62 protein-coding genes and 3 tRNA genes (2 of these 65 running past the window's edge) are annotated in these 54,569 nt (G+C 60.7%); 34 read left to right on the top strand and 31 right to left on the bottom strand.

What is annotated here, in order from left to right:
* The 4 genes in view from epmA to I554_RS0103960 are tightly spaced (at most 42 nt apart) and all read left to right on the top strand, a layout consistent with a single transcriptional unit that may run on beyond the window.
* A protein-coding gene (epmA, locus tag I554_RS0103975) for an EF-P lysine aminoacylase EpmA (RefSeq protein WP_024577832.1) crosses the window boundary here: on the top strand, positions 1–761 show its 3' portion. It extends 292 nt beyond the left edge of the window; 761 of the gene's 1,053 nt are visible here — the last part of the coding sequence; the start codon falls outside the window, past its left edge; it ends in the stop codon at positions 759–761.
* A complete protein-coding gene (locus tag I554_RS0103970; protein WP_024577833.1) occupies positions 758–1,828 on the top strand; it encodes a lysine-2,3-aminomutase-like protein in 1,071 nt (356 codons plus the stop codon). The genes epmA and I554_RS0103970 overlap by 4 nt, the downstream gene beginning before the upstream one ends.
* A complete protein-coding gene (locus tag I554_RS0103965) occupies positions 1,829–2,026 on the top strand; it encodes a hypothetical protein (protein WP_006020438.1) in 198 nt (65 codons plus the stop codon).
* A 42-nt stretch (positions 2,027–2,068) separates the two neighbouring features.
* Positions 2,069–2,320, top strand: coding sequence for a hypothetical protein (locus tag I554_RS0103960; RefSeq protein ID WP_024577834.1), 252 nt, complete (start codon positions 2,069–2,071; stop codon positions 2,318–2,320).
* 18 nt (positions 2,321–2,338) lie between these two features.
* On the opposite strand, the gene I554_RS0103955 is transcribed toward I554_RS0103960, so the two are convergent.
* On the bottom strand, positions 2,339–2,911 hold the full coding sequence (locus I554_RS0103955; protein ID WP_024577835.1) for an HdeD family acid-resistance protein: 573 nt from the start codon (positions 2,909–2,911) through the stop codon (positions 2,339–2,341).
* A gap of 88 nt (positions 2,912–2,999) precedes the next feature.
* Positions 3,000–3,773 carry a cyclase family protein gene (locus I554_RS0103950; RefSeq protein ID WP_024577836.1) on the bottom strand — a complete coding sequence of 258 codons (774 nt, stop codon included), beginning with the start codon at positions 3,771–3,773 and terminating at the stop codon, positions 3,000–3,002.
* A 211-nt stretch (positions 3,774–3,984) separates the two neighbouring features.
* Between I554_RS0103950 and I554_RS0103945 the strand changes: the two genes are divergently transcribed.
* The 8 genes from I554_RS0103945 (at position 3,985) to paaE (ending at position 9,232) form a co-directional block, all read left to right on the top strand.
* Positions 3,985–4,059: transfer RNA gene (locus I554_RS0103945), tRNA-Glu, on the top strand.
* A gap of 103 nt (positions 4,060–4,162) precedes the next feature.
* A complete protein-coding gene (locus I554_RS27175) occupies positions 4,163–4,312 on the top strand; it encodes a hypothetical protein (RefSeq protein WP_192817729.1) in 150 nt (49 codons plus the stop codon).
* Between the two features lie 198 nt (positions 4,313–4,510).
* A complete protein-coding gene (gene paaX, locus I554_RS0103935; protein WP_024577837.1) occupies positions 4,511–5,404 on the top strand; it encodes a phenylacetic acid degradation operon negative regulatory protein PaaX in 894 nt (297 codons plus the stop codon).
* Positions 5,405–5,461: 57 nt separating this feature from the next.
* The gene (paaA, locus tag I554_RS0103930; protein ID WP_024577838.1) at positions 5,462–6,457 is read left to right on the top strand and encodes a 1,2-phenylacetyl-CoA epoxidase subunit PaaA; all 996 of its coding nucleotides are present in this window, start codon (positions 5,462–5,464) and stop codon (positions 6,455–6,457) included.
* Between the two features lie 9 nt (positions 6,458–6,466).
* Positions 6,467–6,754, top strand: coding sequence for a 1,2-phenylacetyl-CoA epoxidase subunit PaaB (gene paaB, locus I554_RS0103925; protein WP_024577839.1), 288 nt, complete (start codon positions 6,467–6,469; stop codon positions 6,752–6,754).
* A 116-nt stretch (positions 6,755–6,870) separates the two neighbouring features.
* On the top strand, positions 6,871–7,647 hold the full coding sequence (gene paaC / locus I554_RS0103920) for a 1,2-phenylacetyl-CoA epoxidase subunit PaaC (RefSeq protein WP_024577840.1): 777 nt from the start codon (positions 6,871–6,873) through the stop codon (positions 7,645–7,647).
* The gene (paaD, locus tag I554_RS0103915; RefSeq protein WP_024577841.1) at positions 7,641–8,141 is read left to right on the top strand and encodes a 1,2-phenylacetyl-CoA epoxidase subunit PaaD; all 501 of its coding nucleotides are present in this window, start codon (positions 7,641–7,643) and stop codon (positions 8,139–8,141) included. The genes paaC and paaD overlap by 7 nt, the downstream gene beginning before the upstream one ends.
* Positions 8,142–8,152: 11 nt before the next feature.
* Positions 8,153–9,232 carry a 1,2-phenylacetyl-CoA epoxidase subunit PaaE gene (gene paaE / locus I554_RS0103910; RefSeq protein WP_024577842.1) on the top strand — a complete coding sequence of 360 codons (1,080 nt, stop codon included), beginning with the start codon at positions 8,153–8,155 and terminating at the stop codon, positions 9,230–9,232.
* Position 9,233: 1 nt separating this feature from the next.
* On the opposite strand, the gene I554_RS0103905 is transcribed toward paaE, so the two are convergent.
* The 8 genes from I554_RS0103905 to paaG are packed head-to-tail and all read right to left on the bottom strand — an operon-like array spanning position 9,234 to position 16,624.
* On the bottom strand, positions 9,234–9,659 hold the full coding sequence (locus I554_RS0103905) for a PaaI family thioesterase (RefSeq protein WP_024577843.1): 426 nt from the start codon (positions 9,657–9,659) through the stop codon (positions 9,234–9,236).
* 22 nt (positions 9,660–9,681) lie between these two features.
* Positions 9,682–10,947, bottom strand: coding sequence for a cytochrome P450 (locus I554_RS0103900; RefSeq protein WP_024577844.1), 1,266 nt, complete (start codon positions 10,945–10,947; stop codon positions 9,682–9,684).
* 14 nt (positions 10,948–10,961) lie between these two features.
* Positions 10,962–11,267, bottom strand: a complete 306-nt coding sequence (locus tag I554_RS0103895) for an EthD family reductase (protein ID WP_024577845.1) — start codon at positions 11,265–11,267, stop codon at positions 10,962–10,964.
* A 23-nt stretch (positions 11,268–11,290) separates the two neighbouring features.
* On the bottom strand, positions 11,291–13,324 hold the full coding sequence (paaZ, locus tag I554_RS0103890) for a phenylacetic acid degradation bifunctional protein PaaZ (protein WP_024577846.1): 2,034 nt from the start codon (positions 13,322–13,324) through the stop codon (positions 11,291–11,293).
* A gap of 48 nt (positions 13,325–13,372) precedes the next feature.
* Positions 13,373–14,008, bottom strand: a complete 636-nt coding sequence (locus tag I554_RS0103885) for a TetR/AcrR family transcriptional regulator (RefSeq protein WP_024577847.1) — start codon at positions 14,006–14,008, stop codon at positions 13,373–13,375.
* Positions 14,009–14,016: 8 nt separating this feature from the next.
* Positions 14,017–15,348, bottom strand: coding sequence for a phenylacetate--CoA ligase PaaK (paaK, locus tag I554_RS0103880; RefSeq protein ID WP_024577848.1), 1,332 nt, complete (start codon positions 15,346–15,348; stop codon positions 14,017–14,019).
* A 5-nt stretch (positions 15,349–15,353) separates the two neighbouring features.
* Positions 15,354–15,833, bottom strand: coding sequence for a hydroxyphenylacetyl-CoA thioesterase PaaI (paaI, locus tag I554_RS0103875; protein WP_024577849.1), 480 nt, complete (start codon positions 15,831–15,833; stop codon positions 15,354–15,356).
* Between the two features lie 2 nt (positions 15,834–15,835).
* Positions 15,836–16,624, bottom strand: a complete 789-nt coding sequence (gene paaG, locus I554_RS0103870; RefSeq protein ID WP_024577850.1) for a 2-(1,2-epoxy-1,2-dihydrophenyl)acetyl-CoA isomerase PaaG — start codon at positions 16,622–16,624, stop codon at positions 15,836–15,838.
* A gap of 186 nt (positions 16,625–16,810) precedes the next feature.
* Here paaG and I554_RS0103865 point away from each other — a divergent pair, with 186 nt between their 5' ends.
* The 5 genes from I554_RS0103865 to I554_RS0103845 all read left to right on the top strand — a co-directional run bounded on the left by I554_RS0103865 (position 16,811) and on the right by I554_RS0103845 (position 21,404).
* Positions 16,811–17,977, top strand: a complete 1,167-nt coding sequence (locus I554_RS0103865; protein WP_024577851.1) for an ABC transporter substrate-binding protein — start codon at positions 16,811–16,813, stop codon at positions 17,975–17,977.
* A 127-nt stretch (positions 17,978–18,104) separates the two neighbouring features.
* Positions 18,105–18,977: a branched-chain amino acid ABC transporter permease gene (locus I554_RS0103860; protein WP_024577852.1), complete on the top strand. Its 873-nt coding sequence runs from the start codon at positions 18,105–18,107 to the stop codon at positions 18,975–18,977.
* A gap of 3 nt (positions 18,978–18,980) precedes the next feature.
* Positions 18,981–19,928, top strand: a complete 948-nt coding sequence (locus I554_RS0103855; RefSeq protein WP_024577853.1) for a branched-chain amino acid ABC transporter permease — start codon at positions 18,981–18,983, stop codon at positions 19,926–19,928.
* Positions 19,925–20,707 carry an ABC transporter ATP-binding protein gene (locus I554_RS0103850; protein ID WP_024577854.1) on the top strand — a complete coding sequence of 261 codons (783 nt, stop codon included), beginning with the start codon at positions 19,925–19,927 and terminating at the stop codon, positions 20,705–20,707. The genes I554_RS0103855 and I554_RS0103850 overlap by 4 nt, the downstream gene beginning before the upstream one ends.
* On the top strand, positions 20,700–21,404 hold the full coding sequence (locus tag I554_RS0103845; protein WP_024577855.1) for an ABC transporter ATP-binding protein: 705 nt from the start codon (positions 20,700–20,702) through the stop codon (positions 21,402–21,404). The genes I554_RS0103850 and I554_RS0103845 overlap by 8 nt, the downstream gene beginning before the upstream one ends.
* A 7-nt stretch (positions 21,405–21,411) precedes the next feature.
* Here the strand turns inward: I554_RS0103845 and I554_RS0103840 are convergent, their stop codons facing one another.
* From I554_RS0103840 to I554_RS0103815, 6 genes are all read right to left on the bottom strand, one after another.
* Complete coding sequence (locus I554_RS0103840) at positions 21,412–24,651, bottom strand: CusA/CzcA family heavy metal efflux RND transporter (RefSeq protein ID WP_024577856.1); 3,240 nt, start codon at positions 24,649–24,651, stop codon at positions 21,412–21,414.
* A gap of 14 nt (positions 24,652–24,665) precedes the next feature.
* A complete protein-coding gene (locus tag I554_RS0103835) occupies positions 24,666–25,859 on the bottom strand; it encodes an efflux RND transporter periplasmic adaptor subunit (protein ID WP_024577857.1) in 1,194 nt (397 codons plus the stop codon).
* Between the two features lie 123 nt (positions 25,860–25,982).
* Positions 25,983–26,357, bottom strand: a complete 375-nt coding sequence (locus I554_RS0103830; RefSeq protein ID WP_024577858.1) for a hypothetical protein — start codon at positions 26,355–26,357, stop codon at positions 25,983–25,985.
* Between the two features lie 41 nt (positions 26,358–26,398).
* Positions 26,399–27,373 carry a cation diffusion facilitator family transporter gene (locus tag I554_RS0103825; RefSeq protein WP_024577859.1) on the bottom strand — a complete coding sequence of 325 codons (975 nt, stop codon included), beginning with the start codon at positions 27,371–27,373 and terminating at the stop codon, positions 26,399–26,401.
* Between the two features lie 111 nt (positions 27,374–27,484).
* Positions 27,485–28,354, bottom strand: coding sequence for an SGNH/GDSL hydrolase family protein (locus I554_RS0103820; protein WP_024577860.1), 870 nt, complete (start codon positions 28,352–28,354; stop codon positions 27,485–27,487).
* Between the two features lie 206 nt (positions 28,355–28,560).
* On the bottom strand, positions 28,561–29,214 hold the full coding sequence (locus tag I554_RS0103815; protein WP_024577861.1) for a MarC family protein: 654 nt from the start codon (positions 29,212–29,214) through the stop codon (positions 28,561–28,563).
* 166 nt (positions 29,215–29,380) lie between these two features.
* Between I554_RS0103815 and I554_RS0103810 the strand changes: the two genes are divergently transcribed.
* The gene (locus I554_RS0103810) at positions 29,381–29,701 is read left to right on the top strand and encodes a hypothetical protein (protein WP_024577862.1); all 321 of its coding nucleotides are present in this window, start codon (positions 29,381–29,383) and stop codon (positions 29,699–29,701) included.
* Positions 29,702–29,935: 234 nt separating this feature from the next.
* On the opposite strand, the gene I554_RS0103800 is transcribed toward I554_RS0103810, so the two are convergent.
* A complete protein-coding gene (locus I554_RS0103800; protein WP_024577863.1) occupies positions 29,936–30,385 on the bottom strand; it encodes a VOC family protein in 450 nt (149 codons plus the stop codon).
* Positions 30,386–30,535: 150 nt separating this feature from the next.
* Here I554_RS0103800 and I554_RS0103795 point away from each other — a divergent pair, with 150 nt between their 5' ends.
* From I554_RS0103795 to I554_RS0103775, 5 genes are all read left to right on the top strand, one after another.
* Complete coding sequence (locus tag I554_RS0103795) at positions 30,536–30,748, top strand: hypothetical protein (RefSeq protein ID WP_024577864.1); 213 nt, start codon at positions 30,536–30,538, stop codon at positions 30,746–30,748.
* A gap of 104 nt (positions 30,749–30,852) precedes the next feature.
* A complete protein-coding gene (locus I554_RS0103790; protein WP_024577865.1) occupies positions 30,853–31,122 on the top strand; it encodes a hypothetical protein in 270 nt (89 codons plus the stop codon).
* Between the two features lie 68 nt (positions 31,123–31,190).
* On the top strand, positions 31,191–31,952 hold the full coding sequence (locus I554_RS0103785; protein ID WP_024577866.1) for a Sir2 family NAD-dependent protein deacetylase: 762 nt from the start codon (positions 31,191–31,193) through the stop codon (positions 31,950–31,952).
* A 214-nt stretch (positions 31,953–32,166) separates the two neighbouring features.
* Positions 32,167–32,829 (top strand): cold-shock protein, encoded by a 663-nt coding sequence (locus I554_RS0103780; protein WP_024577867.1) that lies wholly within the window; start codon positions 32,167–32,169, stop codon positions 32,827–32,829.
* Between the two features lie 112 nt (positions 32,830–32,941).
* Positions 32,942–33,433 (top strand): DUF192 domain-containing protein, encoded by a 492-nt coding sequence (locus I554_RS0103775; RefSeq protein ID WP_024577868.1) that lies wholly within the window; start codon positions 32,942–32,944, stop codon positions 33,431–33,433.
* 60 nt (positions 33,434–33,493) lie between these two features.
* Here the strand turns inward: I554_RS0103775 and I554_RS0103770 are convergent.
* A tRNA-Pro gene (locus tag I554_RS0103770) sits at positions 33,494–33,570 on the bottom strand.
* Positions 33,571–33,669: 99 nt separating this feature from the next.
* Positions 33,670–34,848 carry an OpgC domain-containing protein gene (locus tag I554_RS0103765; RefSeq protein ID WP_024577869.1) on the bottom strand — a complete coding sequence of 393 codons (1,179 nt, stop codon included), beginning with the start codon at positions 34,846–34,848 and terminating at the stop codon, positions 33,670–33,672.
* Between the two features lie 234 nt (positions 34,849–35,082).
* Between I554_RS0103765 and I554_RS0103755 the strand changes: the two genes are divergently transcribed.
* From I554_RS0103755 to I554_RS0103735, 5 genes are all read left to right on the top strand, one after another.
* On the top strand, positions 35,083–35,388 hold the full coding sequence (locus I554_RS0103755; protein ID WP_024577870.1) for an ETC complex I subunit: 306 nt from the start codon (positions 35,083–35,085) through the stop codon (positions 35,386–35,388).
* Between the two features lie 272 nt (positions 35,389–35,660).
* Complete coding sequence (locus I554_RS0103750; RefSeq protein ID WP_024577871.1) at positions 35,661–37,265, top strand: carboxyl transferase domain-containing protein; 1,605 nt, start codon at positions 35,661–35,663, stop codon at positions 37,263–37,265.
* Between the two features lie 14 nt (positions 37,266–37,279).
* A complete protein-coding gene (locus I554_RS0103745) occupies positions 37,280–38,059 on the top strand; it encodes an enoyl-CoA hydratase/isomerase family protein (protein ID WP_024577872.1) in 780 nt (259 codons plus the stop codon).
* Positions 38,060–38,063: 4 nt separating this feature from the next.
* Positions 38,064–40,079, top strand: coding sequence for an acetyl/propionyl/methylcrotonyl-CoA carboxylase subunit alpha (locus tag I554_RS0103740; protein ID WP_024577873.1), 2,016 nt, complete (start codon positions 38,064–38,066; stop codon positions 40,077–40,079).
* A 9-nt stretch (positions 40,080–40,088) separates the two neighbouring features.
* The gene (locus I554_RS0103735; protein WP_024577874.1) at positions 40,089–40,991 is read left to right on the top strand and encodes a hydroxymethylglutaryl-CoA lyase; all 903 of its coding nucleotides are present in this window, start codon (positions 40,089–40,091) and stop codon (positions 40,989–40,991) included.
* Positions 40,992–41,027: 36 nt separating this feature from the next.
* Here I554_RS0103735 and I554_RS0103730 read toward each other — a convergent pair whose 3' ends face one another.
* Both I554_RS0103730 and I554_RS0103725 read right to left on the bottom strand, forming a co-directional pair.
* Entirely contained in the window at positions 41,028–42,149 is a 1,122-nt protein-coding gene (locus I554_RS0103730) for a DUF5938 domain-containing protein (RefSeq protein WP_024577875.1), read from the bottom strand.
* 50 nt (positions 42,150–42,199) lie between these two features.
* Entirely contained in the window at positions 42,200–43,003 is an 804-nt protein-coding gene (locus I554_RS0103725; RefSeq protein WP_024577876.1) for an SDR family NAD(P)-dependent oxidoreductase, read from the bottom strand.
* Positions 43,004–43,497: 494 nt separating this feature from the next.
* Here I554_RS0103725 and I554_RS0103720 point away from each other — a divergent pair, with 494 nt between their 5' ends.
* A complete protein-coding gene (locus I554_RS0103720) occupies positions 43,498–44,241 on the top strand; it encodes a TetR/AcrR family transcriptional regulator (RefSeq protein ID WP_024577877.1) in 744 nt (247 codons plus the stop codon).
* Here the strand turns inward: I554_RS0103720 and I554_RS0103715 are convergent.
* From I554_RS0103715 to dctP, 3 genes are read right to left on the bottom strand one after another with little or no spacing between them, the layout of a single operon-like run.
* Positions 44,238–45,596, bottom strand: a complete 1,359-nt coding sequence (locus I554_RS0103715; protein ID WP_024577878.1) for a TRAP transporter large permease — start codon at positions 45,594–45,596, stop codon at positions 44,238–44,240. The two genes, I554_RS0103720 and I554_RS0103715, sit on opposite strands and share 4 nt — an antisense overlap.
* Positions 45,593–46,147 (bottom strand): TRAP transporter small permease, encoded by a 555-nt coding sequence (locus I554_RS0103710; RefSeq protein WP_024577879.1) that lies wholly within the window; start codon positions 46,145–46,147, stop codon positions 45,593–45,595. The genes I554_RS0103715 and I554_RS0103710 overlap by 4 nt, the downstream gene beginning before the upstream one ends.
* Positions 46,144–47,154 carry a TRAP transporter substrate-binding protein DctP gene (gene dctP, locus I554_RS0103705; protein ID WP_024577880.1) on the bottom strand — a complete coding sequence of 337 codons (1,011 nt, stop codon included), beginning with the start codon at positions 47,152–47,154 and terminating at the stop codon, positions 46,144–46,146. The genes I554_RS0103710 and dctP overlap by 4 nt, the downstream gene beginning before the upstream one ends.
* A gap of 287 nt (positions 47,155–47,441) precedes the next feature.
* Here dctP and I554_RS0103700 point away from each other — a divergent pair, with 287 nt between their 5' ends.
* Complete coding sequence (locus tag I554_RS0103700; RefSeq protein ID WP_024577881.1) at positions 47,442–47,669, top strand: pentapeptide MXKDX repeat protein; 228 nt, start codon at positions 47,442–47,444, stop codon at positions 47,667–47,669.
* 87 nt (positions 47,670–47,756) lie between these two features.
* Here the strand turns inward: I554_RS0103700 and I554_RS0103695 are convergent, their stop codons facing one another.
* Positions 47,757–48,098, bottom strand: a complete 342-nt coding sequence (locus I554_RS0103695; protein WP_024577882.1) for a DUF6481 family protein — start codon at positions 48,096–48,098, stop codon at positions 47,757–47,759.
* Positions 48,099–48,340: 242 nt separating this feature from the next.
* Between I554_RS0103695 and I554_RS0103690 the strand changes: the two genes are divergently transcribed.
* Complete coding sequence (locus I554_RS0103690; protein ID WP_024578160.1) at positions 48,341–49,111, top strand: outer membrane protein; 771 nt, start codon at positions 48,341–48,343, stop codon at positions 49,109–49,111.
* Between the two features lie 185 nt (positions 49,112–49,296).
* On the opposite strand, the gene I554_RS0103685 is transcribed toward I554_RS0103690, so the two are convergent.
* The 5 genes from I554_RS0103685 to I554_RS0103665 form a co-directional block, all read right to left on the bottom strand.
* Positions 49,297–49,548, bottom strand: coding sequence for a DUF1488 family protein (locus tag I554_RS0103685; RefSeq protein WP_024577884.1), 252 nt, complete (start codon positions 49,546–49,548; stop codon positions 49,297–49,299).
* Positions 49,549–49,613: 65 nt separating this feature from the next.
* Positions 49,614–49,865 (bottom strand): DUF1488 family protein, encoded by a 252-nt coding sequence (locus I554_RS26210; protein WP_192817728.1) that lies wholly within the window; start codon positions 49,863–49,865, stop codon positions 49,614–49,616.
* Between the two features lie 118 nt (positions 49,866–49,983).
* The gene (locus I554_RS0103675) at positions 49,984–50,220 is read right to left on the bottom strand and encodes a hypothetical protein (RefSeq protein ID WP_024577886.1); all 237 of its coding nucleotides are present in this window, start codon (positions 50,218–50,220) and stop codon (positions 49,984–49,986) included.
* Between the two features lie 144 nt (positions 50,221–50,364).
* Entirely contained in the window at positions 50,365–51,654 is a 1,290-nt protein-coding gene (locus tag I554_RS0103670; RefSeq protein WP_034475752.1) for a glycosyltransferase, read from the bottom strand.
* An 84-nt stretch (positions 51,655–51,738) separates the two neighbouring features.
* Complete coding sequence (locus tag I554_RS0103665; protein ID WP_024577888.1) at positions 51,739–52,836, bottom strand: acyltransferase; 1,098 nt, start codon at positions 52,834–52,836, stop codon at positions 51,739–51,741.
* Positions 52,837–53,151: 315 nt separating this feature from the next.
* On the opposite strand from I554_RS0103665, the gene I554_RS0103660 reads away from it, so the two are divergent.
* On the top strand, positions 53,152–53,451 hold the full coding sequence (locus I554_RS0103660) for an HU family DNA-binding protein (RefSeq protein ID WP_024577889.1): 300 nt from the start codon (positions 53,152–53,154) through the stop codon (positions 53,449–53,451).
* Positions 53,452–53,813: 362 nt separating this feature from the next.
* Positions 53,814–54,053 (top strand): hypothetical protein, encoded by a 240-nt coding sequence (locus I554_RS0103655; protein WP_024577890.1) that lies wholly within the window; start codon positions 53,814–53,816, stop codon positions 54,051–54,053.
* Between the two features lie 38 nt (positions 54,054–54,091).
* On the opposite strand, the gene I554_RS0103650 is transcribed toward I554_RS0103655, so the two are convergent.
* Positions 54,092–54,168: transfer RNA gene (locus I554_RS0103650), tRNA-Arg, on the bottom strand.
* A 317-nt stretch (positions 54,169–54,485) separates the two neighbouring features.
* Here I554_RS0103650 and I554_RS0103645 point away from each other — a divergent pair.
* Positions 54,486–54,569: the 5' end (the start) of an alpha-2-macroglobulin gene (locus tag I554_RS0103645; RefSeq protein WP_024577891.1), read on the top strand. 5,142 nt of this gene lie beyond the right edge of the window; only the first 84 of its 5,226 coding nucleotides appear in the window; it begins with the start codon at positions 54,486–54,488; its stop codon lies off the right edge, out of view.

Here is a 54,569-nt window from a genome sequence, read left to right as displayed (position 1 = left end):
TCGTGGAGTTCGCCCGGGTGTTCCGGGATCGCGAGCGCGGTCCACTGCATCTGCCGGAATTCACGATGTTGGAATGGTATCGCGCCAACGAGGGCTATGAGGCGGTGATGGCCGATACGGTGGTCGCCATTGCGCATGCCGCTCAGACCACCGGGATCGGCACGTTTTCGTTCAGGGGAAAGGTGGCCGATCCGTTTGCCGAACCTGATCTGCTCACCGTCGCCGAGGCGTTTACCCGTTTTGCTTCTATCGATCTGCTTGCAACGATTCCGGATGGACGAGCCGATCGTGAGGCGTTGGCGGCAGCGGCGGCGAGCCGTGTCCGCGTCACCGATGACGACACCTGGTCGGACATCTTCAGCAAGGTCTTGGTCGAGCATGTCGAACCACATCTGGGGCAGGGCCGTTTGACGATTCTCTACGAATACCCTGCGCCGGAATCGGCCCTGGCGCGGGTCAAAGCATCCGATCCGCGTGTCGCGGAACGATTTGAAGTTTATGCCTGCGGTGTGGAGCTTGCGAACGGATTCGGCGAACTGATCGATGCGCAGGAGCAGCGCGCGCGCTTCACCGCGTCGATGGACGAGAAGGAGCGCCGCTACGGCGAACGCTATCCGCTCGATGAGGAGTTTCTCGCCGCGATGGCGCAGATGCCGGAGGCCTGCGGCGTGGCGCTGGGCTTCGATCGCCTGGTGATGTTGGCGAGCGGGGCGACCCGGATCGATCAGGTGGTGTGGACACCGCGGGAAGGTGACGCATGACCCGTCGCGCTATTGCAACCTTGCGAACCGCCGCGGACCTGATCGAGCACGGACTTGCCCCGTCCGAAAACTTGTCCGAACTGGACAAAGTCGCCGCGCGTTACGCCGTGGCGGTCACGCCGGATGTCGCGGCGCTGATTGATGCGTCGGACCCGAACGATCCTATCGCGCGCCAATACGTTCCATCCGCCGATGAACTGGTCACGCATCCAATCGAGAACGCCGATCCGATCGGGGACCATACGCATTCGCCGGTCAGCGGCATCGTGCATCGCTATCCTGATCGCGTGCTGTTCAAGCTGGTACATGTCTGCGCGGTGTACTGCCGGTTCTGCTTCCGCCGCGAAATGGTGGGACCGGGGAAGGAGACCGCTCTTTCCGACGATGTTTATTCAAAGGCGCTGGATTACATTCGCGCCCATTCGGAGATATGGGAAGTCATTCTGACCGGCGGCGATCCGCTGATGCTTGCGGCGAGGCGGCTCAAGGAAATCATGGCGGATCTTGCCGCCATCGATCACGTCAAGATCATCCGCATTCACACCCGCGTGCCGGTCGCCGATCCCGGCCGGGTCACTGACGAGACCGTCGATGCGCTGAAGGCGATGGGCGCGACGACATGGGTCGCGCTGCACGCCAATCATCCGCGTGAACTGACGGGGGATGCTCGCACTGCCTGTGCGCGAATGATCGACGCCGGCATCCCGATGGTTAGCCAATCAGTGCTGCTGCGCGGTGTGAACGACAATGCAGCGACGCTGGAGGCGCTGATGCGCAGCTTCGTCGAATGCCGCATCAAGCCGTATTACCTGCATCACGGCGATCTTGCCCCGGGTACGGCTCACCTCCGCACCACGCTTGAGGAAGGGCAAAGGCTGATGCTGTCGCTGCGGGGGCGCGTGTCAGGCTTATGCCAGCCCGATTATGTGCTCGATATTCCCGGCGGTCATGGCAAGGCGCCGATAGGACCACAATATCTGTCACAGACGGGTAAAGACGGGCACGACCGGCGGTATCGCGTCGTGGATTACTGCGGCGACGTGCACCTTTATCCGCCACCGGAATAGATGACCGAGCCCGAACCTCCTGAAAATGATGGCCATCGCGGCGTTGAAAACGCTGTGATGCTCGGCTTTTTTGTCGTGCTGGTCACCGCAGGTATCTGGCTGCTCGGATCGATGGCGGATATCCGCAAGACACAGGATTGTGCGGCGCAGGGCAGACGTAACTGCGCAACGATAGAAAATCCCTCTCATTCCCGGTAGACTACCCTCACGCTGAGGAATCGTTACTGGTGGAGGTGTGATATGAGGAAATCCATCCCGATCGCCATGATGGCGTTGCTGTTAGCGGCGTCAGGCGCAATGGCTCAGAGCAAAAGCGGGACGACGACCGGTCCCTCTGCGACAACGAGCTCGGGCGGCGTTCCCCCGGCACCCGTCGGACATCGTCAGCCACGTGCGAGCGATGTGCCCTCCAATCAGGAAAAGAACTACACCGAGTCCGCTGAGGACAAGGCGCTCGATCGCAAGATCAAGAGCATTTGCAGAGGCTGCTAAATTCGCAGCCTCTGAGCATCACATATTTTTCGCCGCGAGCGCCATCCCGATCAGGGATGTGCCGCCGAAGACGAGATTGATGCCGACCAATAGCCCGATGGCCCATGCCGCTGAACCGGGAAGCCCGGCGATGATCAGTGCGGCCACCACAAGATCAACGAGACCGGACACCAGCAGCCATCCCCAGCGGCCGGAAAATTCCTTGCGGTGGGCGAGGGCATACATGATGGTGGTGATGCCTTCGGCAATGAAATAGGCGCTGACCACGAGGGTGAGCGTCAGCGTCCCGGCGACCGGCTGAACGATCAGGATGAGGCCGGCAGCTAGCGCAAGAGCCGCGGAGAGCAACGACCACCAGAAGCCGGGCATGTCGCGCGTGGTGAACGTCAGGTAGAGACCCACAGCTCCGCTGATCAGGAACAGCCAGCCCAGGAAGATCGTGACCGCGATGCTGGCGAGAAGCGGGATCGCAATCGCCGCCATTCCCAAAATCACCAGCACGATGCCTTCGATCAGGAAGGCTTTCCAGTTTGCCTTAACTGCTTCTCTCATCTGCGTTTGGAGCCGGGCGACATCCTCAGGCATCGTCATCGATGATCTCCATTTCCTGATCCGGTCTCACCGGCCCGCTCAAGACTAGTCCTGCGGCGGGCTGGTTGTTAAGGGCCTTTCGTTTCACTCAATCCAGAATGGCTACAGCTCTCGTCCAGCCGGCGGACGCGCGTTCGATCTTCACCGGGAAGCAGGACACGGTGAACCCCGTCGAGGGCAACTGCTCCAGATTGTGAAGTTTTTCGATGTGACAGTACCCGATGTGACGGCCGGCCTTGTGGCCCTCCCAGATCAGGCTCGCGTCCTTCGTCTCGGCATATTTCTTTGCGGTGTAAACGAACGGCGCATCCCAGCTCCAGCCGTCGATACCGGTGAGGCGCACGCCGCGCTCCAGCAGGTACATCGTGGCTTCGTATCCCATCCCGCATCCGGAAGTGACGTAGTCCTGCTGTCCGTACTTCACGCCGGCGCTGGTGTTGACCACGACGATCTCAAGCGGCTTGAGGGTGTGCCCGATGCGCTTGAGCTCGTTCTCGACATCGGCGGCGGTGGCTACATAGCCGTCGGGGAGGTGGCGGAAGTCGAGTTTGACGCCGGGCTGGAAACACCACTCCAGCGGCACCTCATCGATGGTCCATGAGCGCTCGCCGCGGTTCATCGTCGGATGGAAGTGATAGGGCGCGTCGAGATGAGTGCCGTTGTGCGTCGAGAGGTTGACCTGTTCGACCGCCCAGCCCTGACCGTCGGGGAGGTCTTCCTTCTTCAGGCCGTCGAAGAAGGACAGCATGCGCGGCAACCCCTGCTGGTGATCGATGTACTGGATCGTCGGATGGCCGCCGGGGGGATCCGCAGGCACGTCGTTCTGGAGGGGGACGGAAATGTCGATCAGCTTGCGGGTCATGTGTCTGGCTCCGGCGGCTTTGCCGGACAGTCCCGGCAGGCTTTCGGCCGAGTGTGCATGAAGTTGCGGAGAGCGCTCAAGCGGGGTATCTCGCGGCTTGCCGCAGCCGCGAAACGCCATTATACGTTCCCCCGCGTCGGCCAAATTTCCTCGGGGGTTGGGTCCGGCGTTCGCCCCAACATTGCTAACCTGTTGGTTTTGCGCGACTAATGCTCCCTTCGTCTATCGGTTAGGACGCCACCCTTTCACGGTGGAGAGAGCGGTTCGATTCCGCTAGGGAGCGCCACTTAATTCCATCTCATCGCTAGCAACGTGAAATCTGCGATCTCGCGGAACCGTTTGGTCCTGCCCGCCATTGTCTCTGCAGGGAGGCTTCATGGGAGGCTGCGATGGCTGACCACTGGCAACAAATCCACGTAAGTCCCGCCGAGCATATCGGTACCCCGGGCCTTGAGGACGCCGCTTATATCGCAAGCTGGGCGCTGAGCGGCGCCGCTGTGCTGGGCGTCGTTCTGCTGGTTTGGCATTTCCACATCTGAACGCGGCTGATGGGCCGTAAAGGCGCTCCGCGATGCGGATATGAGCCTGTGCCTGTAGTTAATGTTTTAGATAAGCTGGCTTATTTATTGGATTAAGAGTCGTCAGCAGCGAGAGTATTCATCTTCCTTTATGACTCGGCACAAGCCGCTTCCATCCGGGGCTCGCCCGCCCGATGGAATGCATTATGCTGCGTTTCCATGAGTCACCCTTCGCTTTCCCGCATCGTCAGCCGGTTCAAACGCGAGCCTTCGCGCACCGGTTCTCTCATCATCACGTTCTATGGCGATGCCATTCTGCCGCGCGGCGGATCGGTGTGGCTTGGAACGCTGCTCCAGTTCCTGGACATGCTGGGGACCGACGGCGGCGTGGTCCGTACGGCTGTGTCCCGTCTTGCCGCCGACGGCTGGCTGGATCGGGACAGGGCTGGCCGGAAGAGTTTCTACAAGCTTGCAAAGAGCGGGCGTGAACGTTTCGAGACGGCCGTGGAGCACGTCTACAATCCACATCCGTCGAATTGGGCAGGGCGCTTTGAACTCCTGCTGATCGGAAACGGCGCGGACCGCGAGGCGTCGCGATCGGCGTTGGCCGAGGCCGGCTTTGGAAGTCCGATGCCCGGTGTCTGGGTCGCTCCCTCGGACGCCCCCGTGCCATCCGTTGCCGAAGGTGCGATCCGGCTTGAAGTTTCGGCTGACAACGCGACGGGACGGCAACTGGCGGCCGCGAGCTGGTCGCTGGAGCGGACCGCGGAATCGTATCGTGAGTTCGTGAAAACGTTTGCGCCGCTCGAAGGCTGGATCGGCGGTGCCGACAAGGTCTCTCCCGCGGACGCCATCCTCGCGCGGATTCTTCTGATCCATCACTACCGGCGGGTGATCCTCCGCGATCCTCTGCTCCCCGCCGGCCTGTTGCCGTCAGCCTGGCCGGCTCTCGAGGCGCGCCAGCTTTGTGCGAGGCTTTATCAAGCCTTTCTGCCGGCTTCAGAATCCTGGCTCGACGCCCATGGCGAAAGTGCCACCGGCCCGCTGCGTTCCCCGGGGCCGGAACTTCGTCGCAGGTTTTCGGATGTGCAGCGCGATATGTTACAAAAATAACTTGATGAGTTATTTTTATGTTATATATTGGCTGGTGTCTCCTGGGAGGAAACGGCGATGTACACGCAAGCACTCAATGCATCGGAAGGTGAAGTCATTCACGTTGAGGACGCGGAGCGTGCAGCGCAATTTCAGGCGCGCATTGATGCCGACGACCGGATCGAGCCGAACGACTGGATGCCCGCCGCGTATCGCAAGACGCTGACGCGTCAGATTTCCCAACACGCCCACTCGGAAATTGTCGGCATGCTGCCCGAGGGCAACTGGATCACCCGCGCGCCGACCTTGCGCCGCAAGGCCGCGCTGCTCGCCAAGGTGCAGGACGAGTGCGGTCACGGGCTCTATCTCTATGCCGCCGCTGAAACGCTTGGCTCCTCGCGCGAAGAGCTTGTCGATGCGATGCTGAGCGGCAAGGCGAAGTACTCCTCGATTTTCAATTATCCGACACCGACCTGGGCCGATATCGGCGCGATCGGCTGGCTGGTCGATGGCGCGGCGATCATGAACCAGATTCCGCTCTGCCGCTGTTCGTATGGTCCTTATGCGCGCGCCATGATCCGCGTCTGCAAGGAAGAGTCGTTCCACCAGCGCCAAGGCTACGAAATCATGCTCACGCTGTCGCGCGGCACCGAAGAGCAAAAGGCCATGGCGCAGAACGCGCTGGACCGCTGGTGGTGGCCATGCCTGATGATGTTCGGTCCTCCGGACAGTCAAAGCCAGCATAGTGACCAGTCGACGGCCTGGAAGATCAAGCGGTTCTCGAACGACGATCTGCGCCAGAAGTTCGTCGATGCGACCGTGCCGCAAGCCCATTATCTCGGCCTCACGATTCCCGATGCCGACCTCAAGTGGAACGAGCAGACGAAGCACTGGGAATACGGCGCAATCGACTGGGACGAATTCAGGCAGGTGCTTTCAGGCAACGGCCCGTGCAACCGCGATCGCATGGCCGCGCGCCGCAAGGCGCACGAGGAGGGCGCGTGGGTGCGTGAGGCTGCGGCCGCCTATGCCGCGAAACAGCAGGCGCGCAGTGCGACTGCGGTCGCAGCCTAGGAGGCGGTCATGACAACTCAGAATGTTCAGCTTTGGGAAGTTTTCATCCGCAGCCGTAACGGCCTTGCGCACAAGCACGTCGGCTCGCTGCATGCAGCGGATGCGACGCTGGCGCTCCAGGCGGCGCGCGATATCTACACACGGCGCGGCGAGGGACTTTCGATCTGGATTGTGCCGTCGAATGCGATCATCGCGTCCGATCCGTCCGAGAAGGGCATGATGTTCGAGCCGGCAATGTCGAAGATCTATCGCCATCCGACCTTCTACGACGTGCCGGACGAAGTCGGGCACATGTAACACGGCGTATTGGCGCACGCGTCATTGCGAGGAGCGAAGCGACTTTGAGACGCTTCATACATGGATTGCTTCGCTTCGCTCGCAATGACGAGCGGATTTAGCCGGGACATTACATCATGACCGCTTCTTCGATCAAAGTCACTGAAAGTCCATTGGTCCTCTACGCGCTGCGCCGGGCCGACGACGCGCTGATCCTCGGCCATCGTGTGTCGGAATGGTGCGGTCACGCGCCGATGATGGAAGAGGATATGGCGCTCGCCAATATGGGCCTCGATCTGATCGGGCAGGCGCGCGAACTTTACACCTACGCCGCCAAGGTCGAAGACGCGGGTAACGACGAGGACAAGCTCGCCTATCTGCGCGATGTGCGCCAGTACCGCAATCTGCTGCTCGTGGAGCAACCGAACGGTGATTTCGCGCGCACCATCACGCGGCAATTCTTCTATTCGGCTTTCGCCGATCCGTATTGGCGCGCGATGATGAACTCGAAAGATGCGACGCTGGCCGCGATTGCCGCGAAGTCCGAGAAGGAAAGCGCGTATCACTTGCGTCACACCTCGGAATGGATGATCCGCCTCGGCGACGGCACCGACGAGAGCCATCGCCGTGTACAGACCGCGATCGATGATCTCTGGGCCTTTACCGGCGAGTTGTTTCATGCCGACCAAAGCGACGCGGAACTGATTTCCTCCGGCATTGCGATCGATCCGGAAACTCTGCGAGGTACTTGGGCCGACACCGTTTCCAATGTTCTCGGCGTTGCGACGCTCAAGCGTCCCGCCAGCGACTGGATGCAGAAGGGCGGCCGCTCCGGCAATCACACGGAGCACCTTGGGCATCTGCTCAGCGAACTGCAATCGATGCAACGAACTTTCCCGAACGCGACATGGTAGCCGAAAGCACCAGCCATGATCTTCGCCAGACGGCATGGAATGCCGCAGCGCAGGTGGTCGACCCGGAGATTCCGGTTTTGACCATCGCGGATCTTGGTGTGCTGCGCGATGTCACGGTGACGGACGGCACGGTTGAAGTTGCCATCACGCCGACCTATTCCGGCTGTCCGGCAATGAACATGATCGCGCTCGAAATCGAACTGGCGCTGGAGCGCGAAGGCATCCGCAATTCGAAAGTGCGCACCGTGCTCTCGCCGGCCTGGACGACGGACTGGATGAGCGAGCAGGGCCGCCGGAAGCTGAAGGAGTATGGCATTGCGCCGCCGCAAGCCGGTGGTGGCCGCCGTGCGCTATTCGGCGAGCAGGAAGTCGCCTGTCCGCAGTGCGGCTCCGTGAATACCGAAGTACTTTCCGAATTCGGCTCGACGTCCTGCAAGGCGCTGTGGCGCTGCAAGGCCTGCCGGGAGCCGTTCGACTATTTCAAATGCCATTGAGCGAGGCTGTAATGTCGCATGTTCCGAAATTCCATCGTCTGGCGGTGGCGGACCTGAGGCGCGAGACCGCCGATGCGGTCTCAATGACGTTTGCCATTCCAGGCGAACTGGCCGGCGATTACGCCTTCGCGCCGGGACAATATCTGACGCTGCGCACGACCATGGATGGTGAGGAAGTCCGGCGCTCGTATTCGATTTGCTCGAGCCCTGACGATCATGAGCTCCGTATTGCCGTCAAAAAGGTCGATGGCGGCGCGTTCTCTAGCTGGGCGCTTGATGAATTGAAGTCCGGCGACGAACTGGACGTGATGACACCTACCGGCCGCTTCGGTGTGGCGCATGCGCCGGATCAGGCGCGCATCCATGTCGGCTTTGCCGCCGGCTCCGGCATCACGCCGATCATGTCCATTGTGCGCGGCATTCTCGCGCGCGAACCCAACAGCCGCTTTTTTCTGTTCTACGGGAATCGGACTACCAACGGCATCCTGTTCCGGGAAGCGCTGGAAGAGCTGAAGGATCGCTTTATGGGGCGCCTTTCGGTGTTCCATGTGCTGTCGCAGGAAGAGCAGGACCTGCCCATTCTGTACGGTCGTCTCGACCGTGAGAAGGTCAGTGTGTTGTTGCGATCAATGGTGCCCGCGGCGGCGGTCGATCATGTGTTCGTCTGCGGGCCGCTTGCGATGAGTGAGGAGATCGAGGCGACCTGCATCGATCTTGGCATTCCCAAGGATCACGTCCATGTCGAGCGCTTCGTCTCGGAATTCGGCGGCAAGCCGCGGCCGAAGGTTCAGGTCGCGCCGGAAGCACCCCCCAAAGCTGTTGCGTCACTGATCGTGGACGGCAAGCGCAAGGATGTGCCGATTGCCGAAGGCGAAGTGATTCTCGACGCAGCGCTGCGTGCGGGCATGGATCTGCCCTACGCCTGCAAGGGCGGCATGTGCTCGACATGCCGTGCGAAGGTCGTCGAAGGCGAAGTGACGATGGACGTGAACTATTCGCTCGAGCCCTGGGAGCTAGAAGCAGGCTTTGTGCTCACCTGCCAGGCCCATCCGGTCTCAAGTCGTGTCGTGGTCGATTACGACCAGATGTAATTTATTTGGCGTCGCGCATGAGCGCGTAGGCCGTCTGCGCCATCGCGACAGGCCGTTCGTCGCCATCGGTTCGCAGCGTGATGCTGCCAAAGGCCATGGTCTTGCCCAGCCTCACCACGCGGGCTTCCGCCAGAACGTCCGCGCGCATCGCGGGGCGCATGAAGTGGATGCTCTGATCCACCGTGGTCATCGGGAAATAGCCACCGGCTGCCGACGCGACAGCGATGATCATCGCGGTATCGGCAAAGCTCATTAGCGCCTGTCCGCAGACCACGCCGTTATCGCGACAGAGCTTCTCCGAAAAGCGCATCCGCAGCACCGCTTCGTCGGCAGTGACGCTTTCCACGGTGAGGTCTAAATCCTGCACCCATGGTGCTGGAGCTGATTTCAAAAGCTCAAGGGCGGCGGTCTTGTCGAACGTCGTCATGCAAAATTCCTGATCTGGATGTTTAGGCGAGTGTAACGGGAAGCGTTGTGAAGCCACGAAACCGCACGCGCCTTGCACGATGCGCCGGGCCGGCGGCTGTAAAGTGCGGGAAGCGAGCAAGGAAACGGCCAATCGCGATGCGGCCTTCGAGGCGGGCGAGGGTGAGGCCGACGCAGGCGTGTGCACCGGATGCGAAGGCGAGATGGCGGTTTGGCGCGCGGGTAATGTCGAGGCGCTCCGGTTCGGCGAATACCTCCGGATCGCGATTGGCCGCGCCGATGCAGAGCGTAATGAGGGCTCCCTCCGGGAGTGTGACGCCGTCGATCTCGGCATCCTGAACCACGCGGCGATTGCCGAGCTGGTTTGAACTCTCAAAGCGCAGGAATTCTTCAACCGCCGTCTTGATGAGTGAGGGGTCATCGATCAGGCGTTGCCGTTGATCCGGAAACCGCAGCAGCAATTCAAGTCCATTTCCGATCAGGTTGGTGGTGGTCTCGTGACCGGCGTTCAAAATGAAAATGCAGTTCTGCAGAAGCTCGATTTCGCTAAGCCTGTCGCCGCTTGTCTCGCCCTGAATCAGGCGCGTCAGAACATCGTGCTCGGCATTACCGGGGCGCGCGCGGCGATCGGCAACGAGGCGACGGAGATAATCGAGAAATTCCCCGACGGCTTGTTCGCCACGTGCCTGAATTTCTTCCGTGAGGAACGGCTCCAGCGCGCCAAGAATCGCCAGCGACCAGCCGCGCAGCGGTGCGCGGTCTTCGTGAGGAATAGCCAGCAGGTTGCCGATCACCTCGACCGGGATGGCGGAGGCGAAGTCTTCGATCAGATCGGCCCTGCCGCGCGTCTCCATCTCATCAAGCAGACGATCGACAAGCGCGATCAGTCCCGGCTCCATTTCTGAAATGGCGCGGGGATTGAGCGCGCCCGCGATCAGGCGGCGCACGCGCGTATGAAGCGGCGGATCGTTAAAGACAAGACTTGTGGTGTGGTGCTGGAACAACAGCGAGCCGGTGCCGTACTTCGGCGCGAACTCGACCTTCTTGTCGGAGCTGAATCGCGTCGTATCCTTGTAGATTGCTTCGAGGTCACGGTGCCGTGTCAGGAATAGCGATCCGTCAGGCATCCAATGGATGGGCTCGGCCGATTGCAGCGCGCGATAGGTCGGGTAGGGATTCTCGTAGAACGCGTCGGGAAGGTCCTTCAAGGAGAAGGCGTGCGCAATCGCGGCGTCCTCGTCTGAAACCGGACGAGGGTCGTGTTGATCGGTATGCGCCGTTGCCGACACGTGCGGTCCTCGGCTTAGTACACGATGTCGTTGATCTGCACCACGGCCTGCGCCTTGGTAAATTTCGGAATATCCGAAAAGATTTCCTTGCCGTGAGCTTTGCCTGCGGCCTTGAAGTCGTCCATCGATCCGAAGGTCAGCAGCGCGGTCATCTGATAATCCGGCGCGCTGCCGTCGGGCTTCGCCACGCCTTTGATCGCCTGCGCGCTTTTGAGCCCGAGCGGGCCCCAGCGGTCCTTCACCAGCGGCATGTGTGTCTTGAGGTAGTAATCGGTGTCGAATGCTTCTCCGGCCGGATACATCACGGTGACGAGGATCATGGTTTTCTCCCTGGAGGTTATTTTTAGGCCGTTGGCCGGACAGCGTTCATGGTGAGAAGTTCGTAGGTTGCGGCGGACTCGTTCCTGTCAGTCAGGATTTCGACATCCCAGCGCACTTCGCCATACTGCTTGTTGCGCGGAGACTTGTCCTTCGCGGTGAGCCTGACCTTGATGGTTTCGCCAGGCTGGATCGGCTTGATGAAGCGAAGCGAGTCGAGCCCGTAATTCGCCAGCACCGGACCCGGATCGGGGTCGACGAACAATCCCGCGGCGAACGACAGCAGCAGATAGCCATGCGCGACGCGGCCCGGGAAGAACGGGTGACCCTTGGTTGCTTCCTCATCCATGTGCGCGTAGAAGGTGTCGCCGGTGAAATGGGCGAAATGCTCGATGTCCTCGAGCGTGATCGTGCGTTCCTTCGAGTAGAAGGTTTGGCCGATATCGAGGTCCTCGAAATGAAACCGGAACGGATGCCGGTCCTTCTCGATGATCGGAGCATTCTTCGTCCAGCTTCCGGTTACGCCGGTCAGCATGCGAGGTGAGCCCTGAAGAGCGGTGCGCTGCATGTAGTGATGCACGCTGCGTACGCCGCCGAGTTCCTCGCCGCCACCCGCTCGTCCGGGGCCGCCATGAACCATTTGCGGCATAGGAGAGCCGTGACCGGTCTGCTCCTTCGCGCAGTCGCGATCGATGATGACAAGCCGTCCGTGGAAGCTGCTGACGCCGAATACGAGGTCCGATGCCACCTTCGGATCATGGGTGTAGACCGACGCCACAAGACTGCCACCGCCGCGATTGGTCAGCGCAATGGCCTCCTCGAGATCGCTGTAGCCCATCACGATGCTGACCGGGCCAAACGCTTCGACCGAATGAACCCTCGTCGCCTGAATGGGGTTTGCGCAGTGCAGAAGGATAGGTGGCACAAACGCACCGCGAACAACATCCGCGCCCTGAACGTCGAAGTTATCCGGATCGCCCGCGACAAGCTGCGCTTCAGTCCGCAACGTCTTGACGTGGCTGAGCACGTCGCGGCGCTGATCGAGGCCAACTACCGGACCCATCCGCACGTTGTCCTGCTCGGGATTGCCGATCACGACCTTGTCCAAACGCTCGCGCAGCGCTTCGATCACGGGCTCGACATACGCCGACGGCGCGAGCACGCGGCGGATCGCCGTGCACTTCTGTCCGGCCTTGACCGTCATTTCCTTGGCGACTTCCTTGATGAAGAGATCGAACTCCGGCGTTCCGGGGCCGGAATCCGGTGCGAGGATTGCGGCATTGAGCGAATCCCGTTCAGCGACAAAGCGTACGGCCTCACGTGCGATTACCGGATGCCGCTGCAGCTTTTCGGATGTATCGGCGGAGCCGGTGAACGACACCACATCCTGGCAGGTCAGGTGATCGAACAGGTCGCCGGTTGAACCGACAATGAACTGGAACGCGCCTTCGGGAAGAATTCCGGATTCCGCGATCAGGCGTGCGAGCGCATGGGCGACGTAGGACGTGACAGTCGCTGGTTTCGACACGACAGGAACACCGGCCAACAGCGCAGGCGCGAGCTTTTCAAGTAGACCCCAGCAGGGGAAGTTGAAGGCGTTGATGTGTACCGCGACGCCCTGCAGCGACGTGATGATGTGTTGCCCGGCGAACGTTCCGCCTTTGCCCATGGGCTCAACAGAGCCATCCAGCAGGAAGGTCGAATTCGGGAGGTCGCGCCGGCCTTTCCCGGCGTAGACGAACAGCGTGCCGATGCCGCCATCGACATCGATGAGATTGTCTGTGCGCGTTGCTCCGGTCTGGAATGAAAGCTTGTAGAGCTGATCCTTCCGCTCGGTCAGATACTGCGCGAGCTTCTTGAGCATATCGGCACGCTGATGGAAGGTCAGCCGTCGAAGGTTCTTTCCGCCTGTGTTGCGGGCGTAGCCGAGGATGCCGTGCATGTCGAGCCCACCGCTGGTGGCCTCGGCAACAACATCGCCAGTGACGGCGCTGCGCACCTCAATAAGATCGCGGCCCGGTGCGGCCCACTGTCCGTTGACGTAGCTGTCGAGTTTCATGGGATCACTTCGATGTTGGGTGCTGGCGGCACCGGGTGAACAATCGGCCTATTCAGCCGCCGCGTTGCGCTTCGATGTCTTGGCGGGCGGCTTGAGCACATTGCGCGCTCCGTCGGAGATTAGCCTGGTGACAATGTCTGCATACTCGTCGCGGCTGACCGAACCTGTGCTTTTGAACCAGAGGTAGTGCCAGTTCACCATGCCGAACAGCGACATCGTAACCGGCGTGAGTATCTTCGTGCCTTTGAGATGAGGCGCGACACCGGCTACAGCGGCGGAAAAAATTCGAACGAGGTCGCGCTCCATGGCCTTGAGCTTGGCCTGTCGCTCCGCAGGGAGAAACCGCATGCTGCTGATCTGGACGTTGTGCTGTGAATCGGCATCCCGGTAGGCTTCCAGCAGCGCGGCAATCAGGCCGCGCAATCTCACCTCCGGCGCCGCAGCGGGATCATCCGCGGTCTCGACCACCTCCAGCAGCTCCTCGAGATGAAAGCGAATGACGTCGAACAGCAGTCCTTCCTTGTCCTTGTAGTAATGATAGAGATTGGCCTTGGACACGCCGCAGGCTTCCGCGATCTTGTTCATCGAGGCACGGTCGTAACCGTGCGCCGAGAAAAGCTCTGCGGAGCGATCCAGGATCGCCTGTCGTTTGTCGTCGTAATCGTTGGCGCGGCTGCGTGCCATGAGACGTTTTATTCCTTTGGCCGCTTGTCAATGACACGCTTGGCCTTGCCGACCGAACGCTCGATGCTTCCGGGATCGAGCACGGTGACAAGCGCGGTAATGCCGATGGTGTCTTTGACCGACAAAGCCAACTGCTTCGTCGCTGCTTCCCTCGCGGGAAAACTCGCATCCGGCCGCGCTTCGACCTGGATTTCGATATTATCCATGCGGCCGTCCCGGGTGAGAACAAGCTGGTAATGCAGCGACAGATCGTGAATGGCGAGCAGCTTTTCCTCAATCTGGGTGGGAAACACGTTGACGCCGCGAACGATCATCATGTCGTCGGAGCGGCCGGTGACTTTCTCCATGCGCCGCAGCGAGCGCGCCGTCCCCGGCAGCAATCGCGTCAGGTCACGCGTCCGGTAACGGATCACGGGCATGGCTTCCTTGGTCAGCGATGTGAAGACCAGTTCGCCTTTCTCGCCGTCGGGCAGCACTTCGCCGGTCACCGGATTGATGACTTCGGGATAGAAATGGTCTTCCCAGATGTGGAGTCCGTCCTTCGTCTCAACGCATTCGCTGGCGACGCCGGGTCCCATCACCTCGGACAGGCCATAGATGTCGACGGCGTGCAGGTCGAATGCTTCCTCGATTTCCTCGCGCATCGCGTTGGTCCACGGCTCGGCACCGAAAATGCCGATGCGCAACGATGACTTGCGTGGATCGAGGCCCTGTTTCCTGAATTCATCGAGGATCGCCAGCATGTACGAGGGCGTCACCATGATGACTTCGGGCTTGAAATCGTTGATGAGCTGAACCTGACGCTCGGTCATGCCGCCGGAGATGGGAATGACGGTGCAGCCGAGGCGCTCCGCGCCGTAATGCGCGCCAAGGCCGCCGGTGAACAGGCCATATCCATAGGCGATATGGACCTTCATGCCAGGGCGGCCGCCTGCGGCACGGATCGAGCGCGCGACCACGTCGCTCCACGTGTCGATATCGCGCTTGGTGTATCCGACAACTGTGGGCTTTCCGGTCGTGCCGGACGAGGCGTGGATGCGCGCGACCTTGGTTTCAGGGACGGCGAACATTCCGAAGGGGTAGTTGTCGCGCAGGTCGGTCTTGATCGTGAACGGAAACTTCGCGAGGTCCTCAAGGTTCTTGAACGAATCCGGACGGACACCCGCAGCGTCGAATTTGGCGCGATAGTGCGGCACATTCTCGTAAGCGTGCCGCAACGACCATGCCAGACGCTCGCGCTGAAGCGCGCGAATCTCGTCGCGGGACGCGACTTCATGAGGATCAAGCGCGGTGGGTTCGGGTGTGAGCCGATCGAGCTTACGCAGCGGAATCTGAAGCAATGGTCTCACTCCTGGTCTTGCCTGGTTTCTTGTTGAGTGCCGTCCGCGAGCAGGTGGCCTGAAATCGTTCGTGAATGCCCGCGAAATTCCGCAACCACCACGTTGCGGCTGTCGCGTACCGTCACGTCATAGATGCCGCCACGTCCGGCGCGGCTGCGTTCAACCGCGTGTGCTGTTAGCGTCTCGCCTTCATGAACCGCCTGAAGAAACGTCACCGCGCATTGCTGCGCGACGGTGCGCTGGTCGTACGTGTTGCAGGCAAATGCGAACGTCGAATCCGCAAGGGTGAAGATGAAGCCGCCGTGACAAATGCCGTGGCCGTTCGTCATATCCTTGCGGACCGTCATCGAGATAACTGCTTCGCCGGGGGCGACCCGTTGAAGGTTCATCCCAAGTCCCTTGCTCGCCCGATCATCGAGCCACATGGCCTTTGCGCAGGCTTCGGCGATGGCATATGGGTCTGAGGCGTTGGCGTGTGCATCCATCATTAGCTTCCCGTGAAATTAGGCGCACGCTTTTCCAGAAACGCGCTCACGCCTTCAGCGAAATCCGATCCGCGCCCGGCCCGACCCTGAAGATCGCGTTCGAGATCCAGCTGCTGCGCAAGCGTGTTGGTTTCGGATGCGTCGAGCGCCTGTTTGGTCAGGGCGAGGGCGCCCGTGGGCTGTTTGGCGAGATGGGCTGCGAGACGATATGCCTCTGTCATCAGATTGGCATCGTCGATGGTCTTCCAGATCATGCCCCAGGCTTCGGCCTGCTCGGCGGATACCGGTTCAGCCAGCATGGCCAGTGCTCGCGCACGCGCGTTGCCCGCAAGGCGCGGCAGAAACCATGTGCCGCCGCAATCCGGGACCAGCGCGATCTTAGAGAATGCCTGGATGAATTTGGCCGAGCGCGCCGCGAGAACGATGTCGCAGGCAAAGGCAATGTTGGCCCCGCCGCCAGCGGCGACGCCATTGACCGCACAGACGATCGGCAGCGGAAACTTTCGCAATCTGCGGATGAGGGGATTGTAGTTCTTATCGAGGGTGACAGTGAGATCCGGCTTTTGTCCTGGCTTGAATTCAACTTCGGACAAATCCTGTCCCGCGCAAAATCCGCGTCCGGAGCCGGTCAGGATCAACGCGCGACATTTCGTATCAGCCTCGGCATCATTCAAAGCCGCGTTCAACGCTGTGTGCACACTCTGGTTGAACGAGTTGAGGCTGTCGGGCCTGTTGAGCGTGATGACACGATATCCGTCGCGGACCTCGGTCAAGATCAGATCGTTGTTCACACAGTTCTCCCGTTGGCTTCTTGGTCAGCCATTGGCGGGCAGATTACTATTGACCAACCGTTCGGTCAATTATATTGATGGCTAGAAGCGATGATAGTTGCACTTGAAACTATTGTCGCTCTGTGGTTGGAAACATGCCGGGCAAGCTCTCAAAAAATCGAGCGCCCATCACTCAGGGAGGGAACTGTGAAACCAGCATCAGCATTGGGATTCTTGTTGGCGGCCGGCGTTGCCGGTTTGACGTTCAGCGGCGCCGCGGATGCGCAGCAGACCGTGAAGATCGGTTCCGTTCTATCTGTCACGGGCCCGGCGTCGTTTCTCGGAGAACCTGAGGACAAGACGCTGCGGATGTATGTCGACAAGATCAACGCGGCCGGCGGCATCAACGGCAAGAAGGTCGAACTCATCGTTTATGATGACGGCGGCGACGCCAGCAAGGCGCGTACTTTCGCGACCCGTCTGATCGAAGACGACAAGGTTGTCGCGATGGCGGGCGGTTCCACAACCGGCACGACCATGGCGATGATTCCCGTGTTCGAGGAAGCCCAGGTTCCGTTCATTTCATTTGGCGGCGCGGTCGAAATCATCGATCCGGTCCGCAAATACGTCTTCAAGACGCCGCACACCGACAAGATGGCGTGCGAAAAGATCTTCGAAAACCTGAAGCAGCGCAAGCTCACCAACATCGCGATGATCTCGGGTACCGACGGCTTCGGCGCGTCGATGAAGGCCCAGTGCACCAAGGTCGCGCCGAACTACGACATCAAGATCGTCACCGAGGAAAGCTACGGTCCGCGCGACAGCGACATGACCGGACAGCTCACCAAGATCAAGAACACCCCCGGCGTTCAGGCGATCGTCAATCCTGGCTTCGGGCAGGGACCGGCGATCGTGACCCGTAACTACGCGCAGCTCGGCATGACCGCGACGCCGCTCTATCAGAGCCATGGCGTGGCCTCCAAGAGCTTCATCGAGCTCGCAGGCGCTGCGGCTGAAGGCATCCGCTTGCCGGCGGCGGCGTTGCTGGTTGGCGACAAGCTGCCGGACAGCGATCCGCAGAAGAAGGTCGTTGTCGACTACAAGAAGACGTACGAGGACACCGCGAAGAGCCCGGTCTCGACCTTCGGCGGCCATGCCTATGACGGCCTGTACATCCTCGTCGAAGCCATGAAGCGCGCGGGTTCGAATGATCCGAAGAAGATCCGCGATGAAATCGAAAAGACCAAGGGCTTCGTCGGCACCGGCGGCATCGTCAACATGACGCCGACGGATCATCTCGGCCTCGATCTCTCGGCGTTCCGTATGCTGGAAATCAAGGGCGGCGACTGGACCCTGATCAAGCCCGGCGCATAAGCAAGCCGATACAGACGCTCCCGGACGTTTCGGTCCGATCCATCCGGGAGCTTATTCTCTGTCTGAATTTATTCGTTTTCGCCGGGAACGGCAGCCATCGGCTGCCATCATTGCTCGTGGAGCCGGTATGCCGGAGTTCGTCCAGTTTCTCATTTCCGGACTGACCGTGGGCGCGGTCTACGCTCTGGTCGCTCTCGGCTTCACGCTGGTCTACAACGCCTCCGACGTCGTCAATTTTGCCCAGGGCGAGTTCGTGATGCTGGGCGGAATGGTGACGGTGTTCGCCACCGCCGCCGGTGTTCCGCTTCCGCTTGCCGCACTGCTTGCGGTGGTCGTTTCCATCATCGTCGGCCTTCTGCTGTATTGGCTCGCGATCGAGCCTGCGCGCGATGCCTCGCCGGTCACGCTGATCATCATCACCATCGGCGCGTCGATCCTGCTGCGCGGCGCGGCGCAAATCCTGTTCGACAAACAGTTTCACAAGCTGCCCAGCATCTCCGGCGACACGCCGGTCCATCTGCTCGGTGCGACTGTTCAGCCGCAGAGCTTCTGGGTGCTCGGCGGTACGGCAGCAATTGTGATCCTGCTGTACGTATTTCTGGAGCGGACCGTCCTCGGCAAGGCCGTGCTCGCAACGGCTGCGAACCGGCTGGCGGCGCGACTTGTCGGCATCAACACCGCAACCGTGATGGCGCTGGCTTTCGGCGGATCGGCTGCGATAGGCGCGGTCGCCGGCATTCTCATCACGCCGATCACGCTCACGAGCTACGATGTCGGCACGATGCTCGCGCTGAAGGGATTTGCCGCCGCCATGCTGGGCGGCATGGGCAACCCGCTCGGTGCGGTCGCGGGCGGGCTGTTGCTCGGCCTGCTGGAGGCTTTTGGGGTCGGCTACATCAGTTCGACCTACAAGGACGCGTTCGCCTTCATCGTCATTCTGCTTGTGCTGTTCGCCATGCCGCAAGGCCTGTTCGGCCGGCGGACCGTGGAAAGGGTCTGAGCGGTGTTGCAGAAGATCGGCCATCGCTATCTGGTCCTGATCGCACTCGCGATCCTCGTCGCGGTGCTGCCGCTGATATTTCCGTCGAGCTACTATTTCCGCGTGGCGTCGCTGGTCTGGGTGTCAGCGCTTGCAGCGATCGGTCTTAACGTGCTGATGGGATCGGCCGGGCAGGTCAGTCTCGGCCATGCGGGATTCTTCGGCATCGGCGCCTATGCCGTTGCCATCGGCCCTGCGCATTTCGGAATACCGCCATGGGCGGCGCTTCTGCTCGGTTGCATCATCTCGTCATTGCTGGCCTATCTTGTCGGTCGCCCGATCCTGAAACTGAAGGGACATTACCTCGCTATCGCAACGCTTGGTCTCGGTGTGCTCGTAGCGCTCGTGATCACCACGGAGAGCCGCTGGACTGGCGGCCCGGATGGCATGCCGGTGGCGAAACTGGTGCTGTTTGGATGGCGTGTCAGCGGATCGGACACCTGGTACTGGGTCTCGGGCGGGCTTCTGATTCTGGGAACATGGATCGCTCTCAATCTGAACGATACGCCGACGGGACGCGCCTTCCGTGCGCTGCATGACAGCGAAGTCGCAGCACGCGTGGCCGGCATCGATGTCGCGCGCTTCAAGTTGCAGGCGTTCGTCATTGCCGCCGCGTATGCATCGATCGCGGGCTCGGCCCTTGCGCTCATGAACGGTTTCATCAATCCAGATCAGGCCGGGTTTCTCCATTCCGTGGAAATGGTGACCATGGTGGTGCTGGGCGGGCTTGGCTCGGTCGTCGGCAGTATCGTTGGCGCCGCCGTGCTCATTACCCTGCCGCAGGTTCTCACGGTGTTTCAGGAATACGAACATCTGCTGCTCGGCTTCATCATCATTGTCTCGATGATCTTCATGCGCGACGGCATCGTTCCGACGCTGTCCCGTGTGCTCGCAAAGAGGACGAAGGCATGACGATCCTCGCGGCCAAGGATATCGGAATATCGTTCGGCGGCGTCAAAGCCATCGACGGTGTCAGCTTTTCCGTCAGTCCGGGACAGATTCTGTCGATCATCGGGCCGAACGGCGCGGGCAAGACCACGCTGTTCAATATCGTCTCCGGCGTCTACGAGCGCGATCAGGGGCAGGTCGAACTGTCGGGTGAGGATGTTACGGGACTGACGCCTGACAAGCTTGCCACGCGCGGCCTGTCGCGGACCTTCCAGAACCTCCAGATATTCCAGCGCATGACCGCGGCTGAGAACGTCATGGTCGGCCGTCATCTGCGCGAGCGCTGCAATCTGCTGGCGGATCTGTTCAGGTTGCCATCGGTGACGCGGCAAAATGCGGAGACGCGGGATGCCGCGTTGACCTTCCTTGACGATGTGGGATTGCGAAGCAGTGCGGATGTGCCCGCTGGATCGCTGTCCTACGGCGCGTGCAAGCGCCTTGAAATCGCCCGCGCACTGGCCTCCGAACCCCGCGTGCTGCTGCTCGATGAACCCGCAGCGGGCTGCAACGCGGTTGAGACCGAAGAAATCGAGGAGCTTATCCGCCGCGTCGCCGCCAAGGGCATCGCGGTTGTTCTTGTCGAGCACGACATGAAGCTGGTGATGAAGATTTCAAACCACATTCTTGTTTTGAATCGCGGCAAGCCAATCGCCGAAGGCAAGCCGCAGGAGGTGCGTGACAATCCGGCGGTGCTTGAGGCCTATCTCGGCAAACACGGAGCAAGGGAGGCAGCACGTGCTTGAAGTTGCCAATCTCCGCAGCGCCTATGGCCGGATCGAAGTGTTGCACGGCGTGAATCTTGCCGTGCGGGCCGGGGAGGTGGTCGCGCTGATTGGCTCCAACGGCGCGGGGAAGACGACGCTGCTCCGAGCGCTGTCGGGCGTTCAGCCGGTCACCGCGGGCGAGATCCGTTTTCTGGGAGAGCGTATCGATCGTCTCAAACCGCATCGGCGGGTCGAGCGCGGCATGACGCAGTCGCCCGAAGGCCGCCAGATTTTCGGACCGCTGACCGTAGAGGACAATCTCCGCCTGGGCGCTTACATGCGCCGGGACAAGGACATCGAAAGCGACCGCGACCGCGTGTTCGGCATGTTTCCGATCCTCGCCGAAAAGCGCCGTCAGCTCGCAGGCGGATTGTCCGGCGGTCAGCAGCAGATGCTGGCCATCGGCCGCGCCTTGATGGGCAAACCGAAGCTGCTGCTGCTGGATGAACCATCGCTCGGTCTGTCGCCGACGCTTGTGGATCAGATCCTCGCTGCGATCGTGTCACTCCGGAAAGAAGGCGTGACCGTTCTGCTTGTTGAGCAGAATGCCAGCGCTGCGCTTGAGATCGCTGACCGCGGCTATGTGCTGGAGACCGGCAAAGTCGCGCTGGAAGGTGACGGCGCGACGCTGCTGTCGGACCCGAAGGTGAAGGCCGCGTATCTCGGTGCCGCCTGAGCCAGTATTAGCCACGCAATGGTTCGATTCCGGTTTGCGTTTGGGCTGATGTTGTCTCTAGCTCAGCAGCCGCTGGCTTACGTCCAAACAACACATAGAGTGCCGGCAGGACGAACAGCGTCAGCAGCGTCGCGCTGATGAGACCGCCAATCACGACGGTTGCTATCGGCCTTTGCACTTCCGCGCCGGTCCCGGTGGCCAGCGCCATCGGCACAAAGCCGAGTGAGGCGACCAGTGCGGTCATTGCGACCGGCCGGAGCCGGGTGAGGGCTCCCTCGAAGATCGCCTCGGCTTTCTCCTGTCCTCTGGCCATCAGTTGCTTGATGCGAGTCAGCATCACCAGCCCATTGAGAACGGCAACTCCCGACAGGGCGATGAATCCAACCGCGGCGGAAACGGAGAATGGAATTCCCCGTAGCCAAAGCGCAACAACACCGCCGGTCAGGGCGAGAGGAACGGCGCTAAAGACGATGAGCGCGTCCCGCGCGGTGCCGAGCGCACCCATCAGCAGCAGGAAGATCAGGACGAAGCATCCCGGCACGACGAACGAGAGCCTCTGGCGTGCGGTTGCAAGATTTTCGAATTGGCCGCCCCAGGACAGCCAGTAGCCGGGCGGCAACGCCACTTGAGTCTCGATTTGTGCCCGGGCGTCGTTCACGACCGCGGCAATATCGCGGTCCCGCACGTTGGCGGTGATGACGACCCGCCGCTTGCCGTTTTCGCGGCTGATCTGGTTCGGGCCTTCGCTGATCCTGAACGTCGCGAGTTGGCCCAGAGGGACAGTCGATGGAGTGAGGCCCGTCGGCGGGAGCGACACCGGCAGGTTCTTCAGTGCATCGAGATCGCCGCGGATGTCTTCCGGCAGGCGGACCACGATCTCAAAGCTCCGGTCGCCTTCAAACACAGCTCCGGCGCTTCGTCCGCCGATGGCCGTGCCGACCACGTCCTGAACGGCGGTGAGGCTGAGGCCGCGCCGGGCAATCTCCGCCTTGTTGACGGTGATATCCAGCACGGAGAGGCCGCTGGCTTGCTCAACCTTGATATCGGTAGCGCCCCTGGTTTTCTGCAGGATGCTTGCGATCTGCCCCGCGCTACGCAGCAGCGGCTCGAACTCATCGCCAAACACCTTGATCGCCAGATCGCCGCGCACCCCCGCCAGCAGTTCGTTGAACCGCATCTGGATCGGCTGGGTGAATTCGTAGTTATTGCCGGGCAGTTCGCGCACCGCATCCTCGATCTGGTCAAGCAGAGCAGCCTTGCTCAGCGAGGGATCGGGCCATTGGTCCTGCGGCTTGAAGATAATGAAAGTATCGGACGCGTTGGGCGGCATTGGATCGGAGGCAATCTCGGCCGTTCCGGTTTTTGAGAAGACGTGAGACACCTGCGGAAACCGGCTGATCACCTTCTCGACGTCGAACTGCATTATCTGCGATTGCGTGAGGCTGGTGCTGGGAATGCGCAGCGCATGCATGGCGAGGTTCTTTTCATCCAGGATCGGGATGAATTCCTGACCGAGGCGGAAAAACAACAGCAGCGCGCCCAGAAACAGAATTACGCCGGTCGCGATGGCGGCGAGGGGCCGGTTGATGGTGCGTTTCAGGAGCGGCGCGTAGGAGGACTTGAGGCGGCGCACTGCAAGGTTATCGGCTTCCTTCACCCGGCCTGTAACAGCGATGGCGATGAGTGCCGGAACGAACGTGAGGGAAAGAACGAAAGCTGACACGAGCGCAAGGATGACGGTCAACGCCATCGGCTCGAACATCTTTCCCTCAACGCCGCTGAAGGTCAGCAGCGGAACATAGACCAGGATGATGATCGCCTGGCCGTAGACCGTAGGTCCGATCATTTCCTCTGCTGCGGTCTTCACCGTTGCGAGACGCTCCGACAGCGTCAGTGTCCGGCCGGCTTCGGTTTGCTTTTCTGCGAGATGCCGCAGGGCGTTCTCCGTGATGATGACTGCGCCATCGACAATCAAACCGAAATCGAGCGCGCCGAGGCTCATCAGGTTGGCGCTGATCCGGCCTTGCAGCATTCCGGTCGCGGTCATCAGCATGGCAAGCGGGATCACCAGCGCCGTGATCAGCGCGGCGCGGAAGTTGCCGAGAAGCAGGAACAGCACGGCGATCACGAGCAGGGCGCCTTCGCCGAGGTTCTTCGCGACCGTGGTGACGGTTGCATCGACCAGCTGGGTCCGGTTCAGAACGGTCTCGACGGTCACGCCAGCCGGGAGGCTACGGCGGATATCCTGCATTCTTGCGTCGACTGCGGCGGCGACGGTCCGGCTGTTGCTGCCGATGAGCATCAGCGCAGTTCCGATCACGGCTTCGCTTCCGTCGCGGCTGGCGCTGCCGGTCCGGATTTCGCCGCCGATTGCGACCTGGGCGACGTCGCGGACCTTCACCGGCACTGCGCCGCGTGTGATGATCGTTACATCGCCGATATCGGTGAGGCTCTCCAGACGACCCCCCGCGCGGACGGCAATTCCTTCGCCGTTGCGATCGATGGTGCTGGCACCCCGGCTGATGTTGTTGGCCTCGATGGCGCGAACGACATCGCCGAACGACAGCCCGAGCGAGATCAGTTTCGCGGGATCGGGCTTCACCTGATACTGCTTGATGTATCCGCCGATGGCATCGACACCGGCGACACCCGAAACGCTTCGGATCTGCGGCCGGATGATCCAGTCCTGTCCCGTGCGCAGATAGGCGCCGCGTTCGATATCGGTTTTGAGACGCTCGCCTTCCGCTGTCAGAAATGTGCCGTCGCTCTGCCAGCCGGCCTTGCCGTTGCTGCTGTCGGTTTTCGGGGCGAGCGAAACCGTCCACATGTAGATTTCGCCGAGCCCGGTTGAAACCGGTCCCATCCGGGGTTCTGCGCCGGGCGGCAGGCTGGCTCGTAGTTCGATCAGCCGCTCGTTGATCTGCTGCCGGGCGAAGTAGATGTCGGTTTTCTCACGAAAGATCGCGGTGACCTGCGAGAAACCGTTGCGTGACAGGGAACGGGTGCTCTCCAGTCCGGCAATCCCGGCCAGCGCGGTCTCGATCCGGAATGTGACCTGTTTTTCGATTTCCACCGGCGAAAGCGCGGGAGCGGTCGTGTTGATCTGCACCTGCTTGTTGGTGATGTCCGGCACGGCATCGACGGGCAAATGCAGCAGCGACCAGGCCCCCCATGCAACAAAGCCGATGCTGATGAGGACGACGATCCAGCGATGCCGGATGGACAGATCGAGAATGCGACTGATCATGTGTGCGGTCCGGCCTAATGCGCGTGCGAAGCTTCGCCGCGGCCGAGATCGGCCTTCAGGACGAAGGTGTTGGAGGTGGCGATGGGGTCTCCGGCGGCGAGGCCGGACGTCACTTCGAACGACCGGCTGTCTTCCCGCCCTGTGACGATCTTGCGTGGCTCGAAGCCGGTTGATGTGCGGACAAACACGGCGCTCTGGCCGTCCACGCTCTGGACAGCGGTTTTCGGCACCACCACGTCGGCCTTCACCTGCTGGAACGGAATTTCCGCGGTCACAAACATCCCCGGCCGCAGGACGTGCGCAGGGTTATCGACCGACGCCACCACGCGCGCCAGACGCGTGTCCTTGTCGAGCAGCGGGCTCACGAACATGATGGTCGCGGGCAAAGGATCAGTCTCAGGGCCGATCCCGATGGTGATTTTCTGGCCCTCGCTGACTGCCGCAAGATCGGCGGATGCAAGTGCAAGGTCGGCCCACACCACGCTCGAATCCACGATCACAAACAGTTCGCTTTCCTGGCCTTCACGGCCGACCAGAGATCCGAGGTCGACGCGGCGTTCGGCGATCCGGCCGCTCATCGGTGCGCGCAGTTCCTGCAGTCTGAGGTTTTCGACAGGCTGCTGGGGCAACGCCGCGATCTGGTCACTGGTCAGACCCAGCGCGAACAGCTTCTGGCGGGCAACGTCGCACCTGATCCGGACATCCTCAAACGCGGTCTTCGCGCGCAGGAAGTCGTTTTCGCTGCTGACCTTGGACTCGAACAGGCTCTTCGAGCGAGTGAACAGGGTGTCCTGAAGGTCGAAGGCAACGCGCGCCGCAAGGTATTGGCTCTTGGCGTCGGCCACCTCCCGGCTTTCGATGATGGCGAGAACATCGCCCTCGCGCACGGTGTCACCGAGCCGCTTGCGCACCTCGGCGACGGTGCCGAGCAATCGGACCGCGACCTTGGCGATGCGGTCGCCGCTCGGCACGATCGCACCCGGCACGACGATGCGCTTGCTCAGGAGTCCGCTGCGCGCTTCCTGAACAGCAAAGTTTCCCGCTGCGACCTGACGCTCGGTGAGCTTTATACCGGCATCGTCGTGTTCGACGGCCTGTTCCTGAGCAGCCGGTTTCTCCGGCTTCTCGTGTGCGTAGGTCAGCGCCGGGCAAAGCGCCGCGATCACGCATGTCGCGCTTGCCGCAGCAAGTAGTTTCAGACTGGTCATTGGTATGTTCCCGCGCACGATCGACGCGCGCCGTCGTCATTTCCGAGAAATGATGTGAGCAGGCCGTCGCGCAGCTATGAGGCTGCGGTCATGCCGAACGGGCCTTGGTGGCCGCGTTGGTGCTCAGGCGCGGGGTGGTTTGAAAAGGGGCAGGCCGGCGAGGGACGCCAGCATTTGTTCCTGGCCGGCAGGCGGTGCCTGATGGTCTATGTCAGACGGAACCAGCACGGCAAAGGCGGGTTGCGCCGTTACATGGCTCAGGCAATGGCCGCAGTGAGCGGGCAATTTGTGGTCCGGCCCATCGGTCGGGGTCGTGCCGTCGAAATCCATCGCGAGGACGGTTGCATTAGAACCGGCAATCGCAAGGTCACCTGCGCTCAATTCGCCCGTGCAATGAAACAATGACGCGAGCAGGCCCAATACGAGCGCAACAACAAGGGACAGACGGCGCCGCTGTCCGCTGCTGAATCCTGCGTCGATGCTGGCACCGTTGGTCATGTCGTATCAGTAGATTCTCTGTCGGGCCTTTTCAAGGCTGGTTAAATGGCGCCTTCCGGCGCGAGCGTGCAGGCCGTGACCGCGCTGGTCACAATCTGGATCGTGGTGTGCTGGATCCCGAAGGTCTCTTTCAGGTGAAGCGTGGCCTGAACCAGAAAGGCATCGCCCGGATGCCCCGAGGGCATCACCAGATGACAGGTCAATGCAGACTCGGTCGTGCTCATCGGCCAGATGTGGAGGTCGCAAACCTCGGTCACGCCCGGACGCTGTTCGAGGTATTGACGAACCGCAACCGGATCGATGCCTGACGGGACAGCGCCGAGCGACATCGCCGTGCTGTCGCGCAGAAGGCCCCATGTGCCCCAGACGATGACCCCAACGATCAAAAGGCTCACGACCGCATCCAGCCACACCCAGCCCGTGAACATGATGATCAGCGCGGCGATGACGACGCCGGCCGATACCGCGGCGTCCGCGGCCATATGCAGATAGGCACCCCGGATATTGAGGTCGCTCTTGCGTCCGGATGCGAACAGCAGCGCGGTGAAACCGTTGATGCCAATTCCGATGGCCGCGACAATCATCACGGTCATCTCGGCCACGGGTTCGGGATTGAACAGGCGCAACACGGCCTGCCAGCCGATTGCGCCGACGGCGATCAGCAGGAAGACGGCATTGAACAGCGCCGCCAGGATCGACGACCCGCGCAGGCCGTAAGTGTAACGCTCTGAGGGCGGCCGCTTCGAGAGAATGACCGCGATCCAGGCGACGATCAGCCCCAGTACATCGGACAGGTTATGTCCGGCGTCGGCGATCAGTGCCGTCGAGTTGCTGGCGTAGCCATAGATCGCTTCGACGACGATGAAGATCGTGTTGAGCGTAATTCCGATCGCAAAGGCCGATCCGAAATTGGCGGGTGCGTGGACGTGCCCGCCATGCCCATGACCACGTCCGTGGTCATGCCCCTGATGCTGATGATCAGCATGGTCGTGCGCGGTATCGTGCGAATGCGTCATGCGGTTCTCATACAGGCTGAACCTTGAAAGGTTCAGTTGCTGCATGCGATATGCGTCATCCGGAAACCGGATACTATCACATTTGAAAAATTATGAGGTGGTGGTCAGCCGTTACAGAAACGGCCGCACACCGGCGACGGAGCGGGATCGCGCGACCGTGGCCGTGATATTCTCGGCAAGCAGGCGGGCGAGGCAGGAATAGCCCCAATCGTTCATATGCAGGCCGTCGGCGGAAATGAACCGGTCGAACGCAATGGCCTGATCTTCATGCCAGTGGCGCATCGCCACGAAACGCCTGAACACCGGAACGTGCGTCTGCTTGGCGACATACGCGATAAGTCCGACCATCTCGCTGACGGCGGGCTTTGCATTCACGCGCGGCGCAAATTGCGGATCGATCAGCAGCACATCTGCGCCGGTTTTCTTGATCTGGGTAATACCGGCCTGCAGCAGATTGCCCGTCTCGGGGATGTTGCCGTCACGAAGAACGGTATTGGTGCCGAGTTGCCAGATCACAAGATCCGGCTTGGGTGCGAGGACCGCATCCATCCGCCCCATCATCGAGGCGGCGTCCTCGCCGTTGACGCCCTGATTGATGACGGTGATTGGTGTCTCGGGAAACCTCTGGCGCAGTTCGCGCTCAAGGCGGCTCGGATACGAAAACGCGGCTGAACTTGCGCCCGCGCCACCGGTCGATGACGAGCCGACGGCGACAATGGTCACAGGCTCATGGGCATCAAGCTTTTTCGCCAGGCGGGCGATGGGCGCGTCGAGCTGCGCGAGCGATTTGGATTGCACGCAGGGCTGTGTCTTGAAGACGCTGTTGAGATCGTCGGAGACCGGCACGCTGGCGCCAGCCGTTGCCTGTTCGGCATGAGATGCGGCGGAGGAGAGCGCGAGAGCAGATAGGCCAAGTGCAAACGCACTGACCATCGCCGCGATTGTCGAAGCGGTTTTACGACCGTGAATAAGGCGAGGCATCAATCACAGACCCTGGCGTGGCGGCCATCCGAGGGCCTGCATCGCTTAAGACCTAGCGAAAATTACCGTCATATTCAATGCACCGTTCGCAGGGAGGGAACTCATGCTTAATTGAAATCTCTCGCGAAATTGGTCTTTGGGCGCGATTTCTGCTTGCTGCGTTGCACAAATGCGTGAGCGCGCGAAGAACGCGCTGGGCGGGCGGATCAGACAACCCTGCTGAGCAACGCGCTCACCCCATTCCAGATGATCTGGATGCCGATGCAGAGCAGGATGAAAGCTGAAAGCCGCATCACGACATTCGTACCGCGCGTGCCCAGAAACATGATGATGCGATCGGCAAAGCGATAGCAAACAAAGATCGTGAGAGCGATGGCGGCAAGGCCCGCCACCGCAGCGCCGCCGAGGATCGCCAGTTGGGTGAAATCCGCCGTCGGTGTTGGACGCTGACTCCCGAGCGTGACCGCAACGGAGATCGATCCGGGGCCGACCGTCAGCGGCATGGTCAGCGGATAGAATGCGTCGATCGCGGGACCCGTGTCGACCTTTGCGCGATCCGGATCGGCATCTTCCGGCGCATGCAGCATCTGCCAGCCGAACGCCGCCACCACCAGCCCGCCGGCGATACGGACCACGGGCAGGGTGATCCCGAAGAACTCGAGAACATGCGATCCTATGAACAGCGACCCGAGCAGAAGAAAGAAACTGTTTCGCGCGACGTTCAGCGCAAGGAGGCTGCGTTCGGCCGTGGTCCGCCCGCGCGTCATGCGCAGGAACAGGGGAGCGCTGCCGACGGGATTGACGATCGGAAAAAGCGCGGCATAAACCAGCAGGAATGCGTTGACGACGTTTTGCAAGATGCCCGTCCTGACAGTACCCGGTCAGCGATTTCGAACAGAGATCGCGGATTCTTGCAACTCAAGACGTCGCTTGGCTGGGGACCGGACGGGCAGGATTGCTCATGAAATGCTCGTCTCGGGTAGCCGGCCTTGCTACCGTCTTGCGAGAAGCAACAACGGTCGAGTCATGCGCAAACAGATCCTGATGTTTATGATGATTATGACAGGGAGTCCGTCGTCAGCGGTCTATGCGGAGCCGGTCCCGATCGCCTGTACGATCCTGCCGGGAGAGCAGTCGGCCAGCGTGTCGCTGACCAACCCGTTCAACTACACCGCGTCGTGCCAGGCGAACTGCAAATTCTCGACGGCCGTCTATGACGACAACCCGCAGATCATTTGCGCAAAGCCGGTGCCTGCCGGCAAGCAAATCGAGATGTGTATTCTGAAAGCTGCGGGCAACAAGCTCGTCAAGCTTGTCGAGGCGACGGGCGATTGCAGAAAGCCCTGAACCGCAGGCGCGGACCCAAAGAGTCCGTGACGTGAAAGCCCTGCGTTGCGCAGGGGCTTTCTGTCGAAGTCGAACGAGTTTTAGCGGCCGAAGAAAAGCCAGAGCAGAATGATCACAGGGATCGGCACGCCCAGCAGCCACAACAACAGTCCGCGTCCCATTTTTTCCTCCATGCATAATCGATGTCATGGAGAACGTGATTGCGATGCTCTTGTTCCGCAAATAAACCAGGGCCTACCAATGCCCGGTATTCGGCATTGAAGTCCACGGCTCCTTTGGCGCGAGGGCGTCGCCCTTCTGCAAGAGTTCGATGGAATGCAGATCTGGTGAGCGGATGAAGGCCATCTGACCGTCACGCGGAGGACGATTGATGGTGATGCCGAGTTTCATCAGCCGCTCGCAGGTCGCGTAGATGTCGTCGACCTCATAGGCGAGATGGCCGAAATAGCGATCCTCGCCGTAGGTCTCTTCGTCCCAGTTGTAGGTCAGCTCGACAAGCGGCGCGCCGCGTCCCTTGACCTGCTTCAGCAGGCTCTCGTCTTCGCTCGCGCACAGGAAGACCAGCGTAAATCGGCCTTTTTCGCTTTCCGTCCGGCGGACTTCCTTGAGGCCCAGCGCGTCTCTGTAGAACTTGAGAGCGACATCGAGATTGCGGACGCGCAGCATGGTGTGCAGATAACGCATGTTTCCTATCCTTCTTCGGGCATCGCCAGAGTCGTTGAAATCGCGACGATCAGATAGCAGCAAAACGGGCTGGAGGGCAGGTGTTGTTGCGGGAACCTTTTTGCCGCGTCGCCGTTATCTCTCGGAATTGATCGGAAGAGGGAGGCGTTCTTGGAAGAAGTGGTCGATCGGATTATCCATACGTTCGGTATGATGCGTAACCTCGACGAAGAAGAACTGAAGGAAGCCCGCGAAAGCGTCGACAGCTATATTGAAACGCTTTCTTCTGCCGGAGAGACCGATCCGCAGCGTCTGACGGTGTGCGGTCTGACATTTCTCCGCAATCGCCATGAAGAACCATCTGCAAAATTTACCGGCTGCTGAGTGCTGACACCTCGCTGCTGTATGACAGTGGATAAGAAACCGCGTCATCTGGCGAGGTGCAGACCTTCTTGGTACCTCCGTGAGTCAATCAATCGGGGAAGACCATGCAAAAGGTAGATTTGGATTCGATGTCGATCGACGATCTGGCGGCGCTGCGCGATCAGGCGAGCGAAAAGCTCGCCGACAAGATCGCGGTGCGCCAGCGCGAACTCGCTGCAGAGATGGAAAAGCTCGCTGCCCTGGGCAAGACCGCCAAGGCCAGCGCGCCCAAAAAGGATATGCGGGAAATCAAGGAAGCCCTGAAGCCTCAGGAAGCTTCCAGGCCGCAGGAAGCACCGAAGCCGCAGGCGCCGAAGGCGGACAAGGCAGCCTGAATTTCGCGATGGTTTTGAAAAGGAATGGGGGCTTCGCGCCCCCATTTTTGTTAGGTTATACTGATACGATGATTGCATCCGATCTTCGCAGTGGAATCGACATGCTCGGCGACATGATCGCCGAAGCCCGGACGATTGTGCCGTTCACCGGCGCGGGTATCTCCACCGAAAGCGGCATTCCCGATTTCCGCTCGCCGGGCGGGCTTTGGACACGCAATCGCCCGATCCCGTTCGGCGAGTTCGTTGCCAGCCAGGACGCAAGGGACGAGGCCTGGCGCCGCCGATTCGCGATGGAGCCGAGCTTCGCAGCGGCCCGGCCCAGCCGCGGGCACCGGGCGTTGGCTTCGCTCTACAAGGCCGGAAAGGTGCCTGCGATCGTCACCCAGAACATCGACAATTTGCATCAGGCATCGGGATTTTCCGCCGAGCATGTCGTCGAGCTGCACGGCAATACCACCTACGCGCGTTGCATCGGATGTGGGCAGCGCTTCGAGATTCCATGGGTCAAGGAACGTTTTGACGAAGCGGGCATTGCACCGTCCTGCACCACCTGCGGCGAGCCTGTGAAGTCGGCGACGATTTCGTTCGGCCAGTCGATGCCGGAAGATGAAATGCGACGCGCGACGGAACTTGCGCAGCATTGCGACCTGTTCCTCGCGATCGGATCATCGCTCGTTGTGTGGCCCGCAGCCGGTTTCCCACTCATGGCCCGGAATTGCGGGGCAAAACTCGTGATCATCAACAACGAACCGACCGATCAGGACGACATCGCCGACCTCGTCATCCGTCACGACATCGGCGAGACCCTTGGACCATTTGTGAACAACTAACCCGTTTGATTGATTCGTAATCCTTCAAGGCTGTTCATAGGTCGCCGCTGATTTCTTTTTTGTCTTCCAGCCCTGTTCCGGAGTGTTATCGTTAAATCAAGGATTCGCCTTGGTTCATTTTGATTCGTCACGATGGGGTAACGCGAAACGTCCTTGCATAACGTACTTGGTCATGTCGTTGACTGACCTAAGATTTGTTTGAGGTCCGGGGGTCATGGGTTCGGACGGATTTGAGTCCAAGAAGGCAGGCGGTCAACCGATCGGCACGGGGCCCGACAGGTTTGCTCCCAGCGAGCTGGCTGCCTCAGCCGAGCGGAATTTCGCCGCCGACTCCTTCGCGGCTGCGGATGGCGCAGCCGTCAACCTCGTCGAGATTTCCGGCGTCATCAAATGGTTCGATGCCTCGAAGGGCTACGGCTTCATCGTTCCTGATAACGGCTGGCCCGACGTGCTGCTGCACGTCACCGTCCTGCGCCGCGACGGCTATCAGACCGCCTATGAAGGCGCGCGTCTTGTCGTCGAATGCGTACAGCGTCAGAAGGGCTATCAGGCCTTCCGCATCGTCTCGATGGACGAGTCGACCGCCATCCATCCCGCGCAGATGCTCCCAGCGCGGACACACGTCAGCGTCACTCCGACCAGCGGGCTGGAGCGGGCGCAGGTCAAATGGTTCAACCGGCTTCGCGGTTTCGGCTTCCTGACCTGCGGCGAAGGCACGCCGGATATCTTCGTGCATATGGAAACGCTGCGCCGCTACGGGATGACCGAACTGCGCCCCGGCCAGTATGTGCTGGTCAGGTTCGGGCCTGGTTCCAAGGGCATGATGGCGGCTGAGATCCAGCCGGAAACCGGCGCACCCGGGCTGTCGTCGCACTGAGCTGACGCAACCACATCCGCGTGATCTTCCAGTGAGGCCAGACCTGTGTCTGGCCTTTGCCATGTTTGGCGGGCTAGGGTACCTGCACATTTGGTTCTGGATACTGCCGCGCATGCTGTTCGTTCGTTCGCCGAAACTCCCCCACATCAAGCTGAATATCCGGGCGGTCATCGCCGCAGCCGTGACATGGTTTGCCCTCGCGGCCGCCGCTGCGTCCGCCGTCGAAATGCAGCCGCTGGAGATCGTCACCAAGTCGGGCGTGCACGTGTTCACCGTCGAAATGGCCAAGACCGAGCAGGAGCGCGCCACGGGGCTGATGTATCGCAAGGAGTTGCCCGAGGGGCGGGGAATGCTGTTCGACTTTTCCCCTGAACAGCCGGTCTCGATGTGGATGAAGAACACCTTCATTCCGCTCGATATGATCTTCATCCGCAGCGACGGCCGGATTCTGCGGATCGCCGAGAATACCGAACCGCATTCCGAGAAGATTATTTCGTCCGGAGGGCTGGCGAAGGGCGTACTGGAGGTGATCGGCGGGACAGCCCGGAAATACGGAATCCAGCCCGGCGACCGTGTGGCGCATCCGTTGTTCGGAACCCGCTGAGGCTAGGCTGTCGGCGCGAAATCGCGCGACCAAGAAGTGCAATAAAATCAATTGGTTATTTGGTCGGGGCAGGAGGATTCGAACCTCCGACCTGCGGTACCCAAAACCGCCGCGCTACCAGGCTACGCTATACCCCGAGAGGGCAGTCGATACACGCTTCGCATGGCTCCAGCAAGGCAGAACGAGCGGCTGCGGGAGGTTTAGACACCCGCAACCGGAACCCTTCCCGGCCGAGGTCAGGCACCCGGAGCCGGCGACGCTTGCGGCGCCGGTGCAGGCGGCTTGGGCGTGCGGGCAGAGGGCTTGTCCTGTTTCTTTGACCAGCTTCCGTAGTAGGCGACGGCGGTCAGGATCGCGACACCGACGATGCTGACGCCGAGTTGCGCCCAGACCGTGCCCCAGCTCAGCATCAACACGAAATGCGCGACGAAGGAGAGGAAAATGCCAACGCAGAACACCTGAAGCGACTGCTGGCCGCATTTGATCACGGGTTCAGCCCATTTCGCTTCGAGCGGCTTCCAGTCCTTCGGAATAAAGCGCGTGATGAAGAACGCGATCACCACAAAGTGGATGACGCGATAGGGCGCGAGGAAGGTCTTGTCGTTCGGATTGAACGCATCATAGAGCCACTTCGGAAACAGCGCGCCAAAGGATTCAAATCGTCCTGCCATGGTCATGATCATTGCAAAGACGAGATAGGCGGAGCCAGCGACCAGCAGCCAGCGGGACCGGATCACCGAGCGGGATTCGATTGCGCCTCCAAGCGCGAACCAGGCTCCGAACACGAACAGCAGTTGCCAAGTATACGGATTGAAGTACCAAGAGCCGACCGGATAGGCCGAGAAATTCCAGCCGAACTGGCGGGCTGCGAAATACAACACCAGCGAAGCGATCATCACCATGTCGGGCTTGCGCAGCATCAGCCACAGCACTGGCGGGAAGAAGCCCATCAGGACAATGTAAAGCGGCAACACGTCGAGATTGACCGGCTTGAAGCGCAGCAGAAGCCCCTGCGTCAGCGTCTGGATCGGATTTTCGACCAGACCGGCGACATTGAACTCATTCAGGATGTCCGGATCGGCATAGCGCAGCGCGACCCAGCCGATTGCCGCGATGTAGATCACGAACAGAATGACGTGGGCCACATAGAGCTGCCAGACGCGTTTCCAGAGCCGGGTGGCTCCGACGACGAAGCCGCGATCGAGCATCATCTTGGCGTAGACGAACGATGCCGTGTAGCCCGATATGAAGACGAACAGGTCGGCGGCGTCGCTGAACCCGTAATTGCGCGGGGTCGCCCAGTTGATGACGTTATTCGGAATGTGGTCGAGAAAGATCCACCAGTTGGCGATGCCGCGGAAGAAATCGAGCCGGAGGTCGCGGCCCTTCTCTGGGAGTGTTGCCTGAATTTCCATGAGTACCGTTTCGTGATGCGATCGAACCAAATAACGCCAGCGGAACGCTTATCCGGACCCAAGCGGTCCGACATTGTCACCGCGTTTCGGACGGACTATACCAGAACCCGCCGAAAAAAGTCTTGTTCTGGGCAGGTATGCTCAGGATCTTGATAATGGCCGGCATCCGAATCTCATACGTTTTACCTCTCCGATCGATGCCATGGCGATCAGGCTCAGGGACCCGCTAGCGCGATGACCGCAAGAATCTTCAAACCTGCTAAAAATGCGATGCAGTCTGGAGCTGCCAAAACAAAGGTGTGGCAACTGGATTACGAGCCCGAACAGCCGCGCGTGATCGAGCCGTTGATGGGCTGGACCAGCTCCGGGGATATGAAGCAGCAGCTGACCCTGCGTTTCGAGACCAGGGAAGAGGCCGTCGCTTATTGCGAGCGGGAAGGTATCCCGTATCAGGTGCTCGAACCGAAGGAATTGCAGCCGCGCGTGAAGGCCTATGCGGACAACTTCGCTTTCCGCCGCGTCGAGCCCTGGACGCATTAAATCCCGGCAAAATGTGAGCGCTTCAGCGGACCTTTGACCGCACGCGTCGGCTTGGCAATCGCCTGATCCGGCCCTCCGAAATTGCCCCGGCAAATGTCGGGGACATGACATTTCCCGATGTCGCTTTGCCTTATTGAGGGCGCCTGACCTCTGCAAGTACTCCGCGAAAGTTGTGGTTGCATTCAGCCGCCAAGCAGTGACACCTTGCGGGTCGAAGCCGTCCGGAATGGACGGAAGCAAGCAAGATCAAAACGTTACGCGGCGGGAAACAAATGGCACTTCGTTCCGGACTCGATCCCAAATCGTCCGATTTCACCCGCAATGCGGAAGTCATGCGTACCCTGGTCGCGGACCTTCGGGACAAGCTCTCGCAGGTTGCCGGCGGCGGCGGCGATGCCTCACGCGCCAAGCATACGGCGCGCGGCAAGATGCTGGCGCGTGACCGCGTCGACCTCCTGATCGATCCGGGCACGGCGTTTCTGGAATTCTCGCCGATGGCGGCCTACGGCCTCTACGGTGGCAACGTGCACTCCGCCAGCATTGTCACCGGCATCGGCCGCGTCTCGGGACGCGAGTGCGTGATCGTCGCCAATGACGCGACCATCAGCGGCGGCACCTACTATCCGATGACGGTGAAGAAGCATCTGCGCGCGCAGGACATCGCGCGGCAGAATAATCTGCCTTGCATCTACATGGTGGATTCCGGCGGCGCGTTCCTGCCGCAGCAGGACGAGATTTTCCCCGACGAAAAGCACTTCGGCCGCATCTTCTACAATCAGGCCAACATGTCCGCGCAGGGCATTCCGCAGATCGCCATTGTGATGGGATCGTGCACCGCCGGCGGCGCTTACGTTCCTGCGATGTCGGACGAGAGCATCATCGTGCGCAATCAGGGCACGATCTTCCTTGGCGGTCCTCCGCTGGTGAAGGCCGCGACCGGCGAGGTCGTCACGGCGGAAGAACTTGGCGGTGCTGACGTTCACAGCCGCCACTCCGGTGTGACCGACCACTATGCGCAGAACGACAGCCATGCCATCGGCATCGCACGCCGCATCGTCGGCAATCTCAATCCGGCGAAATCCTCAGCAGCTGGCCTGCGCGAACCGCGCGAGCCATTGTTCGAGCGCGAGGACATCTACGGCGTGGTGCCCGCTGACGCACGCAAGCCTTTCGACGTGCGCGAGATCATTGCGCGGATCGTCGACGGCTCGGAGTTCGAGGAATTCAAGAAGCTCTATGGCACGACACTGGTGTGCGGCTTCGCTCACATCTGGGGCTATCCGGTCGGCATCATCGCCAACAACGGCATTCTGTTCAGCGAAAGCTCGCTGAAGGGTGCGCATTTCATTGAACTCTGCTGCCAGCGCGGCATCCCGCTTCTGTTCCTGCAGAACATCACCGGCTTCATGGTCGGCAAGAAATACGAGGCGGGCGGTATCGCCCGCGATGGCGCGAAGCTCGTCACCGCGGTTGCGACCGCTTCCGTGCCGAAGTTCACCGTAGTGATCGGTGGCTCTTACGGCGCTGGCAATTACGGCATGTGCGGCCGCGCCTATAGCCCACGCTTCCTCTGGATGTGGCCGAACGCGCGCATCTCGGTGATGGGCGGCGAGCAGGCGTCGATGGTGCTGAGCCAGCTTCGCCGCGACAATATCGAGGCCAAGGGCGGCTCATGGTCGGCCAAGGAAGAAGATGCGTTCCGTGCGCCGATCCGCGAACAGTATGAGACGCAGGGCCATCCGTATTACGCCACGGCGCGGCTGTGGGACGACGGCGTGATCGATCCTGCCGATACGCGGCTTGTGCTTGGGCTCGGTCTGTCCGCCGCCGCCAACGCTCCGATCGAACCGCCGAAGTTCGGCGTGTTCAGAATGTGATGCGGAGCGAAACGATGATCGATCTTGTCCGCATCGAACGCGATCAGGACGTGGCGCGCGTCACGCTGAATCGTCCCGAACTGAACAATGCCCTCAATCGAACCCTCATCGAGGCGCTGCGCACTGCGTTTGAGAGCATCGCTTCCGATCGCTCGATTGCGACGATGGTGCTCGCGGGCGAGGGCAAGAGCCTTTGCGCCGGTGCCGATATCAGCGCGATGCGCGAGGCCGGCACCTATACGCGCGAAGAAAATATCGCGGACGCCATGCCGCTGGTGCGAATGCTGTCCGCGCTCGACAGGATGCCCCAGACCACCATCGGCCGGGTGCAGGGACCGATCTATGGCGGCGGCGTCGGCGTTGTGTCCGCTTGCGACATTGCCGTCGGGACGTCGAGCGCAACATTCTGCCTGTCCGAGGTTCGTCTCGGGATCGTGCCGGGCATGATCAGTCCTTATGTGCTGCGCGCCATCGGCGAACGCACCGCGCGGCGTTATTTCCAGACCGCCGAAGTATTCGATGCGAAGGAAGCAATGCGGATCGGCCTCCTGCATGAGGTCGTCGAACCCGACGCGCTGGACGAGCGCATCGGCAAGCTGCTCAAGCAGTTGAAGTCTGCCGCACCCGGCGCGCGCGCCATCGCGAAAAAGCTCGCTGGTGACATCGCGGGCCGCGCTATCGACGACGCGCTGATGAATGAGACGGCGCAGTTGATCGCCGATGTGCGCGCCAAACCCGAGGCCCGCGAAGGCCTTTCCGCATTTCTTGAAAAGCGCAAGGCATCGTGGAGTTGATCTGATGAACGCAAGAACTCCCGCTGCGCTTTACCGCCGCTTCAACACATTGCTGATCGCCAATCGCGGCGAGATCGCCTGCCGTGTGATCCGCACCGCGCGCGCCATGGGACTGCGCACCGTCGCGGTCTATTCCGAAGCGGACGCCGATGCCGTGCATGTCGCCATGGCCGACGATGCCGTGCTGCTCGGCCCGGCACGGGCGCGCGACAGCTATCTGAATGTCGATCGCATTATCGAGGCGGCGAAGAAGACCGGCGCCGAAGCGGTCCATCCGGGTTACGGTTTCCTCTCTGAGAACGCCGACTTCGCGCGCCGCTGCGCGGCTGAAGGCATTGTGTTCGTCGGCCCGACCGCCGAGATGATGGAAGCGATGGGGTCGAAGTCCGGCTCCAAGGCGCTGATGGAAAAGGCGGGCGTGCCGCTGGTGCCCGGCTATCACGGCGAAGCGCAGGACGAAAAAACGCTGGCCGATGCCGCTGCGAAGATCGGTTATCCGGTTCTGGCGAAGGCATCAGCAGGTGGCGGCGGACGCGGCATGCGCATCGTCCGCAGCGCCGATGAGCTGTCGGCCGCGATCGCCAGCGCCAAGCGCGAGGCGCTGGCTGCTTTCGGCGACGACCGGATGCTGATCGAGAAGTTCGTCCAGAATCCGCGCCATATCGAAGTGCAGATCATCGGCGACAGCCACGGCAACCTGATCTCGCTGTTCGAGCGCGAATGCACCCTGCAGCGCCGGCACCAGAAGGTGATCGAGGAAGCTCCGTCGCCGACGCTCAATGCGGCGCAGCGTGACGCGGTTTGTGCAGCCGCGCGCAAGGCCGCGGGTGCTGTGAACTATGTCGGCGCGGGCACCATCGAGTTCGTCTCCGATGGAAAGGAGACGTTCTTCATTGAAATGAATACGCGCCTTCAGGTCGAGCATCCGGTGACCGAACTGATCACCGGCGTCGATCTGGTCGAACTGCAGTTGCGCGTCGCGTTCGGCGAAAAGCTGCCGCTGGCGCAGGACCAGATCAGGCTGAACGGTCACGCCATTGAGGCGCGCGTCTACGCAGAGAACCCGAACAAGAACTTTATGCCGTCGGTGGGCCGCATCCGCACCTGGAACACGCCGGAGGAAGTCGACGGACTGCGCATCGACGCGGGCTATGCCGAGGGCAAGACGGTCTCACCGAATTACGACGCGATGCTGGCCAAGGTCATCGCCTGGGCGCCGACGCGCGATCTTGCGATCTCACGACTCAATCGCGGCCTCCAGGAAACCGATGTCCGCGGCATCATAACCAACATTCCTTTCCTGTCGGCGCTGATCACGCATCCGGATGTCCGCGCCAACACCATCGACACCAGCTTCATCGAGCGCGAACTGGCGAAGTTGACCCCGGCGGAAGCCGAACTGACTGATCTCGAACTTGGCGCTGCCGTCGCCGCGATCCTGCAAAGCGAAACGGCTGCCGCAGGGAATGACGTGACCTCGCCATGGCGCGCGGGAGCAGGCTGGGCCGCTGTCGCGGCGCGCCGCCGCCGGTTTATGTTCCGGCAGGCGGATGGCACCGAGCGCAAGGTGTCGATGCGTTATGGTCAGGGCCCATCGACGCTGGCCATCGACGGACGGGTCATCGCGTTCGCAAGCTCTGCATCGCCGCGCGGCGGCATCGATCTTGTGCTCGACGGCGTGAAACATCATGTGACTGGCCTGCTCGACGGCCACGAGGTCTATGTCCGCACCCGTAATGGACGCTTTGAAGTTCACTGGTTCGATCCGTTCGGCACTGAGGATGAGGAGCAGGCGGGTGCCGACCGTGTCGTGGCGCCGCTGCCCGGCACGGTCGTGGCGTTGCTGGTCGAAGAAGGCGCGGAGGTCGAGAAGGGCGCCGCGATCCTGACGCTGGAAGTGATGAAGATGGAGCAGACCCTGCGCGCGCCGTTCGCGGGCACCGTCAAGGCGCTTAAGTGCAAGGTTGGTGACATCGTCGCCGAAGGCGTCGAGCTCGCCGAGATCGAACCGAAGGCATAGACAGGTTTCATGAGCGATCAGGTCCGTATTGTCGAAGTCGGCCCGCGCGACGGGTTGCAAAACGAAAAGACGCCGGTCTCGGCCGAGGCACGGATCGCGTTCATTGAAAATCTGGTCAAGGCGGGGCTGCACACCATCGAGGTCGGCAGCTTTGTGTCGCCCAAAGCCATTCCGCAGATGGTCAACTCGGATCAGGTGCTGCGCGCCGTCGATCATCATCCCGGTTACGAATTCCATGTCCTCGTTCCCAATGAGAAGGGTTACGAGGCTGCGAAGGCGGCAGGTGCCAAGGTGATCGCCGTGTTCGCATCGGCCTCGGAAGGATTTTCCAAAGCCAACATCAACTGCTCGGTCGCCGAATCCATTCAGCGTTTCGTTCCGGTGATCGAACGCGCCAAGGCCGACGGCATCAAGGTGCGCGGTTACGTTTCTTGCGTGCTCGGTTGCCCCTATGACGGCGAGGTGAAGCCGTCAGCGGTGGTCGCCGTGACCAAGAAACTGTGGGATCTCGGCTGCTACGAGGTCTCGCTGGGCGACACCATCGGCGTCGGCACGCCGTCAAAGGCGCGGCAGTTGCTGCGCGCGGTCGCGACAGAAGTGCCGATGAAGAATCTCGGCATGCACTTCCACGACACCTATGGGCAGGCGCTCGCCAATCTCTACGCGGGCCTTGAAGAAGGCGCACGTGTGATCGATTCCGCAGCCGGCGGTCTCGGCGGTTGTCCCTATGCGCCCGGTGCGACGGGTAATGTCGCGACCGAGGATTTGGTCTACATGCTGGAAGGCATGGGCGTTCAGACCGGCGTGGACATGAAGCAGCTTGTGGCCGCGACCAACGACATCGCGCAGGTGCTGGGCAAAAAGCCAGTGAGCCGCGTTGCGTCGGCGCTCAACGCCAAGGCTCGCGGTTAGAAACCGAGGCGGCAAAGCCGCCCCGGTGTGCTCGCTTTATTGATGAACGGTCAGGATCGGATTCATCACCAGGCCGAAGCTGCGCAACTGGCCAAGCAACTCGCGATGACCGAAGGCCTGGCAGCCCGAAGCAAACCCCACCTTCTTCGGCGGCACCTGCAGCAACGAGAACGCGGCATAGGCTTGCAGCATGCCGGTTTGCTTGTAGTTGCAGTTTCCGTGAATCACGCAATGCGCGCGGCCGAGCGGACCGGATGCGTAAACGGAATCGATCGAGGTGTTGATGCGCGGATTTTCGCGCGGCGGCATGCTGGCTTGCAGGCTCCCAGCGATTTCGGCCAGCGCCTTCTCTTGCTCCGCGGGTGGCAAAGGCTTGATTTTTTCCTTCACCATTTGCGTGGTTTGCACGACGCCTTCCATCACCGGGCGGGCAAGAACGCCGCCGAGCACACGGCAGTTCGAGACGCGCGGATCGTTCTTGAACCAGACCGGATGCGCGGTGCCTCCCCAAGGAACTGCAATCGCCGTTTCGTGCTGGCCTGGCACCACCACGTCGGCGCGGGCAGTGACGTCCCATTCGACATACTTGTTCTGCTCGAGGTAGTACCACTGCGCCTTGAGGATGGTGAAGATGGTCTGCGTCGAGGCGTAGGTTGGAAAACCCTTCCAGAAGACCTGAATGTCGAGGGTGTCGAGACCGGGCGTTTCGAGACAGATGTTCGCCGCGATCTCGCCGGTCGTGTACATCTGCGCGATATTCGGCGCGAGCAGCAGGCCTTTCTCGGCGAACTTCGCGCCCCAGCGGTCCTGCGCCAGCATGACCCAGTCCTGTTCGCCTGTCGTATCGCTGTAATGGCAGCCGGCGGCCAGGCAGGCTTCGACGACTTCAGGAGCGTATTTGATAAAGGGGCCAACGATGTTGCTGACGAATTTGGCGCCTTTAAAGAGGCTGGTCAGCGCCTCGACAGTGTGTGCGACTTCGACGACCTCATAATCCGCGGTTTCGATTCCCGGAATCTTCTCGACGACAGCCTGAACTCTCGCCTTGTCGCGCCCGGCGGCGATAAAGGGAATGTTGTATTCCCGCAAATACTCACACACCAGGCGCCCGGTGTATCCGGAGACGCCATATACGACGACAGGTCTTTTCGTTGTCATGATGGATGTTTCCTCGATTTGCCCTTTGTGAAGTTCAACAGCGCGTGCCGTCACATGCCCATTCCGCCGTCGACCGGCAGTCCCGCGCCGGTGATGAAGCGGGCGGCGTCGGAGCAAAGGAAAACCGTTGCGTCCGCCATGTCAGGAATTTCGCCGAGACGGCCGAGCGGCGTCTGACCGACGACGTCGCCGATGGCTGCCTCTCCGCTGGGGTAGAGCCCCGCCGCGACGACGTCGCCTGCGAGTTGCATGCCCATGTCGGTCGGCACAAGGCCGGGATAAATGCAGTTCACCCGCACGCCATAGCCGAGCTTGCCGGACTCCATCGCTCCGACGCGCGTCATGCGGTCGACACCGGATTTGGTCGCGGAGTAACCGGCAATGCCGGGGAACGCGATGGTGGCGGCGACCGACGCGATGTTGACGATCGCGCCGCCTTTGCCTGCCGCGCCACCCGGGCGCATGGCGCGGAATGCGTGCTTCATGCCCAGCGCGGTGCCGACGATATTGACGCTGCACATGCGCTGCAAATCATCGGCCTTGGCGTCCACCAGCAAGGATGTGATTTCGATGCCGGCGTTGTTCACGAGGATGTCGAAGCCGCCGAGCTTGGAGATCGTCGCCGCCACGGCGGCGGCCCAGCTTGCATCGTCAGTGACATCGAGGGCGACGAAGTCGGCCTTGGCGCCGGCAGTGGAGAGTGCCTTTGCTGTCTGCTGGCCGAGATCAGTCAGCACGTCGCCGATCACGACAGAGGCTCCAGCCTTGGTCAGGGCTTCGGCCATGCCGGCGCCGAGACCGCGCGCGCCGCCGGTCACCAGCGCCTTGCGTCCGGTCAGATTGAATACGCTCATGTGGTTTCCTCCGGGTTGTTTGTTGAGCAGGCAAGCCGCAGCCATTCGTCAGCGGGGTCGCTGCCGTTCAGTCGTTCTGAAGTGAGAAAAGCGCTGTCGTGACGACAGCGGTTGCTATCGTCGTGGTCAGGCGTTCCGCATTGTCGCGGTGAGATCTGGCAATGTTTTCGGGAGCAGGAGGGCGCCGAAGGCCGGGCTGGCGACAGGACCGACGGACCGTTTGCAGATGCCTGCAAGCCGCATTTATCCTCCCTGATGTTTCCTCGCGTCCCTCTTGGTGGGGAACAATGCGATCAGAGGCCCGTCTTTGACAGTTGTCAAGAAAATTTATACAGTCGTCAAGAAAATGCTGGTCAGATGTCCAGTGCATCTTTCTTGTGCTGCGCCGTCCGCAGTTCCGGGCTCGCGAAGATTTTTGACGGATGAACAACAGACCTTGATCTGATGCGATCCGGTGTTATCCCTGAGGCGGGGATTTGAAAGGCTGAGAAACAATGGCTCCGGCCACGATCGAAAAAGTTGACCGCATCAACGGGCCGCGTGTCGACAAGTTTGCCGAACGACGCGCGGAACTGGCGCAGGCTGCACTGCAGACGCTGTCCGAACTCGGATATGCGAAGACCAGTTTGCGCGAGATCGCGCAAAACTCGATCTTCTCGCATGGCGTGCTGCACTACTATTTCAAGGACAAGGTCGACCTGATGATGTGCTGCGTCCGCCATTACAAGGCGGTATGCGTCACGCGTTATGACGAGGTTGTCGCGGGCGCGGCAACCTACGACGAACTGCTTGAGGGATTTCTGGCCGCATTGAGCGAGACCGTGCGCAATGACGCGCAGATGCACCGGCTCTGGTACGATCTGCGCTCGCAGTCACTGTTCGAGGAAGAATTCCGGGCCGACGTTCTGGAAATCGACAAGAGTCTGGAGGCCATGATCTGGCGGATCATGAGCCGGTTTGCGGAACTGACCGGTGAACCCCAGCAGATGACGCCGGCGGTGCTGTACGCCGTTTTCGACGGCCTGTTCCAGCAATGCCTGCTCAAGCATCTGGCTGGCGATGCGGATGCCATTGCGCAGATGCAGGCGGATGTCCGCGCGGTTCTGGCGCGGTTTGCGAAAAAGCCGGCCACGCCGGTCAAGGCCGTCAAAGCCGGTGCGAAGGCCAAGGCCGTTGCCGCCCGGTCGAAAACTCCGGCTTCAAGGCGCGCGACAGCAGGCAGCCGCGCCCGCGCCTAACGAACCGACTCCGGCCCCATCACCAGATCCGGCAGCCATGTCGAGATGCCGGGGAAGACACACAGCAGTACCACGGCGAAGAACATCAGCAGCACGAACGGCAGCGTGCCCCAGATGACTTCGCTCAGCGGGATGTCGGGCGCGACATTGCGGATGACGAAAATGTTCAGCCCCACCGGGGGATGAATCAGCCCCATCTCCATGACGATGGTCATGACCACGCCGAACCAGATGATGTCGAATCCGGCGGCGCGCAGCGGCGGCAGGATGATCGGCGCGGTCATCAGGATGATCGACACCGGCGGCAGGAAGAAGCCGAGCACGATCACCATGCCGAGGATGGCTGCGAGCAGTTCCCACTTCGGCAGTTGCATCGCCACGATGGCGCTGGCGGCCGATTGCGAAATCGTCAGATAGCTCATGACATACGAGTAGAGCAGCGACATGCCGATGATCATCATCAGCATGGTGGACTCGCGGATTGTCGAGGTCAGGATCGGCGACAGGTCCGACGGTTTCCAGACACTGTAAATGACCGCGATCAGCAGCAGCGCCAGCAGCCCGCCGAGCCCGGCCGTTTCAGATGGCGTGGCATAGCCGCCATAGAGCGCGATCATCACCCCGGTCAGCAGGATGATGAACGGCAGCACGCGCGGCAACGCGTTGAAGCGCTCCGCCATGGTGAAATCGTCGTGCGCGAGGATCGGAGAGTTCGCGCCGGTCGCTTCATAGGCAACCTTGGCGGCGGCGTATTCCTTGCGGAAGCGGTACACCGCGTAGAAGCCGAACAGCGAGACCAGCAGCAGTCCCGGTCCGATGCCGGCGAGAAACAGGCGTCCGAGCGACTTTTCCGCAGCGACGGCAAACAGGATCATGGTGATCGACGGCGGCAGCAGAATGCCGAGCGTGCCGCCAGCGGCAATGATCCCCGCCGCGAAGCCGCCGGAGTATCCGCGCTTGCGCATTTCGGGAATGCCGGCCGAACCGATGGCCGAACAGGTCGCGGGCGACGATCCGGCCATGGCCGCAAACAGCGCGCAGGCGAAGACATTGGCGACGCCCAGGCCGCCGGGCACCTTGTGCAGCCACGCGTGCAGAGCGGAGTAGAGATCCTGTCCTGCACGAGACTTGCCGATCGCCGCGCCCTTGAGGATGAACAGCGGGATCGAGAGCAGGGTAATGGAGGCCATCTCCTCATAGACGTTCTGCGTCACCGTATCGAGCGATGCGGAGGGCATATAGATCGCCATGAACACGACGGCGACGGCGCCCAGCGCGAATGCGATCGGCATGCCGGAGAACATCGCGGCGAGGGTGGCGATGCCGTAGCTGATGCCAATTCCAAGAACCGTCATGGACGCGGAACCTTGCCGAGAGAGGTAATGATCTGGAGCAGGATCTGGACGCATAGCAGCGTCATGCCAGCCGCCATCAGGACATACGGAATCGCGAGCGGCGGGCTCCACATCGAGTTGGAGACCTGACCGTCCACCCATGCTTCATGAGCCAGCGTCCAGGATTTCCACGCGAAGAACGCGCAGAACGCGAGGCTTGCGATATCGACGAGGATCAGACGTATCCAGTTGGCGGTCGGCGACAGGATGCCGACAAAGGCTTCGATGCCGATATGCCCGCGCTGGCTTTGCACGAAAGCGGCGGTCATGAACGTCGCGCCGACCAGCAGGAAAACGGCGGCTTCGTCCTGCCAATAGGTCGCGCTATGGAAGATGCTGCGCGTCAGGACGCTGTAGCTCAGGATCAGGCACGCCAGAATGAGCGCGACGGACGCCAGCACGACGATGACGCGATTGCACAGCGCCAAAGCACGCTCAAGCCCGGCCAGGAGCGGGTTGCTCGAGGCCGGGGTGACCAGCTCGCGCTGGTCCTCAACCGAGCCGTGCATCATGCGTCGGCCGCGAGCTTCATCAGGTTGGCGGAGGTCGCGGTCTTGCCCGAATAGTCCTTCCACGCGGTGTCGCGGGCGATGTCGCGCCATTTGCCGACGATCGCGGCGTCCATTGTGCTGACCTTGGCGCCAGCCTTCTCGTAGACCTTCGCCACCTCGATGTCGTCAGCCTCGGCGCCCTTCCGGCCAAACGCTTCCATCTCGGCGCCGACTGTCAGGATGATGTCCTGCTGGTTCTTCGGCAGCTTGTCGAAGATCGCTTTCGACATCATCAGAGGTTCGAGCATGAACCAGTACGACAGGCCCGCGCCGGATGTCAGATGCTTGGCCACTTCCTCAAGCCGGAAGGAGATCAGACTGGTCGATGATGTGATTCCGGCGTCGCAGGCGCCGGTCTGCATCGCCGCGTAGATTTCATTCGACGGCACCGACAGCACCGCCGCGCCGGCGGTCTGGAGCACCATGTCCATTTCGCGCGATCCGCCGCGCACCTTCAGGCCCTTGGCATCTTCCGGAGCAACCAGCGGCCGCGTCCGGCTGGCGACGCCGCCGGCTTGCCACACCCATGTGATGAGCATGATGCCCTTGTCGGCGAGGAAATCGGTGAGCGCCTTGCCCACGGGCTTGGTCTTCCATGCCAGTCCCTGATCGTAGCTCGACACCAGACCGGGCATCAGGCCGATGTTGGTTTCAGGCAGTTCGCCGCCGGCGTAGGGCAGGGGATAGAGGCTCATGTCGAGCGCGCCTTTGCGCATCGCCGAGAACTGGGCGTTGGTCTTGATGAGCGACGAGCCGGGATAGACCTCCGCGACGATTTCGCCGCCGCTGCGTTTGGATATCTCGGCGGCGAAGACACGAGTCAGCCGGTCGCGGAAGTCGCCCTTGTCGATGGTGCCGCCGGGAAACTGATGCGAGATCTTGAGGGTGGTTGCGGCCTGCGCAGCGCCGAAGCGGAGAATGGCGGGTGCGGCAAGCGTGGTCGCGAGAAGGTGGCGTCGCGTAAGCATGGAGTCTCTCCCTGGCGTCTTTTTGCTTTTCAGTCAGCGCTTTGCGCTGATTAGAGGCGTGCGTCATTCTGACCCAGCCGCCCGCGCAATGCTACCGTTGCTGCACCGCACTGATGTGCAAACGAGCCTATACTTTCGGCGCGTGCCACCGTGACGGCGGAAAAGTTCCGTGAACGTTTCAGGTCTGAAATTTATCTTCCGTCCGCAGGTAACGAAGCCGGCTTCTCATCGAAGACCCTGAAGCGACCTGCGTCGCATCAGAAAATGAATCGAGAGGACGGACTTAAATGGCACGCACCACACGTTTCACGCTCGGCGCCACCGCTGCAATTCTTTCGCTTGGCCTGGCATTCGCGCCGGCAGCCTTCGCTCAGGACAAGATGTCCAAGGACGGCATGAAGAAGGAAGATGCGATGTCGAAGGACAGCATGAAGAAAGACACCATGTCCAAGGATGGCATGAAGAAAGACAGCATGGCCAAGGATGGCATGAAAAAAGACGAGATGAAGAAGTAATCTTCATCTCATCTTTGTTTTCTGCAGGCTCGCTCTCACGGCGGGCCTGCAGTATTCCGGACGCGCCGCGAGGCGCTGTTCGCCGTGTTACTTCCTTGCCTTGCGTGCGGCGTAGCGCGCATCGCGCGCGGCCTTCTGCTGTGCCTTGAGTTCAGCTTCGGCCGCTTCCTTTTCCGCCTGGAGACGGCGCGCCTCTGCTTCAGCCTGAGCCGCAAGCTCAGCTTCGCGCGCCAGCTTTTCAACACGGGCGGCTTCCCGCAGTTTCTGCGCTTCCGCGCGCGCGGCGGCCTGTGCCTGCCGCTCGGCAGCTTTCTTCAGCACCTCAGGATCGTTAGGGCCTGGCTTGGCCTTGAATTTCTCGAGGATGTTCTTTCTGGCGTTCTGCGCGGCCGCTGCACGGTCCGCGAAGCTTGGTTCCTTGAAACCCATACAGTCGATGTCTTTCTGTGTTCAGCGTTTCGCTGGGCAGGCTTGTATCAGATTTTGAGCCCATGTCCGGAATTTGACGCGAGGATCGAATAGGACAGCATGGTTGTCCAAAACGGTACTGGGGTGAGGATAAATGCTGGCTGTGGCCTTCGGGTGACAGACTTTGGTCGTCAGCCGTGATGGTATTCACGCACGGCGCGGTTCGCCAGCATTTTGAGCCACATAATTTTTTGGAGTTTACCATGCGCAATTTTCTGATCGCGGCGGCAGCCGTTACAGCTCTTTCAGCGGGCGCTGCCTCCGCCGCGGACATGGCCCCCCGGCCGTATGTCAAGGCGCCCCCAATCGTGGACGTCTACAACTGGACCGGCTTCTACATCGGCGGCAACGTCGGCGGGCAGTGGCTGGATTCCAGCTATGATGCAAGCTATCCAACCTTGGCCTTGATTGGATCGCGCGGCCTTCGCGACACGAGCGTGATCGGCGGCGGCCAGATCGGCTACAACTGGCAATTCTCGCCAAACTGGCTGCTCGGTATTGAAGGCGACATCAGCTATGCCGACCACGATACGGGGGCGCTGATCCTTCAGACCGGAATTCCAACGGACCACATTGACGGCAATGCCCGTTTGCGGACGCAGGGCGCGATCCGTGGACGCCTGGGTTGGACCTCGAATGCGTGGCTGCTTTACGCGGTCGGCGGCGTCGCTTTTGGCCAGACGGACACCAACCTGAGTATCGTGCGTAATGGCGTCGGTGCGGACACGCGTACCAGTTCGGACACCCGGGTGGGCTGGACCGTCGGTGCAGGCGTCGAATACATGATGACGCCGAACTGGATCCTGGGCGTCGAATATCGTTACACCGATCTCGGCCGCGCCAGCGTGGTCGTTCCTGCCGGTGCATTTCCGGCGGGACATGGCGACGCGTTTGGCAGTGCGGACTATCGCACCAATGATGTCAGGGCTCGCATCAGCTACAAGTTCGGCGGCCCGGTTGTCGCAAAGTACTGACCATCGTTCCTGATCCATGACGAACTGAAGACAACGGACGACACGTACTTTCTTACTTTCTCCAGTTTCAAACTTAAGCCGGCCTCGCGCCGGGCTTTTTTGCTCTCTGTGGCGGGTTACGAACAGCGATGACCTCCCGCCGGAGTGGTGACGGCCACCACGGGCGCTTGGAATCGCGATGGTTCTCAGGGGGTCAGGTCGTCCGTGGTCAAGACGAAGCCGTGGTCGGAATGCTTTTCGCGCTGCATCTTCGCGATAGCGAGATATTCGATCTCGGCCCGGTGCTTCACAAAAATTGCAATGAGTTGACCGTGGTTGAGGTGCTCGTCGATCACACGCTCGCGGTTCAAGAGGGCAGCCTCAGTTATCCGGCACCTCTCGGTATTTCCCTCGTACCGCACAACGAAGTCGACGTAGTCGCCGCTAACGACAGCCATGAGGGTGACCCTCCGCTACCTCCAGTCTTAACCGACAGCCGGCTGTTAGGTTCCGGTAAGGTGTTTCACCGGTTCAGGTCCTCAGTGGTCACGATAATACCGAGCAGAGAATCATGGCCGCTCTCCAGCTTCACAACCGCAATACGTTCAATTTCAGCTCTGTGTTTTTCAAATATCGCGAGAAGCTGATCGTGGTTGGTGTCTTTCTTTCGAACGCCCTCCTTGTTCGTAAGGGCGATATCAGACACTCGGCATTTTTGCATTTTGCCGCCGAATTCAACAAGGAAATGCACGCAGTCGCCGACAACGACAGCCATTGGCTTGCTCCTCGGGTATCTGCGATCCTTACAAATGGCGGCTGGCAGGCCCCGCACAAGCGCGTGCGGCATCATGGCTGAAGCCTTCCTCAACGGCGCCGACGCGGGAGGCTGCCGATCAGTCCTTCAAATCGAACTGCTTGCCGAGATGGTCGCCTATCTGGACGATGCGCGCGACGCACTCGCCGTAACCCACGGAGGACTGGGTGGCGTCGTCAGCGGTTGTCCGAAACTTCCAGGAAGCACCAGCCGGGATCACAGAGACGCTGATGCCCTCGGGACAATCAGCGTAGTGATTCATTTCTTCCTTGAGGAGGGCAAGGAGATCTGCCGAGGTCTTTGCGGGTTTGCTCATGTCACGCACCTCCAGGTGGTGATGGAGCGAGACTAACACGAGATTTGAGACGACAGGAGACGCAGCTTGAGCCTGATTTCGGGCCAGGCGCGGCTGAGAGATGCAACCGCATCAACCGGTCAATGCCGAATGTCCGAGGACATATCAGGCATTGCGCGCTGATTTAACGGAGGCGGGGAGCTGAACAATCTCACCCCGATGGTCGGCCGTCACACCGGCTGCATCGAGATAGTTTTGAACGGTATCGTTGATGCTGTGCTTTCGATCCAGCTTTGGAAAATCTACAATGCGCAGGCGCCCGACCATGCGGTCCGTACCCTTTGGCCCCAACAAAATCTTTTGAGCGAGTTCGATGTAATTCCCGATGTCGAAGTACTGAAACGTGTTCGGAAGATACTTTTCCATCTCGAGAAACTGTAGCGATCGCGTGAAGTAACAGATCCTGCTCAGTTCGACGGCCTGATTGGCTGGACCGGACGCGGATTGGCCGGTGTTGAGATAGGGCATGACGGTCGCATCGCACACCTTCATCGCAAGAAGGAGATCGTCGTCGCTGACATTGCTGATGAAATGAACTCTCTTCGTCAGCTTGTGTTTCTCGACAAGCTTGATCAACCGGGCGAGATACGGCTGAAGGCCGTCGCCGATCCTCAGAGTTGCTTCATGGACGCCGGAGAACATCAGGAGGTGATAGTTCTCGGGCAGATGATTCAGCGCGAGGATCGCAGTGTCGAAGCCCTTTTGCGGACCCAGAAAGCCGAACACTCCGATGAAGCGCACGTTCTCGGAAACATCCGGGAGAACCGATGGCAGGCTCGACACGTGAGCCTTGTCATCTATCGCGTCAATAAAACTCTCCGACATGTATGACAGCGGATTATCCCGGATCTCGACGCCCGGAAGGATTCGCTTGAGGATCCGTTCATCCGCCTTGCTGTGGGCAATGGCGCTCACTTTATGCTTTCGGGCAGACGCGATAATGCCACCAAGCATCAGCCGCCAGGTGAAAATCGAGTGCACGTTACGGACAAGTCTTGCGAGCCCGCGCACGGACAGATTTCGCGCTGTGTCCTTGAAGAGCCCCCGATACTCGTGCGGGAGGATCGAATGAAACGTAACGATCAGCTCTTTTGAGTTGTCCAGCACGGCCTGGAAGCGGCGCCGGATCTGGGACGGAGTTAGACCGAAAAGACTGGGTTCAAGCTGAATACAGACGATGTCGAAATTCCGCAGTCCGGGAGCGATGCCGGCAATATACTCATCGCCCTTCCTTTGATCCTTTTCATCACGCAGCGTTTCGCGCGGAAGAGGGACGACCGTAATGTCCAGATAGGGATCGAGAGCCAGCTTCAAAAAGCTGCTGTAATGCGCGATCCCGCAGCGCTCATTCCATGTGGAGAGAAGCGCTACCCGCTTTCTCGATCCGTTGATCACACGAGGACCCCTGAGATTGTGGCCGAAGGCATCGAAAACAGATCCGTAATCGTTTGATATGGCCACAGAAAATCCAACTCAGCATCAAAAATCTTGCGTGGACGGTCGCGCAACGGCCCCATAGCGGCCTCGGCCCGTCAGCCAGGTCAGGAATGTGCGCGCCTTGTCTTTTTGCTTTTCGGTGACGATTGAGAGCGCCACGGCAATTCCGGCAGCGATGAGGGAAATCTGAACCTGGATATTGTTGTAACCGGACACATAAGCCCAGGCAGGCAACAAAGCCGCGACAAGCTTGATGAGCGGTGTCGTGTAGATATAGACGCTGAATGTCGTTCCTGCGGCGGCTTTTATGATCGCTGAGACGGTCGCTTGCGGGCGGGTGATGCTGCCGCAAACTCCGATCATGCCGATGACGTGGATCGCGATCAGCAGGGATATCAGCCAGTCCAGAAGAAAGGCGTTCGAAAAATAGAACATATAGCCCGTCGCGACGCTCAGGGGGCCGAGAACCTGGATTGCGGTGAATTCGTAAAGCGGAAAACGCAGCATCACCACGTAGATCACGAGTGGGACTCCCGCAAACAGGAGTCCGAGAGTGAGTTGCGGCCGCCAGCGCTTTTGAATGTGGTAGCCCGCGACTCCGGCGAGCCAGCACGGCATGAGCGCGGCGATCTTGGGGCCCATGATAAAAAGCACCGCGCTGCCGGCTATGATCTTTGTTCGCCTGTCCCTCGGATAGAACACGGCGGCAAAGAACACGTAGTACCAGACCTCATAGGTGAGCGACCAATAAGGGCCGTTTGAAAAACACGGGTAACTGTTGTCCCAGATGTAGCTCGTCATTGTCAGGCACACAGCCAGAGACTTTGCCATCTCGTCGAGTGGCGCAAATGCCGGCGTGCCTTGAGGCCAGAGAGGGCGCACGTAGCTGTCAATGAGGACAGTGATAACAACAGCCGGAATGGCGACTGTCGCGATCCGTGCGATCCGGTTGATCGCGTATTGAGCCCCCGTGAGATCCCTCTCGGTTGCGGTGTATGCGATCAGATAGCCGGACAGCACGAAGAACAGAATGACCGCGTCATGAGCGAGGGAGCGCCACGCCAGTGCGTGTCCAAACAGGACAACTCCCGCAGCGATAATGCGCAGTGCGTCCAGATATGTCGATATCGCCGGATTCATCGCATTCGCGCGAGTTGTGCGGCGGAAATTGCCGTTTGTTTTTCTTCACTATGATCAGGCAGCGCCGGAAACCGCGGTCGCCAGAGCCAGTGAAGCGCCGTTTAACCGACCGCAAAGTCGCCTGCAAGGCGCTTGGATTCTCGATCCGCGCATAGTTGGCAATCTCACCAAAAGCTCCAATCATCGGCCTGCGGAGCAGAAAAGCTGGGGATTCTCCGCGAATCCAGTGCATTGCTCGCGTGGTTTCGCGCTAATTCCAGCTTTATCGGCCGCAAACGACGTAAAGTCTGCTGGCACGAATCACTGGGAGCCAACATGGCAACGCAACTGACCAAGTCGCAGCTGATCGAGAAGATCGCTTCGGAAAATGAAATCGCAAAGAAGGACGTCAAGGGCGTCCTCGAGACGCTGGCCTCCATCGGCTACAAGGAACTCAAGAAAAACGGCGTATTCCTGCTGCCGGGTTTCGCGAAGTTCGTTGTGATCAAGAAGCCGGCCACCAAGGCGCGCAAGGGTACCAACCCCTTCACCGGCGAGCCGATGACCTTCAAGGCCAAGCCGGCCCGCAAGATCGTCCGGGCACGGCCGGTCAAGGCTGCAAAAGACGCGGTCTGAACCCCGACTGCCTGAATGCATAAAGGCCCGCCGGTTCATCCCGGCGGGTTTTTAGCAATGAACGCTCCGCGGACTTTCCAAGCCATCCTCGCGCGAAGCGGGTGCGGGTTGTGGCCGGGGAGGCTGGGGCTTTGCACTTGGCGGGATTTTCGCGGCGTCCGTCATCGGGCAAATTCCTTATGATGCGTTGCAGCATTACATAAGGCGTTTCGCTCCAAATCCCCGTCATCCTTTAGTCTTGGATGCTTCCGGCAGACCACAACTGCTGGTTCAACAGTCTGCGCCTGCACGGCACTTCACGCGATCGCCGGGAACGGATTCTCCATTGATCTCTTAAACAATGGCGCATCCAGGAGCCGGCCATGACAGACCAAATTCCCCCGCAGCCATTCATCTATGAAGGGCTGGACCCCGTCGAAGACGAGGATCGTTTCGGCATCGGCAAGCTTTCGGCCGCAGTAAAATCTCTCAGTGATCTTGTGGAGGGCGCCAAGAAGCCCGGCATGCCACTCAGCATCCTGAGCAATATTGCGCGCGAAGCCCCACTCGGGTCGCTGCTCGCGGCCTTCGTGCTCGGCATTGCAATCGGGCGGCGGCGCTGAGATGCGCTCGATTTTCTCCGAATGGATCTGGCACGAGTTGGCGATCCCGACAGGATTCGAACCTGTAACCCGCGGAGTAGAAATCCGCTACTCTATCCAGTTGAGCTACGGGACCGTTGGGGCCTTCATATCACCCCGCGTGTGAAAAAACCGCCACCCGGCAGTGAAATTTTCTGAACCTTTCCATAGGCTCGGCCGACAAATCGGCAGGGTATGCCCAAGGGCCTGGATTGCCTTTGGGTTCTCCCGACCTAAGGTCCTGTGTTTGCCGGGTCAATGGTTTGGTGCGCTATCTTGCGCCGCATGTACGCGGCCGTCGCGCGGAATCTTTTGACCCGATATCGGTACGACCATGAGTCCGTCACGATTCGCGAATTGTTTTATTTTCAGGGCGACCGTCATTCTCAGTGTCGCCGGCAGGGAGTTTTCGTCATGATCGGTCTGGTCCGCGCCATCTCGGTTTGCGCCACACTGGCGCTCGGTCTGGTTTCAGCCAACGCCGCCGACAAGGCGTTC

The sequence above is a fragment of the Afipia sp. OHSU_II-C1 genome (assembly GCF_000497575.1).
GTDB lineage: Bacteria > Pseudomonadota > Alphaproteobacteria > Rhizobiales > Xanthobacteraceae > Afipia.
This window is presented reverse-complemented; position numbering and strand designations above follow the sequence as displayed.

Excerpts from the sequence above, each read along its gene's own strand:
- paaB (WP_024577839.1), top strand. The coding sequence starts at position 6,467 with ATGACAACTCAGAATGTTCAGCTTTGGGAAGTTTTCATCCGCAGCCGT.
- I554_RS0103790 (WP_024577865.1), top strand. The coding sequence starts at position 30,853 with ATGCAAAAGGTAGATTTGGATTCGATGTCGATCGACGATCTGGCGGCG.
- I554_RS0103765 (WP_024577869.1), bottom strand. The coding sequence starts at position 34,848 with ATGGAAATTCAGGCAACACTCCCAGAGAAGGGCCGCGACCTCCGGCTC.
- I554_RS0103655 (WP_024577890.1), top strand. The coding sequence starts at position 53,814 with ATGACAGACCAAATTCCCCCGCAGCCATTCATCTATGAAGGGCTGGAC.
- I554_RS0103720 (WP_024577877.1), top strand. The coding sequence starts at position 43,498 with ATGGCTCCGGCCACGATCGAAAAAGTTGACCGCATCAACGGGCCGCGT.
- I554_RS0103840 (WP_024577856.1), bottom strand. The coding sequence starts at position 24,651 with ATGATCAGTCGCATTCTCGATCTGTCCATCCGGCATCGCTGGATCGTC.
- I554_RS0103895 (WP_024577845.1), bottom strand. The coding sequence starts at position 11,267 with ATGATCCTCGTCACCGTGATGTATCCGGCCGGAGAAGCATTCGACACC.
- I554_RS0103660 (WP_024577889.1), top strand. The coding sequence starts at position 53,152 with ATGGCAACGCAACTGACCAAGTCGCAGCTGATCGAGAAGATCGCTTCG.
- I554_RS0103850 (WP_024577854.1), top strand. The coding sequence starts at position 19,925 with ATGACGATCCTCGCGGCCAAGGATATCGGAATATCGTTCGGCGGCGTC.
- I554_RS0103775 (WP_024577868.1), top strand. The coding sequence starts at position 32,942 with ATGCTGTTCGTTCGTTCGCCGAAACTCCCCCACATCAAGCTGAATATC.
- I554_RS0103665 (WP_024577888.1), bottom strand. The coding sequence starts at position 52,836 with ATGAATCCGGCGATATCGACATATCTGGACGCACTGCGCATTATCGCT.
- I554_RS0103730 (WP_024577875.1), bottom strand. The coding sequence starts at position 42,149 with ATGACAACGAAAAGACCTGTCGTCGTATATGGCGTCTCCGGATACACC.
- I554_RS0103690 (WP_024578160.1), top strand. The coding sequence starts at position 48,341 with ATGCGCAATTTTCTGATCGCGGCGGCAGCCGTTACAGCTCTTTCAGCG.
- I554_RS0103970 (WP_024577833.1), top strand. The coding sequence starts at position 758 with ATGACCCGTCGCGCTATTGCAACCTTGCGAACCGCCGCGGACCTGATC.
- I554_RS0103860 (WP_024577852.1), top strand. The coding sequence starts at position 18,105 with ATGCCGGAGTTCGTCCAGTTTCTCATTTCCGGACTGACCGTGGGCGCG.
- I554_RS0103715 (WP_024577878.1), bottom strand. The coding sequence starts at position 45,596 with ATGACGGTTCTTGGAATTGGCATCAGCTACGGCATCGCCACCCTCGCC.
- I554_RS0103745 (WP_024577872.1), top strand. The coding sequence starts at position 37,280 with ATGATCGATCTTGTCCGCATCGAACGCGATCAGGACGTGGCGCGCGTC.
- I554_RS0103965 (WP_006020438.1), top strand. The coding sequence starts at position 1,829 with ATGACCGAGCCCGAACCTCCTGAAAATGATGGCCATCGCGGCGTTGAA.
- I554_RS0103835 (WP_024577857.1), bottom strand. The coding sequence starts at position 25,859 with ATGACCAGTCTGAAACTACTTGCTGCGGCAAGCGCGACATGCGTGATC.
- paaX (WP_024577837.1), top strand. The coding sequence starts at position 4,511 with ATGAGTCACCCTTCGCTTTCCCGCATCGTCAGCCGGTTCAAACGCGAG.
- paaC (WP_024577840.1), top strand. The coding sequence starts at position 6,871 with ATGACCGCTTCTTCGATCAAAGTCACTGAAAGTCCATTGGTCCTCTAC.
- I554_RS0103960 (WP_024577834.1), top strand. The coding sequence starts at position 2,069 with ATGAGGAAATCCATCCCGATCGCCATGATGGCGTTGCTGTTAGCGGCG.
- paaA (WP_024577838.1), top strand. The coding sequence starts at position 5,462 with ATGTACACGCAAGCACTCAATGCATCGGAAGGTGAAGTCATTCACGTT.
- I554_RS0103675 (WP_024577886.1), bottom strand. The coding sequence starts at position 50,220 with ATGAGCAAACCCGCAAAGACCTCGGCAGATCTCCTTGCCCTCCTCAAG.
- I554_RS26210 (WP_192817728.1), bottom strand. The coding sequence starts at position 49,865 with ATGGCTGTCGTTGTCGGCGACTGCGTGCATTTCCTTGTTGAATTCGGC.
- I554_RS0103785 (WP_024577866.1), top strand. The coding sequence starts at position 31,191 with ATGATTGCATCCGATCTTCGCAGTGGAATCGACATGCTCGGCGACATG.
- paaD (WP_024577841.1), top strand. The coding sequence starts at position 7,641 with ATGGTAGCCGAAAGCACCAGCCATGATCTTCGCCAGACGGCATGGAAT.
- I554_RS0103955 (WP_024577835.1), bottom strand. The coding sequence starts at position 2,911 with ATGACGATGCCTGAGGATGTCGCCCGGCTCCAAACGCAGATGAGAGAA.
- I554_RS0103820 (WP_024577860.1), bottom strand. The coding sequence starts at position 28,354 with ATGCCTCGCCTTATTCACGGTCGTAAAACCGCTTCGACAATCGCGGCG.
- I554_RS0103885 (WP_024577847.1), bottom strand. The coding sequence starts at position 14,008 with ATGGCACGCAGCCGCGCCAACGATTACGACGACAAACGACAGGCGATC.
- paaZ (WP_024577846.1), bottom strand. The coding sequence starts at position 13,324 with ATGAAACTCGACAGCTACGTCAACGGACAGTGGGCCGCACCGGGCCGC.
- I554_RS0103800 (WP_024577863.1), bottom strand. The coding sequence starts at position 30,385 with ATGCGTTATCTGCACACCATGCTGCGCGTCCGCAATCTCGATGTCGCT.
- I554_RS0103950 (WP_024577836.1), bottom strand. The coding sequence starts at position 3,773 with ATGACCCGCAAGCTGATCGACATTTCCGTCCCCCTCCAGAACGACGTG.
- paaI (WP_024577849.1), bottom strand. The coding sequence starts at position 15,833 with ATGGATGCACACGCCAACGCCTCAGACCCATATGCCATCGCCGAAGCC.
- I554_RS0103695 (WP_024577882.1), bottom strand. The coding sequence starts at position 48,098 with ATGGGTTTCAAGGAACCAAGCTTCGCGGACCGTGCAGCGGCCGCGCAG.
- I554_RS0103735 (WP_024577874.1), top strand. The coding sequence starts at position 40,089 with ATGAGCGATCAGGTCCGTATTGTCGAAGTCGGCCCGCGCGACGGGTTG.
- I554_RS0103825 (WP_024577859.1), bottom strand. The coding sequence starts at position 27,373 with ATGACGCATTCGCACGATACCGCGCACGACCATGCTGATCATCAGCAT.
- I554_RS0103810 (WP_024577862.1), top strand. The coding sequence starts at position 29,381 with ATGCGCAAACAGATCCTGATGTTTATGATGATTATGACAGGGAGTCCG.
- I554_RS0103700 (WP_024577881.1), top strand. The coding sequence starts at position 47,442 with ATGGCACGCACCACACGTTTCACGCTCGGCGCCACCGCTGCAATTCTT.
- I554_RS0103740 (WP_024577873.1), top strand. The coding sequence starts at position 38,064 with ATGAACGCAAGAACTCCCGCTGCGCTTTACCGCCGCTTCAACACATTG.
- I554_RS0103685 (WP_024577884.1), bottom strand. The coding sequence starts at position 49,548 with ATGGCTGTCGTTAGCGGCGACTACGTCGACTTCGTTGTGCGGTACGAG.
- I554_RS0103830 (WP_024577858.1), bottom strand. The coding sequence starts at position 26,357 with ATGACCAACGGTGCCAGCATCGACGCAGGATTCAGCAGCGGACAGCGG.
- I554_RS0103750 (WP_024577871.1), top strand. The coding sequence starts at position 35,661 with ATGGCACTTCGTTCCGGACTCGATCCCAAATCGTCCGATTTCACCCGC.
- I554_RS27175 (WP_192817729.1), top strand. The coding sequence starts at position 4,163 with ATGGCTGACCACTGGCAACAAATCCACGTAAGTCCCGCCGAGCATATC.
- I554_RS0103755 (WP_024577870.1), top strand. The coding sequence starts at position 35,083 with ATGACCGCAAGAATCTTCAAACCTGCTAAAAATGCGATGCAGTCTGGA.
- I554_RS0103725 (WP_024577876.1), bottom strand. The coding sequence starts at position 43,003 with ATGAGCGTATTCAATCTGACCGGACGCAAGGCGCTGGTGACCGGCGGC.
- I554_RS0103710 (WP_024577879.1), bottom strand. The coding sequence starts at position 46,147 with ATGATGCACGGCTCGGTTGAGGACCAGCGCGAGCTGGTCACCCCGGCC.
- I554_RS0103780 (WP_024577867.1), top strand. The coding sequence starts at position 32,167 with ATGGGTTCGGACGGATTTGAGTCCAAGAAGGCAGGCGGTCAACCGATC.
- paaE (WP_024577842.1), top strand. The coding sequence starts at position 8,153 with ATGTCGCATGTTCCGAAATTCCATCGTCTGGCGGTGGCGGACCTGAGG.
- I554_RS0103905 (WP_024577843.1), bottom strand. The coding sequence starts at position 9,659 with ATGACGACGTTCGACAAGACCGCCGCCCTTGAGCTTTTGAAATCAGCT.
- dctP (WP_024577880.1), bottom strand. The coding sequence starts at position 47,154 with ATGCTTACGCGACGCCACCTTCTCGCGACCACGCTTGCCGCACCCGCC.